51 protein-coding genes and 1 pseudogene (2 of these 52 only partly in view) are annotated in these 55,164 nt (G+C 65.8%); 31 read left to right on the top strand and 21 right to left on the bottom strand.

Annotation, left to right across the window (positions count from 1 at the left end):
- Nucleotides 1–720, bottom strand: partial view of a zinc-binding alcohol dehydrogenase family protein gene (locus ACTJKQ_RS02520; protein ID WP_192421011.1) — the 5' portion only. Its footprint begins 303 nt before the window's first position; 720 of the gene's 1,023 nt are visible here — the first part of the coding sequence; its start codon is at nt 718–720; its stop codon lies beyond the left edge, outside the window.
- Between the two features lie 73 nt (nt 721–793).
- Entirely contained in the window at nt 794–1,948 is a 1,155-nt protein-coding gene (locus tag ACTJKQ_RS02515) for an alkene reductase (protein WP_440595902.1), read from the bottom strand.
- A gap of 177 nt (nt 1,949–2,125) precedes the next feature.
- On the opposite strand from ACTJKQ_RS02515, the gene ACTJKQ_RS02510 reads away from it, so the two are divergent.
- The 9 genes from ACTJKQ_RS02510 (at nt 2,126) to ACTJKQ_RS02470 (ending at nt 17,206) form a co-directional block, all read left to right on the top strand.
- Complete coding sequence (locus ACTJKQ_RS02510; protein WP_440595901.1) at nt 2,126–3,043, top strand: LysR substrate-binding domain-containing protein; 918 nt, start codon at nt 2,126–2,128, stop codon at nt 3,041–3,043.
- 253 nt (nt 3,044–3,296) lie between these two features.
- A complete protein-coding gene (locus ACTJKQ_RS02505) occupies nt 3,297–4,460 on the top strand; it encodes an iron-containing alcohol dehydrogenase (RefSeq protein ID WP_440595900.1) in 1,164 nt (387 codons plus the stop codon).
- Nucleotides 4,461–4,634: 174 nt separating this feature from the next.
- A complete protein-coding gene (locus ACTJKQ_RS02500; RefSeq protein WP_440595899.1) occupies nt 4,635–5,726 on the top strand; it encodes an alpha/beta hydrolase family protein in 1,092 nt (363 codons plus the stop codon).
- A gap of 143 nt (nt 5,727–5,869) precedes the next feature.
- Nucleotides 5,870–6,550, top strand: a complete 681-nt coding sequence (locus ACTJKQ_RS02495; protein ID WP_440595898.1) for a type 1 glutamine amidotransferase domain-containing protein — start codon at nt 5,870–5,872, stop codon at nt 6,548–6,550.
- Nucleotides 6,551–6,907: 357 nt separating this feature from the next.
- Complete coding sequence (locus ACTJKQ_RS02490; protein WP_440595897.1) at nt 6,908–9,802, top strand: SNF2-related protein; 2,895 nt, start codon at nt 6,908–6,910, stop codon at nt 9,800–9,802.
- On the top strand, nt 9,802–11,541 hold the full coding sequence (locus ACTJKQ_RS02485; protein ID WP_440595896.1) for an AIPR family protein: 1,740 nt from the start codon (nt 9,802–9,804) through the stop codon (nt 11,539–11,541). The genes ACTJKQ_RS02490 and ACTJKQ_RS02485 overlap by 1 nt, the downstream gene beginning before the upstream one ends.
- A gap of 12 nt (nt 11,542–11,553) precedes the next feature.
- Nucleotides 11,554–13,200, top strand: coding sequence for a site-specific DNA-methyltransferase (locus ACTJKQ_RS02480; protein ID WP_440595895.1), 1,647 nt, complete (start codon nt 11,554–11,556; stop codon nt 13,198–13,200).
- Nucleotides 13,197–14,462, top strand: coding sequence for a PDDEXK nuclease domain-containing protein (locus tag ACTJKQ_RS02475; protein WP_440595894.1), 1,266 nt, complete (start codon nt 13,197–13,199; stop codon nt 14,460–14,462). Before ACTJKQ_RS02480 ends, ACTJKQ_RS02475 begins: the two co-directional genes overlap by 4 nt.
- Entirely contained in the window at nt 14,459–17,206 is a 2,748-nt protein-coding gene (locus ACTJKQ_RS02470) for a DEAD/DEAH box helicase (protein ID WP_440595893.1), read from the top strand. The genes ACTJKQ_RS02475 and ACTJKQ_RS02470 overlap by 4 nt, the downstream gene beginning before the upstream one ends.
- Nucleotides 17,207–17,323: 117 nt before the next feature.
- Here ACTJKQ_RS02470 and ACTJKQ_RS02465 read toward each other — a convergent pair whose 3' ends face one another.
- Nucleotides 17,324–19,423, bottom strand: a complete 2,100-nt coding sequence (locus ACTJKQ_RS02465; protein ID WP_440595892.1) for a molybdopterin-containing oxidoreductase family protein — start codon at nt 19,421–19,423, stop codon at nt 17,324–17,326.
- A 137-nt stretch (nt 19,424–19,560) separates the two neighbouring features.
- Here ACTJKQ_RS02465 and ACTJKQ_RS02460 point away from each other — a divergent pair, with 137 nt between their 5' ends.
- Complete coding sequence (locus ACTJKQ_RS02460) at nt 19,561–20,709, top strand: ABC transporter substrate-binding protein (RefSeq protein ID WP_440595891.1); 1,149 nt, start codon at nt 19,561–19,563, stop codon at nt 20,707–20,709.
- A 48-nt stretch (nt 20,710–20,757) separates the two neighbouring features.
- Here ACTJKQ_RS02460 and argE read toward each other — a convergent pair whose 3' ends face one another.
- Nucleotides 20,758–21,915, bottom strand: coding sequence for an acetylornithine deacetylase (argE, locus tag ACTJKQ_RS02455; RefSeq protein WP_440595890.1), 1,158 nt, complete (start codon nt 21,913–21,915; stop codon nt 20,758–20,760).
- A 76-nt stretch (nt 21,916–21,991) separates the two neighbouring features.
- Here argE and ACTJKQ_RS02450 point away from each other — a divergent pair, with 76 nt between their 5' ends.
- The 4 genes from ACTJKQ_RS02450 (at nt 21,992) to ACTJKQ_RS02435 (ending at nt 27,361) form a co-directional block, all read left to right on the top strand.
- A complete protein-coding gene (locus ACTJKQ_RS02450) occupies nt 21,992–23,203 on the top strand; it encodes a M20 aminoacylase family protein (protein WP_056059802.1) in 1,212 nt (403 codons plus the stop codon).
- A 101-nt stretch (nt 23,204–23,304) separates the two neighbouring features.
- Entirely contained in the window at nt 23,305–24,402 is a 1,098-nt protein-coding gene (locus ACTJKQ_RS02445) for a M14 family metallopeptidase (RefSeq protein WP_440595889.1), read from the top strand.
- A gap of 157 nt (nt 24,403–24,559) precedes the next feature.
- A complete protein-coding gene (locus tag ACTJKQ_RS02440) occupies nt 24,560–25,534 on the top strand; it encodes a response regulator transcription factor (RefSeq protein WP_440595888.1) in 975 nt (324 codons plus the stop codon).
- Between the two features lie 186 nt (nt 25,535–25,720).
- Nucleotides 25,721–27,361, top strand: a complete 1,641-nt coding sequence (locus ACTJKQ_RS02435) for a tannase/feruloyl esterase family alpha/beta hydrolase (RefSeq protein WP_440595887.1) — start codon at nt 25,721–25,723, stop codon at nt 27,359–27,361.
- A gap of 60 nt (nt 27,362–27,421) precedes the next feature.
- On the opposite strand, the gene ACTJKQ_RS02430 is transcribed toward ACTJKQ_RS02435, so the two are convergent.
- The 4 genes from ACTJKQ_RS02430 to ACTJKQ_RS02415 all read right to left on the bottom strand — a co-directional run bounded on the left by ACTJKQ_RS02430 (nt 27,422) and on the right by ACTJKQ_RS02415 (nt 31,311).
- Complete coding sequence (locus ACTJKQ_RS02430) at nt 27,422–28,588, bottom strand: mandelate racemase/muconate lactonizing enzyme family protein (RefSeq protein ID WP_440595886.1); 1,167 nt, start codon at nt 28,586–28,588, stop codon at nt 27,422–27,424.
- Nucleotides 28,589–28,640: 52 nt separating this feature from the next.
- Nucleotides 28,641–29,339, bottom strand: coding sequence for an SDR family NAD(P)-dependent oxidoreductase (locus tag ACTJKQ_RS02425; RefSeq protein ID WP_440595885.1), 699 nt, complete (start codon nt 29,337–29,339; stop codon nt 28,641–28,643).
- Nucleotides 29,329–30,291, bottom strand: a complete 963-nt coding sequence (locus tag ACTJKQ_RS02420; protein WP_260666057.1) for a Bug family tripartite tricarboxylate transporter substrate binding protein — start codon at nt 30,289–30,291, stop codon at nt 29,329–29,331. Before ACTJKQ_RS02420 ends, ACTJKQ_RS02425 begins: the two co-directional genes overlap by 11 nt.
- Nucleotides 30,292–30,372: 81 nt before the next feature.
- Nucleotides 30,373–31,311, bottom strand: a complete 939-nt coding sequence (locus tag ACTJKQ_RS02415; protein ID WP_260666058.1) for a dihydrodipicolinate synthase family protein — start codon at nt 31,309–31,311, stop codon at nt 30,373–30,375.
- A 118-nt stretch (nt 31,312–31,429) separates the two neighbouring features.
- Between ACTJKQ_RS02415 and ACTJKQ_RS02410 the strand changes: the two genes are divergently transcribed.
- Nucleotides 31,430–32,377, top strand: coding sequence for a LysR family transcriptional regulator (locus ACTJKQ_RS02410; RefSeq protein ID WP_260666059.1), 948 nt, complete (start codon nt 31,430–31,432; stop codon nt 32,375–32,377).
- 33 nt (nt 32,378–32,410) lie between these two features.
- Here the strand turns inward: ACTJKQ_RS02410 and ACTJKQ_RS02405 are convergent, their stop codons facing one another.
- Entirely contained in the window at nt 32,411–32,878 is a 468-nt protein-coding gene (locus tag ACTJKQ_RS02405; protein ID WP_056059789.1) for a nuclear transport factor 2 family protein, read from the bottom strand.
- An 89-nt stretch (nt 32,879–32,967) separates the two neighbouring features.
- On the opposite strand from ACTJKQ_RS02405, the gene ACTJKQ_RS02400 reads away from it, so the two are divergent.
- Nucleotides 32,968–33,576, top strand: a complete 609-nt coding sequence (locus ACTJKQ_RS02400; RefSeq protein ID WP_440595884.1) for a TetR/AcrR family transcriptional regulator — start codon at nt 32,968–32,970, stop codon at nt 33,574–33,576.
- Between the two features lie 52 nt (nt 33,577–33,628).
- Here ACTJKQ_RS02400 and ACTJKQ_RS02395 read toward each other — a convergent pair whose 3' ends face one another.
- A complete protein-coding gene (locus ACTJKQ_RS02395; RefSeq protein ID WP_440595883.1) occupies nt 33,629–34,231 on the bottom strand; it encodes a DUF922 domain-containing Zn-dependent protease in 603 nt (200 codons plus the stop codon).
- Complete coding sequence (locus tag ACTJKQ_RS02390; RefSeq protein ID WP_099731426.1) at nt 34,219–35,853, bottom strand: wax ester/triacylglycerol synthase family O-acyltransferase; 1,635 nt, start codon at nt 35,851–35,853, stop codon at nt 34,219–34,221. Before ACTJKQ_RS02390 ends, ACTJKQ_RS02395 begins: the two co-directional genes overlap by 13 nt.
- 148 nt (nt 35,854–36,001) lie before the next feature.
- On the opposite strand from ACTJKQ_RS02390, the gene ACTJKQ_RS02385 reads away from it, so the two are divergent.
- On the top strand, nt 36,002–36,256 hold the full coding sequence (locus ACTJKQ_RS02385; RefSeq protein WP_055397012.1) for an acyl-CoA-binding protein: 255 nt from the start codon (nt 36,002–36,004) through the stop codon (nt 36,254–36,256).
- Between the two features lie 62 nt (nt 36,257–36,318).
- Here the strand turns inward: ACTJKQ_RS02385 and ACTJKQ_RS02380 are convergent, their stop codons facing one another.
- Entirely contained in the window at nt 36,319–37,239 is a 921-nt protein-coding gene (locus ACTJKQ_RS02380) for a hydroxymethylglutaryl-CoA lyase (RefSeq protein ID WP_440595882.1), read from the bottom strand.
- Between the two features lie 201 nt (nt 37,240–37,440).
- Here ACTJKQ_RS02380 and ACTJKQ_RS02375 point away from each other — a divergent pair, with 201 nt between their 5' ends.
- Nucleotides 37,441–38,502, top strand: coding sequence for an ornithine cyclodeaminase (locus ACTJKQ_RS02375; protein WP_440595881.1), 1,062 nt, complete (start codon nt 37,441–37,443; stop codon nt 38,500–38,502).
- 21 nt (nt 38,503–38,523) lie between these two features.
- On the opposite strand, the gene ACTJKQ_RS02370 is transcribed toward ACTJKQ_RS02375, so the two are convergent.
- The 3 genes from ACTJKQ_RS02370 to ACTJKQ_RS02360 are packed head-to-tail and all read right to left on the bottom strand — an operon-like array spanning nt 38,524 to nt 40,809.
- Nucleotides 38,524–39,228, bottom strand: coding sequence for a nitroreductase (locus ACTJKQ_RS02370; RefSeq protein ID WP_440595880.1), 705 nt, complete (start codon nt 39,226–39,228; stop codon nt 38,524–38,526).
- Nucleotides 39,229–39,236: 8 nt separating this feature from the next.
- Complete coding sequence (locus tag ACTJKQ_RS02365; protein ID WP_260666066.1) at nt 39,237–39,644, bottom strand: polyhydroxyalkanoic acid system family protein; 408 nt, start codon at nt 39,642–39,644, stop codon at nt 39,237–39,239.
- Nucleotides 39,637–40,809 (bottom strand): aminopeptidase, encoded by a 1,173-nt coding sequence (locus ACTJKQ_RS02360; RefSeq protein ID WP_440595879.1) that lies wholly within the window; start codon nt 40,807–40,809, stop codon nt 39,637–39,639. Before ACTJKQ_RS02360 ends, ACTJKQ_RS02365 begins: the two co-directional genes overlap by 8 nt.
- An 82-nt stretch (nt 40,810–40,891) precedes the next feature.
- On the opposite strand from ACTJKQ_RS02360, the gene ACTJKQ_RS02355 reads away from it, so the two are divergent.
- A complete protein-coding gene (locus ACTJKQ_RS02355; protein ID WP_288852366.1) occupies nt 40,892–41,566 on the top strand; it encodes a DNA-3-methyladenine glycosylase I in 675 nt (224 codons plus the stop codon).
- Between the two features lie 20 nt (nt 41,567–41,586).
- Here the strand turns inward: ACTJKQ_RS02355 and ACTJKQ_RS02350 are convergent.
- The 5 genes and pseudogenes from ACTJKQ_RS02350 to phnF all read right to left on the bottom strand — a co-directional run bounded on the left by ACTJKQ_RS02350 (nt 41,587) and on the right by phnF (nt 45,380).
- Nucleotides 41,587–42,782: pseudogene (locus tag ACTJKQ_RS02350) on the bottom strand (MFS transporter).
- Nucleotides 42,783–42,821: 39 nt separating this feature from the next.
- Nucleotides 42,822–43,244, bottom strand: a complete 423-nt coding sequence (arsC, locus tag ACTJKQ_RS02345) for an arsenate reductase (glutaredoxin) (protein WP_440595878.1) — start codon at nt 43,242–43,244, stop codon at nt 42,822–42,824.
- Between the two features lie 36 nt (nt 43,245–43,280).
- Entirely contained in the window at nt 43,281–43,886 is a 606-nt protein-coding gene (gene phnN, locus ACTJKQ_RS02340; protein WP_440595877.1) for a phosphonate metabolism protein/1,5-bisphosphokinase (PRPP-forming) PhnN, read from the bottom strand.
- Nucleotides 43,883–44,611: a DUF1045 domain-containing protein gene (locus ACTJKQ_RS02335; protein WP_440595876.1), complete on the bottom strand. Its 729-nt coding sequence runs from the start codon at nt 44,609–44,611 to the stop codon at nt 43,883–43,885. Before ACTJKQ_RS02335 ends, phnN begins: the two co-directional genes overlap by 4 nt.
- The gene (gene phnF / locus ACTJKQ_RS02330; protein ID WP_008903098.1) at nt 44,598–45,380 is read right to left on the bottom strand and encodes a phosphonate metabolism transcriptional regulator PhnF; all 783 of its coding nucleotides are present in this window, start codon (nt 45,378–45,380) and stop codon (nt 44,598–44,600) included. The genes ACTJKQ_RS02335 and phnF overlap by 14 nt, the downstream gene beginning before the upstream one ends.
- Nucleotides 45,381–45,455: 75 nt before the next feature.
- Here phnF and phnG point away from each other — a divergent pair, with 75 nt between their 5' ends.
- The 12 genes from phnG (at nt 45,456) to ACTJKQ_RS02270 (ending at nt 55,102) form a co-directional block, all read left to right on the top strand.
- A complete protein-coding gene (gene phnG, locus ACTJKQ_RS02325; protein ID WP_440595875.1) occupies nt 45,456–45,968 on the top strand; it encodes a phosphonate C-P lyase system protein PhnG in 513 nt (170 codons plus the stop codon).
- Entirely contained in the window at nt 45,965–46,606 is a 642-nt protein-coding gene (gene phnH / locus ACTJKQ_RS02320) for a phosphonate C-P lyase system protein PhnH (RefSeq protein ID WP_440595874.1), read from the top strand. Before phnG ends, phnH begins: the two co-directional genes overlap by 4 nt.
- A 2-nt stretch (nt 46,607–46,608) precedes the next feature.
- Nucleotides 46,609–47,712, top strand: coding sequence for a carbon-phosphorus lyase complex subunit PhnI (locus tag ACTJKQ_RS02315; RefSeq protein WP_440595873.1), 1,104 nt, complete (start codon nt 46,609–46,611; stop codon nt 47,710–47,712).
- Nucleotides 47,709–48,629, top strand: a complete 921-nt coding sequence (locus tag ACTJKQ_RS02310; protein ID WP_440595872.1) for an alpha-D-ribose 1-methylphosphonate 5-phosphate C-P-lyase PhnJ — start codon at nt 47,709–47,711, stop codon at nt 48,627–48,629. Before ACTJKQ_RS02315 ends, ACTJKQ_RS02310 begins: the two co-directional genes overlap by 4 nt.
- Complete coding sequence (locus tag ACTJKQ_RS02305; protein WP_440595871.1) at nt 48,626–49,087, top strand: N-acetyltransferase family protein; 462 nt, start codon at nt 48,626–48,628, stop codon at nt 49,085–49,087. The genes ACTJKQ_RS02310 and ACTJKQ_RS02305 overlap by 4 nt, the downstream gene beginning before the upstream one ends.
- Nucleotides 49,084–49,872 carry a phosphonate C-P lyase system protein PhnK gene (phnK, locus tag ACTJKQ_RS02300; protein WP_291442050.1) on the top strand — a complete coding sequence of 263 codons (789 nt, stop codon included), beginning with the start codon at nt 49,084–49,086 and terminating at the stop codon, nt 49,870–49,872. The genes ACTJKQ_RS02305 and phnK overlap by 4 nt, the downstream gene beginning before the upstream one ends.
- A complete protein-coding gene (gene phnL, locus ACTJKQ_RS02295) occupies nt 49,869–50,603 on the top strand; it encodes a phosphonate C-P lyase system protein PhnL (protein ID WP_440595870.1) in 735 nt (244 codons plus the stop codon). Before phnK ends, phnL begins: the two co-directional genes overlap by 4 nt.
- Entirely contained in the window at nt 50,600–51,754 is a 1,155-nt protein-coding gene (locus ACTJKQ_RS02290; RefSeq protein WP_440595869.1) for an alpha-D-ribose 1-methylphosphonate 5-triphosphate diphosphatase, read from the top strand. The genes phnL and ACTJKQ_RS02290 overlap by 4 nt, the downstream gene beginning before the upstream one ends.
- Nucleotides 51,755–51,866: 112 nt before the next feature.
- Nucleotides 51,867–52,670, top strand: coding sequence for a phosphonate ABC transporter ATP-binding protein (gene phnC / locus ACTJKQ_RS02285; protein ID WP_440595868.1), 804 nt, complete (start codon nt 51,867–51,869; stop codon nt 52,668–52,670).
- Between the two features lie 45 nt (nt 52,671–52,715).
- Nucleotides 52,716–53,663: a phosphonate ABC transporter substrate-binding protein gene (gene phnD / locus ACTJKQ_RS02280; RefSeq protein ID WP_440595867.1), complete on the top strand. Its 948-nt coding sequence runs from the start codon at nt 52,716–52,718 to the stop codon at nt 53,661–53,663.
- A 34-nt stretch (nt 53,664–53,697) separates the two neighbouring features.
- Entirely contained in the window at nt 53,698–54,504 is an 807-nt protein-coding gene (gene phnE / locus ACTJKQ_RS02275) for a phosphonate ABC transporter, permease protein PhnE (protein ID WP_440595866.1), read from the top strand.
- A 13-nt stretch (nt 54,505–54,517) separates the two neighbouring features.
- Nucleotides 54,518–55,102 carry a phosphonate degradation HD-domain oxygenase gene (locus tag ACTJKQ_RS02270; RefSeq protein ID WP_440595865.1) on the top strand — a complete coding sequence of 195 codons (585 nt, stop codon included), beginning with the start codon at nt 54,518–54,520 and terminating at the stop codon, nt 55,100–55,102.
- 36 nt (nt 55,103–55,138) lie between these two features.
- On the opposite strand, the gene ACTJKQ_RS02265 is transcribed toward ACTJKQ_RS02270, so the two are convergent.
- Nucleotides 55,139–55,164: the end of an Lrp/AsnC family transcriptional regulator gene (locus ACTJKQ_RS02265; RefSeq protein ID WP_056059735.1), read on the bottom strand. 436 nt of this gene lie beyond the right edge of the window; the window shows 26 of its 462 coding nt (coding positions 437–462); the start codon falls outside the window, past its right edge; the stop codon is at nt 55,139–55,141.

Below are 55,164 nucleotides of genomic sequence, written 5' to 3'. Positions count from 1 at the left end.
GATGGCCTCGACGATCTGGTCGAAGTGCGCGTCGGTCTGCGTGAGGCTCACGACGATGTCCACCGTGGGGTGGCCGATGCGGGCCAGCTCTTGTGTGAGCGGCTGGCTGTGGTCGATGACGTGGTGGGCGCCCAGGTCGCGCACCCACTGCTGCGTTTCGGGGCGCGATGCGGTGCCGATGATCGTGAGGCTGGTGAGTCGCGCCGCCAGCTGCGTGAGGATGGAGCCCACGCCGCCGCTCGCGCCAATGATGAGCAGGGTCTTGTGGGTGGGCTGCTTGCCAGGGGCCACACCGAGGCGGTCAAACAGCAGCTCCCACGCGGTGATGGTGGTCAGCGGCAGCGCGGCGGCTTCGGCAAAGTCGAGCGATTGGGGGGCATGGCCCACGATGCGTTCATCCACCAGGTGCAGTTCGCTGTTGGTGCCCTGGCGTGCGATAGAGCCCGCGTACCAGACGCGGTCGCCGGGCTGGAACAGCGTCACATCGGGGCCCACGGCGCGGACGATGCCGCTGGCGTCCCAGCCCAGCACCTTGTAGTCGGGCCCGTCGCCGCTGCGTGAGCTGCTTTTGCGCACTTTCGTGTCCACGGGGTTGACCGAAACGGCGTGCACTTCCACCAGCAGATCGCGGCCCGTGGCCACCGGGTCGGGCAGGGTGATGTCGAGCAGCGACTCGGGGTGGTCGATGGGGTGGGCGGTTTGGTAGCCAACGGATTTCATGATGGGTCCTTGAGGTGCAAAGGGAGTTGAAGCGGGGGATATGCGGAGTCCGGAAGGGCGCGTGGTGCCGTTTTCAGGCCACTTCAGCCGCGCCAGCCCGGGCCTTGGGCGCAGCCAGCGGGGCCGGTGTGTAGTCGCTGTAGCCATTTGCGTCGCCGCCAAACAGCGTGGCCGCATCGAACGGGGCCAGTGGCAGCCCGGCGGCATAGCGCGCAGGCAGATCGGGGTTGGCAATGAACGGGCGGCCAAACGCCACCAGGTCGGCCATGCCGGACGCGAGGATCTGTTGCGCGCGTTCGGGTGTGTACTGGCCCGCCACCATCACTCGGCCGCTGAAGGCGGTGCGTAGAGCCTGGCGGAATTCATCTGGAATGCGGGGGGCGTCGTCCCAGTCGGCCTCTGCCAGGTGGATGTAGGCCAGGCCCAGCGTGTCCAGTTCGCGCGCCAGGAGCAGGATGGTGGGGATGATCTCCGGGCAGTCCATGCCGCGCTGCGTGATGAACGGGGCCAGGCGCATGCCCGTGCGTTCGGCGCCGGCCTCGCTGGCCACGGCTGCGGCCACTTCGCGGGCGAAGCGGGTGCGGTTTTCCAGCGGGCCGCCATAGGCGTCGATGCGGTGGTTGGAGGTCGTGCGCAGAAACTGGTCAAGGAGATAGCCGTTGGCGCCGTGGATCTCCACGCCGTCGAACCCTGCGCGCATGGCGTTGGCGGCGGCACGGCGGAAGTCGTCCACCACGCCAGGAATTTCGGCGGCCTCCAGCGCGCGGGGCACGGGGCAGTCGAGCATGCGGCCCACGCCGTCTTCGCCTGCCACCCATACCCGTGCCGCCGGGGCCAGGGCCGAGGGCGCCACGGGCAGCCCATCGGCATGGAAGCTGGCGTGCGACATGCGGCCCACGTGCCACAGCTGCAGCACCATGCGCCCGCCCGCGGCGTGCACCGCTTCGGTCACGCGGCGCCAGCCTTGCACCTGCGCGTCGCTGTAGATGCCGGGCGTGAAGCTGTAGCCCTGGCCTTGGCGTGACACCTGGCTGGCCTCGCTGACGATGAGGCCCGCACTGGCGCGCTGGGCGTAGTAGTCGGCCATGAGCGCGTTGGGCACGTCGCCCGGCTGGCTGCTGCGGGCGCGCGTCATGGGCGCCATCACGATGCGGTGGGGCAGTGCCAGCGGCCCCATCTGCAGGGGGCGGAACAGGGCGGGTGTGGCGGTGTGTGGGGTGGTGGTCATGGCAGGGGCTCGGGTCGGCGGCAGGCCGGTGTGGAACATGACGTGAATGGTGGGCTTTCTGAAATAGTTTTTAAATAGACGGTTGATTGAAAGAATATTCAAAGAAAATTTGAATATCAGCCCCGGGTGGTGGTGTCGTTCCATCGCCGTCGTCTTCCCTTTCCCATCCGCCTTCGCATGAAAAGCCTGCAAGACCTCGACATCTTTGTGCGCACCGTGGACAGCGGCAGCCTTTCGGCCACGGCCCGTGCACTGGACCTCACCCCCGCCGCCACGAGCGCCGCGCTCAAGCGGCTGGAGGCCGAGCTGGGCGTGGCGCTGTTCGTGCGCTCCACGCGCAGCCTGCGGCTCACGCAGGAGGGCGCGCTGTTCCTGGAGCACTGCCGCCCCGCACTCGCCGCGCTGCAGCAGGTGCAGGGCCAGCTCGCCAGCGGCCGGGCGGGCGAGCTGCGTGGCCTGCTGCAACTGGCGGCCCCGTCTGACCTGGGGCGCAATGTGCTGCTGCCCTGGCTGGATGCCTTCCAGGCACTGCACCCCGGCATCGACATCCGCCTGCGGCTGTCGGACCGCATGGCCAATGTCTACGGCGAACCGGTGGATGCCGCCTTCCGCTACGGCAAGCCGCAGGATTCGAGCCTGGTGGCGCTGCCGCTGGTCGCCGAACACCGGCGCGTGCTCTGCGCCGCCCCCTCCTACCTGGCCGCGCACGGCACGCCCGATACGCCCCACGCCTTGGCTGCGCACGATGGCCTGTGCTTCATGCTGGGCGAGGACGTGCACGACCGCTGGCGCTTCTGGGACGCCTCGGGCCGGGAAGTGGTGGTGCGCGTGCGCAGCCGCAACGTGGCCAACGACGGCGACGCGGTGCGCCGCTGGGCCGTGCTGGGCCGGGGCATTGCGTACAAGTCGTACTTTGATGTGGCCGACGACCTCGCCGCCGGGCGCCTGGTGCCGCTGTGCCCCGGCTGGACCACCGAGGCCGTGCCGCTCTTCCTGGTGGCGCCCAGCCGCCGCCAGTTCACGCCGCTGGTGCGGGCGCTGCGCGACTTCATGGCCGAGCGGCTGCAGGCGCTGATGGAGCGGGCGCCGCACTGAGTGCCTGTTGACGACACCCGCTGGATCGTCAACACGCTCCCAGCGCTAGCAGCAGTCGCATGCGCAGCGCCCGATGTGCTGCATGAGGCTCTGCTGGCGGCAGGGCTATCGCACGCGCGACCGGCACCGGGCCCCCGTGCGCCGCACAATCGCGCCCTTGCTGTCGCAACCCAGGGCGGCGCGCCCCCTGCGCCCACCCGCGCGGCCGGGTTCCTGGTGATGCAGCGACGGCCTTTGACGGAGAAAGACCAACATGCTGAATTTCGACTTCCACAACCCCACCCACATCGCCTTCGGCCAAGGCCGCATTGCCGACCTGGCCAAGCTCGTGCCCGCTGCCGCCAAGGTGCTGATCCTGGTGGGCGGTGCCAGCGCCGAAAAGACCGGCACCCTGGCCGAGGTGCGCTCCGCGCTGGGCGAGCGCCAGCACGCCACCTTCAGCGGCATCGAACCCAACCCGAGCTACGAGACCTCCATGAAGGCCGTGGCGCAGATCCGCGAAGGCGGGTTTGACTTCTTGCTGGCCGTGGGTGGCGGTTCGGTGATCGACGCCACCAAGTTCATCGCGGCCGCTGTCCGTTTTGAAGGCGATGACCCCTGGGCCATCCTCGAAAAGCACGGCCGCAACATCAAGGGCGCCATGCCGTTTGGCTCTGTGCTCACGCTGCCCGCCACAGGCTCGGAGATGAACAACGGCGGCGTCATCACCCACCGCGCCAAGGGCGCCAAGCTGTCGTTTGGCAGCGTGCACACCTACCCGGTGTTCTCGGTGCTCGACCCCACCAAGACCTACACCCTGCCACCCCAGCAACTGGCCAATGGCGTGGTGGACGCGTTTGTGCACACGGTCGAGCAGTACCTGACCTACCCGGTCAACGCACCCGTGCAGGACCGGTTTGCCGAAGGCATCCTGCAGACGCTGATCGAGATCGGCCCGCGCCTGCTGACCGCCCCCGAGCCGGTGTACGACGACCGCGCCATCCTGATGTGGGCCGCCACCATGGCGCTCAACGGCCTGATCGGCGCGGGCGTGCCGCAGGACTGGGCCACGCACATGATCGGCCACGAGCTGACGGCGCTGCATGGCATCGACCACGCGCGCACCCTGGCCATCGTGCTGCCCGCGCTGCTGAACGAGCGCCGGGTGGCCAAGCGCGCCAAGCTGCTGCAGTATGGCGAGCGCGTGTGGGGCATCACCACCGGCAGCGAGGACGAACGCATCACCGCCGCCATCGAGCGCACGCGCGATTTCTTTGAGAGCATAGGCATCGCGACGCGCCTGTCGGGCTACGGCCTGGGCAGCGAGGTGGTGAACACCGTGGTGGCGCAGCTGGAAGCGCATGGCATGGTGACGCTGGGCGAACAGCGCGAGATCACCCCGGCTGTGAGCCGCCGCATCCTCGAAGCTGCGCTGTAAATGGAGGTGGGCGGGGAGGGCGGGGTCCTAGGCCCTCTCTCCTGCTTGCCCCGCCTGTGCTGCATTTCGCGCCGCGCAGCAGCGTTTCGTCGCAGGGCGCTGGAGCCCGCCCCTTGCGCCGCCTACAGTGCCGTCAAGCCACCTCCTTGGGTGGCATTTGACGAAAGGCGCACCGTGACCCTCATCCTCATCCTGGCCCTCCGCTCCGCGTGGCGTAACGCCCGTGCACCGCTGCTGGCAGCTTTTGTGGCAATGCTGGCCTGGGCCACACCGGCATCGGCCCAGCACGCCGGCCTGCGCACCCTGGTGGTACCGGGCGCAGAGCCCGTGACCGTGGCGCTGTTCTACCCCACCCCGGTGGTGGCGCGCACCCAGCCCATGGGGCCCTGGCGGCCCGTGGTCACGCCGGGCGCCCCGGTGGCAACCGCGCCCCTTAAGGGCCTGATCCTCATCTCGCACGGCACGGGCGGCCATGAACTGGGCCACCACAACCTAGCCACACGCCTGGCGGCCGACGGCTATCTGGTGGCGGCGTTGCGCCACCCGGGCGACAACTGGGAAGACCGGTCGATGATCACCTCGGGCCGCTACTTCAGCGAGCGCCCCCGCCAGGTGAGCCGCGTGCTGGACGCGCTGCTGGCCAGCCCCGAATGGGGCCCCCGCATTCCGGCCGGGCGCATTGGTGCCGTGGGGCATTCGGCAGGTGGCTACACCGTGCTGGCCCTGGTCGGTGCGCAGGCCGAACCGGCCCGTGCGGCGCAGCACTGCCGCAGCGTGTCGGACGACCCCGGCTTTTGTAGCCTGGGCAAGCTGCCCGCCCGTGGCCAGACCGCCCAGACTACCAAGGAGGCACCTGCGGCCGCCACCGCGGTATCCACACAGGCCGGCGCCCCCGCGCTCGATGGTCCGCTGGTCTCGGTGGCAGACCCCCGCATCCGCGCCGTGGTGGCCATGGCGCCCATGGCGGTGGTGTTCACACCAGACAGCTTGAAGGCCATCGGCGTGCCGGTGCGGCTGATGGTGGCCGAGCGCGATGCCGTGCTCACGGGCCAGTACCACGGCGGTTATGTGGCGGCCAATCTGCCCTCCGCACAGGCGAGCACCGTGCCAGGTGCAGGCCACTTCGCCTTCATGGCCCAGTCTGTCTGGCCGCTGGCGTCCGAGGCGGGAGACGCCGCAGCCAACCCCGAAGGCTTTGACCGCGTGGCTTACCATGCCACGCTGGAGAACGAGGTGGCGGAGTTCCTGGCCAGGCAGCTGCGCTGAGATGCTGGGGGGCTTACAGCGCGGTAGTACCGTCCTGTAAGCCAATGCCGCAAACCTGCCTGCATCGCGGGACAACGGGCCCTATGGCTGGTACGGTGGTGGTTTGCTTTTTCCGATCAATCCCTACAACGAAAGCGACCTCCATGGCACACATCCTCATGGTTCTGACGTCCCACGACCAACTGGGCGACACCGGCAAAAAGACGGGCTTCTGGCTGGAAGAGTTTGCGGCACCGTACTACGTGTTCAAGGATGCAGGCGTGCAGATCACGCTCGCATCGCCCCACGGTGGCCAGCCGCCCCTGGACCCCAAAAGCGACGACGAAAACGCCCAGACCGATGCCACGCGCCGCTTCAAGGCCGATGCTTCAGCGAAGCAGCAGCTGGTTAGCACCGTGCCCCTGTCCAGCGTGAAGGCCGAGGACTTTGATGCCGTGTTCTACCCCGGCGGCCACGGCCCGCTGTGGGACCTGGCCGAAGACGCGCAGTCCATTGCCCTCATCGAAAAGACCTTTGCGGCCGGCAAACCGCTGGCACTGGTGTGCCACGCACCCGGCGTATTGCGCCACACCAAGGCGCCCGACGGGACGCCCCTGGTCAAGGGCAAGAAGGTCACTGGGTTTACCAACAGCGAAGAAGACGCGGTGCAGTTGACCCAGATCGTGCCATTCCTGGTGGAAGACATGCTCAAGGCCAACGGCGGCGTGTATTCCAAAGGCCCTGACTGGGCACCCTATGTGCTGACCGACGGCACGCTGATCACGGGGCAGAACCCGGCATCGTCCGAGCAGGGAGCGCATGCACTCCTCAAGATGCTCGGTTGACAGTAAACATCAAAAGAGCACGGGTCTCAGACCTGTACTCTTTTGCATTGCTGTGCAATCTTGAAACTGAGTTTTCAGAGAAAAATAATCTCTGGCACTTGAAGGTAGAGCGCTGGCAGCTATTGAATTAGGAGTGAATATCGCGCAATCTGTACGACGGATACTCCCAGCGGCGCTAGCCCGAACCTGCACCGGGCAGCCATAAAACCTGGAGATTGGGTCTAGTTGGGTCAAGACTTGGCATGCGATCAATCGCAACCAGATTCATCCAAAGCCGGATTGGCAATTTGACAAAAGGGGCATGGTTCCCGTCACAGAGGGTTTCATAATCAGTGATCACCTGTGACGAGACTCGCTTTGTCAGCCCACATCCCCACGCCCTACCAGTCCCAATACATCGCTTGGCTGCTTTCAAGGCAGATCGGGCGGGACTCCCCCGACCTCCTGGCCTCCACCCTGGTCGATGCGCGGGTCGATCTCAACCCCCACCAGGTAGAGGCCGCACTCTTCGCCTTCCGCAGCCCGCTATCCCAGGGGGTGATCCTGGCCGACGAAGTGGGCCTGGGCAAGACCATCGAGGCGGGCTTGGTGATTGCCCAGCGCTGGGCAGAGCGCAAGCGGCGCATCCTCATCGTCACTCCGGCCAACTTGCGCAAGCAATGGCACCAAGAGCTGCAGGACAAGTTCAGCTTGCAAGCGCTAATTCTGGAAGCCAAAAGCTACAAAGAGCAGCGCAAGGCCGGGCTGCCGAACCCCTTTGACCAAGCGTCAGATCCGACCCGGTCCCAAGCCAGCCAAATCGTCATCTGCTCCTACCAGTTCGCCAAAACCAAGGCCGATGACCTGCGCCGCGTACGCTGGGACTTGGTGGTGATGGACGAAGCCCACCGCCTGCGCAATGTGTACAAGCCAGGCAACGTGATCGGCAAGACACTGAAGGAGGCGCTGGCCCACGCCCCCAAAGTACTACTCACCGCCACACCCCTGCAAAACTCCCTGCTGGAGTTGTACGGCATGGTCAGCCTGGTGGACGAGCGCGTGTTTGGCGATCTGCCCAGCTTTCGCGAGCAATTCGGCGCGCTGGGCGACCCCGACACCTTGGCCAAGCTGCGCAGCCGCTTGCAAAGCGTGTGCATGCGCACTTTGCGCCGCCAGGTGCAGCCCTATATCTCGTACACCCGGCGCATTCCCATGGTGGAGCCCTTCACGCCATCGGCAGAAGAACAAGCCCTGCACGACCGCGTGGCCGACTACCTGCGCCGCCCCTCGCTCAATGCCCTGCCTGCAGGGCAGCGGCAACTGATTTCTTTGGTGTTGTGGAAGCTGCTGGCCTCCAGCAGCTACGCCATTGGCGGTGCGCTGAACACCATGGCCCAGCGCCTGCAAGACCAGCTCAGCGCCGAGCCCACAGGCCAGGAAGACGCCAGCCTAGCCGAGCAACTGGACAAAGACTACGAGTCCCTCGACGAGATCGAAGAAGAGTGGACCGAGGCGGATGGCGATGCGCCCGGTGCGTCCAAGGCCAGCTTGTCCGAAGAAATTGCCGAGCTGCGCGAGTTCCAGCGCATGGCCACCACCATCCGCGACAACGCCAAGGGCCAGGCCCTGCTCACTGCCCTGGGCAAAGCCTTTGCCGAGCTGGAGCGCCTGCACGCGCCACGCAAAGCCCTCATCTTTACAGAATCGCGCCGCACGCAAGACTATCTGCTGGGCCTGCTGGAGCAAAGCGCCTACGCGGGCCAAACCGTGCTCTTCAACGGCACCAACAGCAGCGAACAGGCCACCCGCATCTACCAAGCCTGGCTCAAACGCCACGCTGGCACCGACCGCATCACCGGCTCCCGCACCGCCGACACCCGCGCCGCGCTGGTCGAGCATTTCAAAGAGTCGGCCAGCATCATGATCGCCACCGAGGCCGGGGCCGAGGGCATCAACCTGCAGTTCTGCTCGCTGGTCATCAACTACGACCTGCCGTGGAACCCCCAGCGTATCGAGCAGCGCATAGGCCGCTGCCACCGCTACGGGCAAAAGCACGACGTGGTGGTGGTCAACTTTGTGGACCACAGCAACCCCGCCGACAAGCGCGTGTACGAGCTGCTGGCACAAAAGTTTCAGCTCTTTGAAGGCGTGTTTGGAGCCAGCGACGAAGTGCTGGGCACCATTGGCAGCGGCGTGGACTTTGAGCGCCGCATTGCCGAGATCTACCAAACCTGCCGCAACCCGCAAGAGATCGAAGCCTCGTTCCAGCAACTGCAGCTCGACTTGTCCGGCGAGATCAGCGCCGCCATGCTCAAAACCCGGCAACTGCTGCTGGAGAACTTTGACGAAGCCGTGCAAGACAAGTTAAAGCTGCGCCAGACCGAAAGCACCAGCGCTCGCAACCGGTTCGAGCGGCTATTGATGGACCTGACCCAGGCCGAGCTGCAGGGCCACGCAGAGTTTGACCACGAAGGCTTTACCCTGCGCCAAACGCCCCCCGACCTGCCGCCCACCGACGCACCCCCAGGTCGCTACGAGCTACCCCGCCGCAGCGACGACGCCCACCTCTACCGCACCGGGCACCCGCTGGCGCAAGCGCTGATTCAGCAAGCCCGCCAGCGCACCCTGCCCACTGCGCGCGTGCAGTTCAGCTACGACGACTACGGCACCATGCTCGCCACCCTGCTGCCCCTGCGCGGGCAAACCGGCTGGCTCAGTCTGAGCGTGCTCTCCATCGACGCTCTGGGCGTGCAAGAAGACTACCTGCTGCTGGCAGGCATTACCGATGCAGGCCAGCCCCTGCACGAAGAAGACGTAGACAAACTGCTGCGCCTGCCCGCCCAGGTGCAGGAGGCCAGCCTGTTCATGGAGCCGCCTGCCGCCTTGGCCGAAGACGTGGAGCGGCTGGAGCGCGCACAGATCCAGGCCGTCAACACCCGCAACCTGGGCTACTTCGATGCCGAAGTGCAGAAGCTCGATGCCTGGGCCGATGACCTGAAGGTAGGCCTGGAAAACGAAGTCAAAGAGTTGGACCGTGAAATTAAGGACGTGCGCCGCACCGCCACTGTGGCCGCTACGCTGGAAGAAAAACTGCATTGGCAAAAACGCCAGCGCGAGCTGGAAGACAAGCGCAACCAGCTGCGGCGCAGGATATTTGACCGGCAGGATGAGATTGATGCGCAGCGCAGTCATTTGATTGACGACCTTGAAGGGCGGCTTTCTTCCACGTCAATATTAAAAGAAGTATTCAAAATCCAATGGGAGTTGGTTTGATGGCAACGGATGCAAGACCCCTTGAGATACAGCAGATACAGGCACTCCTAAAAACACAATTCAACGGGGCAATTTTTGGAGTTGGCAAAAACCCTGTTGATGTTGAGAGGAACTTCCTGTCTAAAGCACTAGCCGCGTACTTCCTCATGGTTCGTGCGGGTGCTTCTAAAGCAGATGCTGTTGCTGCAACAATCGATGGAGGTAATGACCATGGAATTGATTCTGTTTACATCAGTCCATCGGGCATTTTTTGGCTTGTTCAATCGAAGTACATCCACGAGGGCAAGGGCGAACCTATCTTGGGTGATGCATCGAAATTCAAAGACGGAGTAAAGGACTTCGCTGCCGGGAAGTTTGAGCGCTTCAATGTAGCCTTAGAGGCGAAGCTCCCTGCTATCCGCGCCGTAATGAAGAATGCATATGCCATCCATTTTGCATTGGTTTATACAGGTACTTCACTGAATGATGACCGCATCCAGATGTTTAGTGATCTGGAAAATGCACTCAATGAGGTTCAGCCTGGTCGGGCCCGATTTGTTAGATATGGTTTGTACGACTTTCACGCGTCGCTTGCTTCAAAACGGGCCGAGAAATCCATTACGGCGGAAGTCGAAATCAGAAACTATGGTCTGATCCACAGGCCCGCACGAGCGATCTATGGTGTGATGCGCGTCGGTGATTTGGCTGCGCTTTACATTGAGCATGGTCATGCGTTGGTGCGTGAAAACATTCGCAGATACCGGGGCTCTTCCAGCGTCAATACAGAAATCACTAAAACCCTTCTGGAAGCGCCAGAGCACTTTGTCTATTTCAACAATGGCGTGACGTTGTTGTGTGAAAAGATCACCGCCGTGGGGGCCACTGACGCCGATCGCAAGCTGGGGCGTTTCCAGTTGGAAGGTGTCTCCATCATCAACGGCGCGCAAACCGCTGGTACAGTTGCCCAGCAGCCGCTTTCGCACTACGAGGCCCACCCGGCCGACGTGTTAGTGACTTTCATTCAGTCGTCCGGCGACCCCGCAGATTTCGGCGACCGGGTTACCGCATATCGGAACAACCAGAATGCAGTGCAAGTTCAGGACTTCATTGCTCTGGACGACAACCAAGAGAACTGGCGTCGCACATTGAAGGCCTCTGGCGTCACGTACATCTATAAGCCCAGCGCCCAAGACCCTCATGCTGCGGAGCGCATATTCACAGCCCAGGAAGCGGTCAATTATTTGGCTTGTGCCAGCAAAGATGGGAAGAACTGGGCTCAGTTGCTCAACTTGGTCATGTCCGGTTCCCCGCTGCTTTGGGAGCAGAAGCGAAATCTCCAAGGCGAGTCCGTCGCGTCGGTCGATGAATCAGTCTACGGGCGCCTTTTTGTCAGCAGCTTGACGGCGCGCCGCCTGTGGCGCACCACCCAGATTGGGCGCCTAGTGCGCGAATTGGTCGAAGCTGATGCTGAGGTGCTGCCTCCAGAACAAGGGGCGCTGCAAAAAGCTGCCGTGTTTCTCATTGTTCATCTGGTGTTCGCAAGGCTGTTCAGCTTGTGCGACGGGATCACTGTCATGCTGACAGGGGCTGAGCGCGCCACGATATCCCGAGAGGCAGACAAAATCCGTGCAGCGATGGCGCAGGCATATGGCAAAGAAAATTGGGGCGGAGCAGAGCCTTTGGCGGTGTTTGCAGACTTGAGTAACCTCCGACGACTCAAGGGTCAAGTGATGGCTACGTTGGCGGCCCCAGCGGCATAGACAATACCCACCATGGCACACCAAAAACTAGAACTCACCTGGATCGGCAAAGACCAGCGCCCCCGGCTGGAGCCGCGCATTTTGCTGGAGGACCCGGCCCGCAGCTACCACGCCAAACAGCGCGTGACGGACCGGGATATTTTTGACAACCGCCTCATCAAGGGCGACAACCTTCTGGCGCTCAAAGCGCTGGAGGCCGAGTTTGCGGGCAAGGTGAAGTGCGTGTTCATCGACCCGCCGTACAACACCGGCAGCGCTTTTACGCACTACGACGACGGGCTGGAGCATTCCATCTGGCTGGGGCTGATGCGCGACCGGCTGGAGATCATCCGCCGCTTGCTGGCCGAGGATGGTTCGCTGTGGATCACGATTGACGACAACGAGGCGCATTACCTCAAGGTGTTGTGTGATGAGGTGTTTGGGCGGTCGAATTTTGTGGCCAATGTTGTGTGGCAAAAGAAGTATTCGCCAGGGAACAACCAAAAAGGGATTTCTTCTGACATCGACCATGTGCTTGTATATGCACGCAATTTTGTACGCTGGCAATGGAATCTTTTACCAAGGAGCGACAAGCAAGACGTTGCATATAAAAACCCCGATAACGATCCTCGTGGACTATGGAAGGCAAGCGATTTAACGAGAGCAGAGTTCCGTGAGCGAGACTTCTATCCAATTACAACGCCGTCTGGCTTGCAGGCGCTTCCGGCCAAGGGGCGAAGTTGGAGTCGTCCGCCAGAGGAAATTGAACGACTACGCGCAGATAACCGCTTGTGGTTCGGTCCAAAGGGCGATGCGAAGCCGAGTTTGAAGCGATTCTTGTCAGAGGTTCAGGACGGCGTGGTGGCCAAGGCTCTGTGGCTACGTGAAGAAGTGGGTGATAACGAGGAAGCAAAAAAGGAAGTGAAGTTGCTTGATGAAAGCGATATTTTTGCTACGCCTAAACCAGAGCGCCTATTGCAACGTGTGATTACTCTCGCCACCAACCCCGGTGACCTCGTCCTCGACTCCTTCGCCGGTTCCGGCACCACTGGCGCTGTCGCCCACAAAATGGGCCGCCGCTGGATCATGGTGGAGCTGGGCGAGCACTGCCACACCCACATCGTTCCGCGCCTGCAAAAGGTCATCGACGGGCAAGACCCCGGCGGTGTGACGCAGGCCACCGGCTGGCAGGGCGGCGGAGGCTTTCGCTATTACGAATTGGCCCCCACGCTGCTGGCCACCGACCGTTGGGGCAATCTGGTCATCAACCCCGCTTACGACGCGGCCATGTTGTCGGCGGCCATGTGCAAGCTGGAGGGCTTTGCCTACGCGCCCAGCGAGGCGCTGTGGTGGCAGCACGGCCACAGCAGCGAGCGCGACTTTATTTATGTGACCACGCAGACCCTGAGCGCCGAGCAGCTCGACGCCCTGGCCGAAGAGGTGGGCGCAGAGCGCAGCCTGCTGGTGTGCTGCGGTGCCTACCGGGGCGTGACCGCTGCACAGGCCGCGCAGCGCTGGCCGCAGCTCACCATCAAGAAAATTCCCAAAATGGTGAAAGACCGCTGCGAGTGGGGCCACGACGACTACAGCCTGAACGTGGCCAACCTGCCCATGGCCGCGCCCAAGCCGGGCGCAGCGCCCGCGCAGGATGATTTGTTTGGCGAGGACGGGGCATCATGACCACGCTGCCCGCGCAGGCCGAATTGCTGGCGCGCATTCGGCACATTTGGGAGTCTGCGCGCACCCAGGCGGCGCGCTCGGTCAACACGGCCCATGTGTGTGCCAACTGGCTGATTGGGCAGCAGATTGTGGAGGCGGAGCAGGGCGGTGCCAGGCGGGCAGCGTATGGCAAGGCTTTGCTCAAGGCGCTGTCTGAACAGTTGACGGCTGAGTATGGTGCTGGGTTTTCTGTCAGCGCATTGCAGTACATGCGCAGCTTTTTTTTGGGCTACCCGCAGCTGCTGGCAAAACAACACGCAGTGCGTGTTGTTTTGGATGTACAGGAGATTCAACACGCAGTGCGTGGCGAATCTCCTGGGGGCCGTGATGTGGTGCAGCCGGGCGTGCTTAACCCCAGCTTGTCATGGACGCACTACCGCACCCTGTTGAAAGAAGAGCGCCAGCCCGTACGCGACTTTTATGAAATCGAGTCCGTGCGCAACGGCTGGTCTGCCCGGCAACTGGAGCGGCAGATGCATTCCTTTTTGTTTGAGCGCCTTGCCAAGAGCCGCGACAAGCAGGGCGTGCTGGCGCTGGCCAACGAGGGCCAGGCACTGAACCGTGCGCAAGATGTGATCAAAGACCCCTACGTACTGGAGTTTCTGGACTTGCCGGAATCGCACCGTCTGGTGGAGTCGCGCATTGAAGAGGCGTTGATCAACCAGTTACAGGCCTTTTTGCTGGAGCTGGGCAGTGGCTTTGCCTTTGTGGGGCGGCAGCGGCGATTGACGCTGGATGGAGACCATTTTTACCCCGACCTGGTTTTCTACCACGTCAAGCTCAAGTGCTACGTGGTGATCGACCTGAAGGTCGGCAAGCTGACCCATGGCGACCTGGGTCAGATGCAGCTGTACGTGAACTACTACGACCGTGAAGTGGCCGCCAAGGGCGACAACCCGACCATTGGCCTGCTGCTGTGCAGCGAGAAGAACGACGCGGTTGTGCGCTATGTGCTGGGCGACAGGAGCGAGCAGATTTTTGCCAGCCGCTACCAGTTTGCCCTGCCCAGCGAGGACGATTTGCGTGCGGAGATTCGGCGCGAGATGGAGCAGTTTCAACCGCTGGAGCCGCTGGAATCGTTAGCGCCATCGAAACCGTTGGAGCAGCGTGAGGAGACGTTTGCCAAAGTACAACGGGCTGCCACCGGCAAACCGAAGACACCAGCGACCAAGACAACAAAGAGCCGTTCGAAATCCACAGCGGCCAAGGGAACCGAAAAATGAGCCAACGCGAAGTCAACGCCATCGCAGGCCGCCTGAGCCTGCGCAAGCCGCAAACCGATTCACTGCAGGCGCTGTCTCGCGCCATCGAGGCCAGCCCGCTGGTGCTCAAGCACGAGCGCGACAGTGCCGAGCTGGCCGATGTGCTGAAGGTGCTGCAGGGCCAGTTTGGCACGCTGAAGGACTTTGAGCGCGACTTTCCATCGCTGTGCTTTGCGCTGGCCACGGGTGTGGGCAAAACGCGGTTGATGGGTGCTTTCATCAGCTACCTGTATGCGGCGCATGGCATCAAGCACTTTTTTGTGCTGGCGCCCAACCTGACGATTTACGACAAGCTGATTGGTGACTTCACGCCCAACACGCCCAAGTACGTGTTCAAGGGCATTGCCGAGTTTGCAGCCTACCCGCCCGAGATCATTACCGGCGATAACTACGAGGAGCGGGCCCAGGCGCTGGGCGATTTGCTCTCGCCGGTGACGATCAATATTTTCAACATCGCCAAAATCACCTCAGAGGTGCGCGGGGGCAAGGCACCGCGCATCAAGCGGCTCTCTGAATACATCGGCCAGAGCTACTTTGACTACCTGGCCAGCCTGCCCGACCTGGTGCTGCTGATGGACGAGTCGCACCGCTACCGCGCCACGGCGGGCCTGCGCGCCATCAACGACCTGAAGCCTGTGTTGGGCCTGGAGCTGACAGCCACGCCGTTTGTGGAGACCACCAAGGGGCCGGTGCCGTTCAAGAACGTGGTGGTGGAGTACCCCCTGGCCCGGGCCATGAACGACGGCTTTGTGAAAGAGCCTGCGGTGGTGACCCAGCGCAACTTTGACGCCAAGGCCCTGCCGCCCGAAGAGCTGGAGCGCGTGAAGTTGCGCGACGGCGTGCGCATGCACGAGGCCACCAAGGTGGAGTTGAAGACCTATGCCCGCAGCAACGGCGTGAAAGAGGTCAAGCCCTTCATGCTGGTGATTGCGCGGGACACCACGCACGCCTCGGCTCTGCTGGCGGAGTTGCAGTCAGACCAATTTTTTGCCGGGCGCTACCGCAACAAGGTCATCCAGGTGGACAGCAGCAAGAGCGGCGCGGAAGAAGAGGAAATGGTGCGCAAGCTGCTGGCCGTGGAGAGTGTGGACGAGCCCACCGAGATCGTGATCCACGTGAACATGCTCAAGGAGGGGTGGGATGTGACCAACCTCTACACCATCGTGCCGCTGCGCGCCGCCAACGCGCGCACGCTGGTGGAGCAGTCGATAGGCCGTGGGCTGCGCCTGCCGTATGGCAAGCGCACGGGTGTTGATGCTGTGGACCGGCTGAGCATCATTGCGCACGACCGTTTCCAGGAAATCATTGACGACGCCAACAAGGCCGATTCACCCATCCGCCTGAAGACCTTTTTGCTGGACGCACCGGAGGATGGTGACGGCCCGCCGCAGAGTGTGACCGTGGCCCCGAGCCTGTCGCAGGCGCTGGGGTTGACGGACGGTGTCTCGCAAGTGGGTGATGTTGCGGGCGGTACGCAGAAGCCACTGCCGGGTGCAACCGCCCCAGTCTCCATGTTTGCCACGGAACGCGAACGCCAGGCCGCAGCGGTAGTGATGGAGGTGCTGGGCACCTACGAGGCCAGGCCAGAGCAAGCCCCCACCCGCCAGGCCTTGCTGAACACCGAGCTGCAAGCCCGGATTGCCGAGGCGGTGCGCGAAAAACTGCCGCCCGCGCAGGCCGACCTGGCGCTGGCCGAAGCACCTGCGGCCGAGCTGGACCTGCAGGCCGTGGTGCGCCGTACGGTAGAGGCGGTGGTGCAAAAGACCATCGATATTCCGCGCATCGTTGTAACCCCCAAGGGCGAGGTGCGCAGCGGCTACAAGCCCTTTGCGTTGGACGTGAGTGGCTGGCATCTGCAGCCCAAGGACCGCTCGCTGGTGGGCCAGAACCTGGGCAACCGGGAGCAGTTCACCCTGTCAGCGCAAAGCGGGGGCACGCAGCGCAGGCTCGAGGACTACGTCGTGCACGCGCTGATCGACTACGACGACATTGACTACAACACCCAGGCCAGCCTGCTGTACGACCTGGCGGGGCAGGTGGTGGCGCATCTGCGCAGCTACCTCAAGGACGAGGAGGAGGTGCGCAATGTGCTGGACCTGGACCGCCAGGCGATTGCCCGCAATGTTTATGCGCAGATGCACGCGCATTTTGAAGAGTCTGCCTCGGAGGGCTACACCGTGGACGTGCGGCGCGGGTTCACGACTTTGAGGGCGCCGACCTACACCGTGGGCGCTGGCCAGGTGGTGCGCGACTACCGCGAAACGCCTGAAGACCTGGGGCGTATCAAGCAAATGGTGTTTGGTGGGTTCAGCCGCTGCCTGTACCCGCTGCAGAAATTTGATTCAGACACCGAGCGCAAGTTTGCGGTGCTGCTGGAGCGCGATGCCGACAAGTGGCTCAAGCCTGCCAAGGGCCAGTTTCAGATGTTCTACAAGCTGGGCGCCGAGCAGCCGGAATACGTGCCCGACTTCGTGGCCGAAACGGCGCACCATGTGCTGATGGTGGAGACCAAGGCGAGCAAAGACATGGAGAGCGCAGAGGTGAAGGCCAAGGCGCAGGCCGGTGCGCTGTGGTGCAAGCACGCGACAGGGCACACCCTATCCGTGGGCGGCAAGCCCTGGAAGTACCTGTTGGTATCCCATGAGCAGGTCACGGCGGACAAAACGTTGAACGACTTTCTGCGCTTTGAGGTAGTGGTCGGTTGAGTCTGCCTCGATAGTTCAGAGCCCAGGGTTTGGTGAAAATAGCAGCTAGCGCTTGTGCATCAAGCGCTGTTTGCTATTATTTTGGTAGCTATATCTACCGATTGCACGGTAGTGATGTCAGGTTGTGGCTTGCGCTGCAGCAGGCGTGTTGCACGCCTCCACCTGCACCAGGCAGTCATAAAACGTGGGCGCCCGGCCCAGGTCGGTCAGGGCCTGGCTGGTCACCTCGTTCACGTTGGTGCCGTTCAGCCCCAGCTTGCGCCACCAGATGCCCAGGCCATTGACCACACCCGGCCGCGCACGGCGCGATACCGTGGCGTGGCACAGGTAGCTGCCGCGGTCGTTGAAGACGCGCACCACCGCATCGTTGCCAACGCCGCGCGCTTCGGCGTCGTCGGGGTGCATTTCCAGCACCGGGCGGCCCTCGATGTTGCGCAGGCTCTGCACGTTCACGAAGGTGGAGTTCAAGAAGTTGCGCGCGGGCGGCGAGATCATGGCCAGCGGGTAGCGGGCGTCCGTGCCCTGCAGTTCGTAGTTGGGCAGGTGGTCGGGCAGGCCGTCCAGGCCCTGGGCGGCCAGGCGGGCGCTGTAGAACTCGCACTTTCCAGAGGGTGATGGGAAGTTGCCTTCGGCGAACGGCGCATCGGGCAGCGCCAGCGTGGCAAAGCCTTGGCTTTCAAGCAGTGCGTAGGCCACTGCGTCGCCAAACGCCTGGCGGCACAGGGCCTCGTCGCTCTCGTCAAAACAGGGCTCGGCAAAGCCCATGCGCGCCGCCAGGTCGCGGAAGATCTGCGCATTGCTGCGTGCCTGGCCCTGGGGCGCAATGGCGGGGCGGTTGAGCAGCACGTCGGTGTGGCCGTAGCTCAGGTGGATGTCCCAGTGCTCCAGCTGCGTGGTGGCGGGCAGGATGTAGTCGGCGTAGTCGGCCGTGTCGGTCTGGAAATGCTCCAGCACCACCGTGAACAGGTCTTCGCGCGCAAAGCCTTGCACCACCTTGCTGGAGTCAGGCGCCACGGCCACGGGATTGCTGTTGTAGACCACCATGGCCTCGACCTTCGGGCCGAAGGTGGGCGAGGCCTCGCGCAGCAGGTCGTCGCCAATGGTGGACATGTTGATGGTGCGCGGTGTCTGGGCGGGCATCAGGTCGGGCCGCTGCAGCACGGCGCGCTGCGCCGGGAACTGACCCGAGCTGGACAGCAGCACGCCGCCCGCGCGGTGGCGCCAGGCGCCCGTGAGCGCAGGCAGGCAGGCCACGGCGCGCACCGCATTGCCGCCGCCCCGCACGCGCTGCATGCCGTAGTTCAGGCGGATGGCGGCGGGCTTCGTCGTGCCGTAGTCCTGGGCTAGCTGGCGGATCTGCTCCACCGGAATGCCGCACACCTCGGCCGCGCGTTCGGGCGGCCACTGCAGTGCGCGCTCGCGCAGCGGGTCCCAGCCCAGCGTGTGGCGGGCGATGTAGTCGTGGTCCAGCCAGTCGTTCGCGATCAGCTCGTGCATCAGCGCCAGGGCCAGCGCGGCGTCGGTGCCGGGGCGCAGGGCAATGTGCTCGTGGCATTTGTCGGCCGTCTCGCTCTTGCGCGGGTCGATGCACACCAGCTTGGCGCCATTCCTCTTGGCCTGCTGGGCGTAGCGCCAGAAGTGCAGGTTGCTGCCGATGGAGTTGCTGCCCCAGATGATGATGAGCTGCGATTCGGCAAAGAACTCCACCTTCATGCCCACCTTGCCACCCAGGGTCTGCACCAAGGCCTCGGCCCCGGCCGATGCGCAGATGGTGCGGTCCAGTTGCGAGGCGCCCAGCTTGTGGAAGAAGCGGCGGTCCATGCTCTCGCCCTGCACCATGCCCATGGTGCCTGCGTAGCTGTAGGGCAGGATGGCTTCGGGTGCGCGCGCGGCGATGGTCTGCAGGCGCTGGGCGATGTCGCTCAGGGCTTCGTCCCAGGTCACGGGCACGAACTGGCCGGCCCCCTTGGCGCCCGTGCGCTTGAGCGGCGTGAGCACGCGCTCGGGGTGGTAGCTGCGCTCGGTGTACTTGCTCACCTTGGCGCACAGCGCGCCATCGGTGTGGCGGTGGTCGGGGTTGCCCTGCACGCGGGTGGCCACGCCGTGCTCGTCCACGGTGGTGAGCAGAGCGCAGGTGTCGGGGCAGTCGTGGGGGCAAGCGCCACGCACCTGAATCAGTGCCGATGGAGGGGAATTAGCGTCAGAAGGCGTGGGCATTCGGGGGCTGGATCGTTAAACTGGCTGTCAGGGTTGGAACGGGCGTGCATATGGGTCCCCCGTTTCCAAGGGGCTGCCTACCGGCAGTGCAGAGGGGCATGCCCCTTCTTTCTTCTTACAAGAGCAGAGATTTCACCATGAACCAGACAGTATTGGGGCGCAGGCAGTTTTCGGTGGGCGTGGGCGCCGTGGCGCTGGGCGGGTTCGGCCTGGCGCGTGCGCAGGGCGAGGGGCGCATCGTGCTGGGGCAGTCGGCCGCCTTCACCGGCCCGGCGGCGCAGCTGGGCGTGCAGTTCAACCAGGGTGCCAAGCTCTTTTTTGACCAGCTCAACGCCCAGGGCGGCGTGGGCAAGCGCATGGTGGAAATCCGCACCATGGACGACGGCTATGAGCCAGACCGGTGCGCCGAGAACACCCGCAAGCTGATTGCCGACGAGGTGTTTGCCCTGTTTGGCTACATCGGCACTCCCACCAGCCTGGCGGCGCTGCCACTGTTCACCAAGGAGAAGGTGCCGTTTTTTGGCCCCTTTACCGGTGCCGAGGCTCTGCGCCAGCCGTTCAACCGGCTGATCTTTCATGTGCGTGCTTCCTACTACGACGAAACCGCACTCATCGTGCGCCAGCTCACCAACCTGGGGCTCAAGAAGATTGCGGTGTTCTACCAGAACGACGCCTATGGCAAGGCGGGGCTCGATGGCGTGAACCGCGCGCTGGCCGAGCTGAAGCTGACACCCGTGGCGACGGCCACCGTGGAGCGCAACTCCACGGATGTGAAAGCGGCCGTGGACAAGCTGGTGCCCGCCACGCCCGATGCCGTGGTGCAGATCACGGCCTACGCGTCGGCTGCCGCGTTTGTGCGTGCGGCGCGCAAGGCGGGCTTTGGCGGCACGTTCTACAACGTGTCGTTTGTGGGCACCCAGGCGCTGGCCGACGAGCTGGGCAAGGACGGTGCGGGTGTGGTGGTGTCGCAGGTGGTGCCCTCGCCCTACCAGCCCTCGCGCCAGATCACCCGCGAGTTTCTGGAAGCCATCAAGAAGGGCGGCGACAAGGTGCAGCCCAACTACTCCAGCATGGAAGGCTATCTGGCTGCACGCGTGTTCGCCGAGGGCCTGCGCCAGGCCCAGGCCGGCGGAAAGATCACGCGCGAGAGCTTCATCACGGGCACCGAGTCCATCGGCAACCAGGTGATCTCGGGCTTTCCAGTGTCGTTCAGTGGCACCAGCCACGCAGCCTCGAAGTTTGTCGAGATGTCGATGCTGACCGGGGACGGCCGGGTCAGGACCTGATCCCGAACGGGGGGCGGGCGCGCGCCGGCCCCCGCCGCTCCAAAGCGATCAGCCCAGCGTGCGCGTGCGCGCCAGCCCCTGCATGAACGCCTCGCAGCGTCCCAGCTGCTCCAGGCTCACGTACTCGTCGGGCTGGTGGGCCTGCTGGATGCTGCCGGGGCCACACACCACGGTGGAGATGCCCGCGTTCTTGAACAGCCCCGCTTCGGTGCCAAAGGCCACCAGGGTGGTGCCTTTTTCGCCCGACAGCTCTTGTGCCAGGCGCGTCACCGGGTCGTCCTTGCTGCCCAGGAAGCTCGGGATTTCGCAGATGGTCTCGAACTCGAAACCCGCTGCAGGCGCCACCTTCTTCATGGCGGGCTCCAGCGATTTGGCGTAGGCCACCACCTCGGACTGCATCTGCGCGGCGTTGGCCGTGGGCAGGTCGCGGAACTCGTAGCGGAACTCGGCGTCGCGCGGCACCACGTTGTCGGCAATGCCGCCGTGGAACTGGCCCACGCTGCTGGTCGAGAACGGCACGTCAAAGCCCTCAAAGCGGGGCTCGTTCTTTTCAAAGTCTTCCGCCATGTCGCGCACCCGGCCCACCACGCGGGCGGCCATCTCGATGGCGTTGACCGAATGCGGCGTGAGGGACGAATGCGCCTCCTTGCCACGCACGCAGCACTTGTAGCGGTACACACCCTTGTGCGCGATGGCGGGGATCATGCTGGTGGGCTCGCCCACGATGCAGGCCAGGGGCTTGATGTTCGCGTCGCGCAGGTCGGCGATGAGTTCCTTCACGCCAAAGCAGCCGATCTCCTCTTCGTAGCTGAATGCCAGATGGACCGCAAAAGGCGCGTCGCTGTTCAGGAACTGTTCTGCGTGCGACACGGCAATGCCAATGAAGGCCTTCATGTCGGCACTGCCGCGCCCGTACAGGTTGCCGTCCTTGACCAGGGCACTCAGCGGGTCCATGGTCCAGTCCTGTCCATCCCACGGCACCGTGTCGGTATGGCCCGAAAGGATCACGCCCGCCGGCTTGCCCTCGCCCAGGGTGGCGAACAGGTTGGCCTTGGTCTTGTCGTCGTTGAAGGTCAGGCGGCTTTTCACGCCCAGCTTGGCCAGGTGGTCGCGGATGAAATGGATCAGCTCCAGATTGGAGTTATGGCTGACGGTGTTCATGCGCACCAGGGTTTGCGCAAGTTCGAGGGCGTGGGCAGGAATCATGGGTGGCTAGCGAATAACCCGGGTTGGCACGTGTGTTGCTGTCGGGCTAGACTGTGAGATCGTAAGGACACATATCATGAACGTTATTGACTCCATCGTCACCCAGGCGGCCAGTATTGCAGCGGTGCGCCGGGACATTCACGCCCACCCCGAGCTGTGCTTCGAAGAGGTGCGCACCGCCGACGTGGTGGCGCAAAAGCTCACCGAGTGGGGCATTCCCATCCACCGGGGTATGGGCAAGACGGGCGTGGTGGGCATCGTCAAGGGGCGCGACGGTGGCGCCAGTGGCCGCGCGATTGGCCTGCGCGCCGACATGGACGCACTGCCCATGCAGGAGTTCAACACCTTCGCCCACGCCAGCAAACACCAGGGCAAGATGCACGCCTGCGGCCACGACGGCCATGTGGCCATGCTGCTGGCGGCGGCCCAGCACTTTGCCAAGCACCGCAACTTTGACGGCACCGTGTACCTGATCTTCCAGCCCGCCGAAGAGGGCGGCGGCGGGGCCCGCGTGATGATCGAGGACGGCCTGTTCGAGCAGTTCCCCATGGAAGCCGTGTACGGCATGCACAACTGGCCGGGCATGCCGGTGGGCACCTTTGCCGTGAGCCCCGGCCCGGTGATGGCATCGACCAGCGAGTTCAAGATCACCCTGCGTGGCAAGGGCGGCCATGCGGCGCTGCCGCACACCGGCATCGACCCGGTGCCGATTGCCTGCGGCATGGTGCAGTCCTTCCAGACCATCATCAGCCGCAACAAGAAGCCCGTGGACGCCGGCGTGATCTCGGTCACCATGATCCATGCGGGCGAGGCCACCAACGTGATTCCCGACAGCGTCGAGCTGCAGGGCACGGTGCGCACCTTCACCACCGAAGTGACGGACCTCATTGAAAAGCGCATGCGCCAGATCGCCGAGAACCACTGCGCTGCGCACGATGCCACCTGCGAGTTCGAGTTCGTGCGCAACTACCCGCCCACCGTCAACTCGCCCGCCGAGGCCGAATTTGCCCGCAAGGTCATGACCGGCATCGTGGGGGAAGAGCGTGTGGTGGTTCAGGAGCCTACCATGGGCGCTGAAGACTTTGCCTACATGCTGCAGGCCAAGCCCGGTGCGTACTGCTTCATTGCCAACGGCGACGGCGCCCACCGCGAGATGGGCCACGGCGGCGGACCCTGCATGCTGCACAACCCCAGCTACGACTTCAACGACGACCTGATCCCGCTGGGCGCGACCTACTGGGTCAAGCTGGCCGAGGAATGGCTGGCCCAGCCCGCCAAAGTGGCCTGAAGCAGCTTGGCGCGCCGTTGATCCTCCTCCACCCGGGCGTGCGCAGCGCGCGTGCCCGGGTTTTCTTTTTGTCTTCCCACTGACTCCTGAAAGCCCTGCCCATGACCGGAATCGTTGAAGCCTTCTCGCCCAGCTACGCCCAGGCGCGCACAAAGTTTCTGGAGGCCGCCGCAGCTGCCGGCCTGTCCATCGAATCGCACGCCCACCCGCTCAAGGGCCGCGATGGCGAAGACCTGGCCATGGACGTGGTGCGCGACGGCCCGGCCGATGCCAAAAAGCTGCTCATCGTGAGCAGCGCCTGCCATGGCGTCGAGGGCTACTGCGGCAGCGGCGTGCAGGTGTTTGCGCTGCACGATGCCGAGTGGCGCGCCAAGGCGCGCGATGCCGGTGTGGCCACGCTCTACATCCACGCGCTCAACCCGTATGGCTTCTCGCACGTGCGCCGCTTCACACACGAGAACGTGGACCTGAACCGCAACTTCCAGGACTTCAGCAAGCCCCTGCCTGTGAACACGGCCTACCGCGAGGTGCAGCCCCTGCTGCTGCCCGAGCAGTGGCCACCCGGCCCTGAGAACCAGGCAGCGGTGGCGGAGTACATCGCCACCAAGGGCGAGGCCGCGTGGCAGGCCGCCATCTCGCAAGGCCAGCACGAGTTTCCGCAGGGCGTGTTCTTTGGCGGCACCGAGCCCACCTGGAGCAACCGCACGCTGCGCCAGGTGCTGCGCCAGCACGGTGCGGCCGCGTCGAAGATCGCCTGGATCGACCTGCACACGGGCCTGGGCCCCAGCGGCCATGGCGAGCGCATCTACGCGGGCAATGACAACGCCGTGGCCGTGGCCCGGGCGCGCGCCTGGTGGGACGGCGGCGGCGCCACGCCGGTCACGTCGATCTACGACGGCTCGTCCACCTCGGCCTTCCTCACCGGCCTGATGTGGACCTCGATCTACGACGAGTGCCCCCATGCCGAATACACCGGCATTGCCATGGAGTACGGCACCGTGCCCGTGCTCGACGTGATGAACGCCATCCGTGCCGAGCAATGGCTCCAACTGCACCCCGAAACTCCGGCTGACGAGGCTGCCCAGATCAAGGCGCAAATGCTGGCGGCCTTCTACACCGACACGGACGTGTGGAAGGGCCAGATCATCAGCCAGGCACGGCAGTCGATGTTCCAGGCGGTGAACGGGTTGACGGCCTGATTTTGTGTTCCATAGGCCTCAGGCGCTAGTGCTATATGCCTGAGATGCTATCAATATAGTAGTGTGTGCGCAGGGGTTTGGCGGGTAGTACGGGTTCAGGAGCGTTGGGGTTGCCACCGTGGGGCGGCTACCATCGCCCCAAAAACCAGGAGACACCATGGCCTCTGACCCTCTGCGCGCGCTGAGCCGCAGCCTGCTCCGGCTGTCGGAGCAAGCCCAGCAGGTGGCCCCGCAGGACTTGCTGCACCAGGCCATGCAGACCTTGCAGGGGCTGGTGCCTTTTGATTCCGCCTGGTGGGGCGAGGTCTCGGCGGGCGATGTGCAGGTGGCACCCCGCAACTGGCTGCACGGCAGCATTGGCCTGAGCCGCAGCTTTGCCGAGGAGTGGAATGCGCTGGCGGCGGTGGACCTGTTTGGGCTTCAGTCCATGCAGCAGCTGGGGGTGGTGATCCGTGAGCGTGACGTGGTGGGCCCGTTACCCGAGCACCCGGAGGTGGCCGCCTTCAGCCAGCGCCACGGCCTGTACCACTGCATGGCCCTCACGGCCGAGCTGCCCCACAGCGGGCTCATGTTTTTTGTCTCCATCTACCGCCCGCCAACGCGGCCGGAATTCTCGGACGGAGAGACCGTGCTGTTCGGCGAATTCGTCCTGCACCTGCTGCAGCAATGGCACCACCGTCTGCAGCGCCTGCAAAGCGACACGCCCGGCCGCCCCTGGGACAGCTTTGCCCTGGCCCGGCCGTCGGGCGAACTGCTGTTTGCCGGGCTGCGCATCAGCCGGGCGTTGGGCGAAGCCAGCCCCGGCTGGCACGGCACCCACCTGCCGCCGGTGGTGGCGCAGGCGCTGGCGGGCGCGCCCTGCACCCTGTCGGTGGGCAAGGCCTGCCGCCTGCGCTTGGAGCCCTGCGGGCCACTGGTGGCCGTGAGCCTGGCGTCGCGCCAGCACAAGCAAGCCCTGGCACCGCGCGAGCTGAGCGCCGCCATGCTGTACGCCCAGGGCCGCTCGCACAAGGACATTGCGGCCACGCTGGGCCTCACGCCCGCCACGGTGCGCACCTACCTGCGCACGGCCTATGCCGCGCTGAGCGTGAGCAACAAGCTGGAGCTGGTGGCCGCGCTGCGCCACCAGTAGCGAGCGGCTGCGGGGGGGGCCGCGCGGGTTTGCAGGGCTCGGTAGTTTCCCGCTCCCTCTGCATTTGCAGAGGCTGCAACCGCGCCGCCTTTTCCTATCGTCCGCACCGGAGTCCAGACACCGGTGCGGGCCAGACCGCCGCCCGGCCTGGGCTCCTGAAGAACCGCCATAACAGGAGACCCTTGCATGTTCCCGAACCCCCACCCCTCCGCCGTGGCGCCCCGGCGCCACCCTCACTCCCTGGCACGCGCAGGGCGATGGACCGCTGTCTGCACCCTGGGTGCTGTGGCAGCCCTGGCCCTGACCGCCTGCGGCGGCGGCAGCGACGCCAACCCCCCGCTGGCCAGCAAGCCCCTGGCTGAGGCCTGCGCCGCCTACGCATCCACCGCCTTGCCCCATGGCGCCAAGGTCACTCGTACCGAGCTGCGCAAGGCCGAGGGCACGTTGCCCGACGTGTGCATCGTGCGCGGGCAGATCGTCTCGTCGCCCGAGTCCACCATCAACTGGGCGGTGGAGCTGCCCACGCTGACCCAATGGAACGGCAAGACGCTGACCATTGGTGGTGGCGGCTTTGACGGCTTCATCCCCACCGACGACCCGTGGTACCAGCAGCTGGTGGGCCCGTCGGCCAACCCGTACGTGAAGATCAGCTCCGACTCCGGCCACCAGATCCGCGGCTTTGCCTGGGGCAAGAGCGACGTGGCGCTGCGCAACCACGCGTTCGACGCCAACCATTTCGTGCTGGAGGTGGGCACCACGATCGCCACCGAGTTCTATGGCAAGCGCCCCGTGCGGCGCTACCACATGGGCCATTCCAACGGCGGTCGGTCGGGGCTCATCTCCACGCAGAAGTACCCCAAGGACTACGACGGCGTGGTGGCCATGGAGCCCGCCATCAGCCAGCAGGCGCACCAGGTCAACCTGGGGCCCACGGTGCTGCGCCACATCTTCAAGAGCCGCGACAACTGGATGAGCCCCGCCAAGATCGCGCTGTATGCCAAGGCCGAGGTGGCGGCGTGTGATGGCCTCGATGGCCTGAAGGACGGCATCATCGGCAACATCGAGGCGTGCAACTACGTGCCCACTGAGCTGCTGTGCCAGGGTGCGGACAACGACAGCTGCCTCACGGCCGGCCAGATCGAATCCATCCGCCTCATCTACAGCGACCACAAGACACCCGTGACCCTGTCGCGCGGTGCCGTGGGCTACCCGCGCTATGGCCGGGGCGGGGCGTCCACGTCGGACTGGCAGTCGTACATGTTCGGAACCAGCTTTGACGCGCCCGATTCGTTCAACCACATGGCCGTGACGGAGGCCGCGCGCCTGGTGGAGGGCAACCCCAACGCCAACATCCTGAGCCACGACCCCACGCAGTACCAGGCGCAGTACGCGCGGCTGGCCGAGATGATCGATGGCACGGACCCCGACATCTCCGCCTTTGCCGACAACGGCGGCAAGCTGCTGATCTGGTACGGCCTGGGTGACACCTGCGTGTCGCTGTACCGCACGGCAGACTATTTCGACACGGTCAAGCAGCGCCTGGGCGCCAGCAAGGTGCAGGGCTTTGCGCGCATGGTCACCTCGCCCTCCAACGGGCATGACCTGGACGGCGCGGGCACCGAGCCGCGCTCCATCGACCTGCTCGCCGCCATGGACGCCTGGGTGGAAAAGGGCGCGGCGCCTGACAAGCTGGTCGCCACGAAGTTCGCCCCCGGCACCAGCACCCCCGTGGCCCAGCGCCCGGTGTGCGAGTACCCCAAGTTCCCGCGCTACAACGGCACGGGCGATCCGGCCAAGGCCGAGAGCTTTACCTGTTCTGCGACCTGAACGCGGTGCTGGATGCAAAAAGGCACGCCCCTGGGCGTGCCTTTTTTGTGTGTCCAGTCGTCAGGACGCCAGCGCGCGCATCTCTGCGATCAGGTCCGACTTGCCTTCGAAGCCGATGCCCGGCAGCGGCGGCAGCGTCACGTAGCCGTTCTCGACCTTCACGCCATCGGGGAAGCCACCGTAGGGCTGGAACAGATCGGGGTAGCTCTCGTTGCCGCCCAGGCCCAGGCCTGCCGCGATCGCCAGCGACATCTGGTGGCCCCCGTGTGGAATGCAGCGGCTGGGAGACCAGCCGTATTCCTTGAGCATGTCGAGCGTGCGCAGGTACTCCACCAGACCGTAGCTCAGCGCGCAGTCAAACTGCAGCCAGTCGCGGTCTTTGTGCATGCCGCCATGGCGGATCAGGTTGCGCGCGTCCTGCATCGAGAACAGGTTCTCGCCCGTGGCCATGGGGCCCTTGTAAACCTCGCCCAGCTTCGCCTGCAGCTCGTAGTCCAGCGGGTCGCCCGCTTCTTCGTACCAGAACAGCGGGTATTGCGACAGGGCCTTGCCGTACTCGATGGCGGTCTTCAGGTCGAAGCGGCCGTTGGCGTCCACTGCCAGTTGCTGGCCCGGGCCCAGGATCTTGAGCACCGACTCGATGCGCTCGCAGTCTTCGGCCAGCGTGGCGCCGCCGATCTTCATCTTGACCACCGAATAGCCGCGCGCCAGGTAGCTTTCCATTTCCTTCTTGAGGCCGTCCAGGCCCTTGCCGGGGTAGTAGTAGCCGCCAGCGGCGTAGACGAACACGCGCGGGTTGGGCGTGCCGTTGCCATAGCGCTCGGCCAGCAGCTGGAACAGCGGCTTGCCCGCAATCTTGGCCGTGGCATCCCACACGGCCATGTCGATGGTGCCCACCGCCACCGAGCGCTCGCCGTGGCCGCCGGGTTTTTCGTTGATCATCATGCGGGCCCATACCTTGTGCGGGTCCAGGTTCTCGCCCGTCTCGTCCAGCAGGCTGGCCGGCTCAGCCTCCAGCACGCGGGGGATGAATCGGTCGCGCATCAGCGCGCCCTGGCCGTAACGACCGTTGGAGTTGAAGCCGTAGCCGATCACCGGCTTGCCATCGCGGATCACGTCGGTGACCACGGCCACGAGGCTCAGCGTCATCTTCGAGAAGTCGATGTAGGCGTTGCGGATGTCCGACTTGATGGGACGGGTCGATTCGAGGATGTTGACGATCTTCATGGTGGTCGCGTTCGTTGGCAAAGAGGGAAAGGTGCGGGATCAAAAGGAAAGATCAGCGGGCGAGCGAAGAGCCCCCGCAGATCGCGATGTCCTGCCCCGTGATGGCGGCGGCAGATTCAGACAGAAGAAAGCCCACCAGTGCGGCAATCTCGGCAGGCTCGATCAGGCGGCCGATGGGCGGCAGGCGCGGTGCACTGCCCTGGCGGGCGGGGTCGTTCAGCATGCCGGTGGCGGTGGCTGCGGGCGAGACGACATTCACCGTCACGCCCTGCGCGGCCACCTCTGCCGCCCAGCTGCGTGCCTGTGCAATCAGCGCGGCCTTGGTCGCGGCGTACTGCCCGCGCCCGGCCATGCCCTGCGCCACGCGGCTGCCAATGAACACCACGCGCCCCTGACCGCGCTGGGCCATGCCGGGCACGATGGCATCGGCCAGCCGGGTGGCGGCATCCACATGCAGGCGCCACATCAGCTCGCCGCCCGCATGGTCGAGTTGGCCCAGCGGCCCCACGCGCAGCACGCCGGCCGCATGGACCAGCGCGTCTACGCCGGGCAGTGCAGCGGCCACGCGGGCGATGTCGGCACCATCGGCCAGGTTGACCGGTGTATGGGTGAACGAGGGGTGAACGACCGTCGCCTGGGCCACATCCAGGCCCGTCACGCGCCAGCCGCCGGCCAGCAGCGACTCGGCGATGCTGCGGCCTATGCCGCTGCTGCTGCCAGTGACGATGGCGTGGCGGGCATTACTCGACACGGATGTTCCCTTCGGTGACGATCTTCTGCGAGCGCTCCATGTCGCTGCGCTGGAACTTCGCAAAATCCTCCACGCTGCCCGGTGTGGTCAGCAGCCCTTGCTCCTTGAGCTTGGGCGTCATCTCGGCCAGGGCCTTGTTCACCTCGGTGTTCAGCCGCTGGGTGATGTCCGCCGGCAGCTTGGCCGGTCCCCACAGGCCATACCAGCTGTAGAACTCGTAGCCCGGAATCGTCTCGCCCACCGTGGGCACGTCGGGCAAGCTCGCTGCGCGCTGGGCCGAGGTCACGGCCACCACGCGCAGCATGCCGCTCTTGTGGTACTGCAGAGACCCCAGGATGGGGTCGATGAACCCGTCGATCTGCCCGCCGATCAGGTCCTGGAACGCAGGCGCCGTGCCCTTGTAGGGCACGATCAGGTAGTCGAGGTTGCCTGCGCGCTTGAGCAGTTCGGTCGAGAGGTGCCCGGCCGACCCGATGGAGCCCACGGCGAAGGTCATCTTGCCGGGGTTGGCTTTGGCGTAGGCCATCAGCGACTTGATGTCGGTGACCGGCAGGTTCTTGTTGATGGCCACCGACAACGGGGCCTTGGCCACCAGTGCCACGGGCGTGAAGTCCTTGACCACGCCGTAGGGAACGGACTTCATGGTCATGGGCGCCGTGGTGAAGGTGGATGCGTTGAACAGCAGCGTGTAGCCGTCGGCCGGGGCCTTGGCCACCACGTCGCCGCCAATCACGCCATTGCCGCCCGCCTTGTTCTCGACGATGAAGTTCTGGCCCATCTGGTCGCTCAGCTTTTGCGCGAGCATGCGGCCCACGGTGTCGAGCGTGCCGCCTGGCGGAAAGGGGATGACCATCCGGATGGGCTTGGTGGGGTAAGCCTGCGCAAAGCTGCTGGCCGCCATCGCGAGCGTGGCTACACCCAGGGCGGCGCGGATGAAAAGGTGGCGTTGCATGGTGTCTTGTCTCCTTGTCGGTTTTCTTGTGTGCAATGAGGCGCGGGGGACTCAAAATCCCCCGAGCCTCGCAGGGACCGCTCAGCGCTTTAGCAGGTCGGCCTGCTTCACTGCAGCGCGCAGCGCTTCGACTTCCTTGGCGTTGGGCGCCTCGGTCGGTGGGCGCACGGTGGCGTCGTCGATCACGCCTGCCAGGTACATGCCACCCTTCATGCGGGCGTGGGCCTCGCCAGTGGGCTCGCCGCCGCCATACACCGCGTCTTTCAGGGGCGTGATGACAGCCTGCACCGCCATGGCTTTCTTCAAGTCGCCGGCCTTCACCGCATTCCACAGATCGATGATGAGCTGGGGGATGAAGGTCGCAAAACCCACCAGCGCGCCGTCCACGCCCTGCACCATCGAGGCCAGCAGGTACTCGTCGTGGCAGGTCAGGATGGCCTTGGACGCGTCGGCCTCGCGGATCGCCTGGATGTCGCGGGCGTACTTGTTCATGTCGCGCTGGCCCACCTTGAAGGCCTGCAGGTAGGGCAACCGGGCCAGGTCGGCCAGCAGCTGCGACGAGTACGAGGCACGCGTCCAGGCCGGGTAGACGTGGCAGACCAGATCGGCGTTGGGCGCCGCCTTGTGGATGGCCTCGAAGTACTGCAGTGCATGGCCGGGCGTGAAGCCAAAGCGCAGCCAGTGGTGCGGGGGCATCACGTCCAGCGCCACGGCACCAGCCTCGACGGCAGCTCGGGCATGGTCGGCCGCGTCGGCCAGGCCTTCGCAGACGATGGACGAAATGACAGGCATGCGCCCCTTGAGTTCGTCGGCCACGATGCGGGTGACCTCGGCGCGTTCAGCCGGTGTGAGGGAGAACACCTCGCCGGTGTGGCCGTTGGTCATGACGGCCACCACGCCCTCGTGGCCCGCCAGCCAGGCGGCGAGCTTGCGCAGCGCGGGCTCGTCGATGCGGTGGTCGGGGGTGAAGGGGCACGAGATGGCGGGGATGATCCCGCGATAATTCGAGATGGCAGGCATGCTTTCTTGTCTCCGTTGGAAAAGCTGGTGAACAACGGGGTGGATCATTCCGCGCCATGCTGCAGCGGTCCAATACTCGAATCGCATACAACTATCTACCGATCCATCGCGGAGACACATGGGACCCGGCAACCGACCCCTGGACCTGGAATGGCTGGAGGATTTCCTCGCCCTGGCCGAGACGGGCAATTTCTCGCGCGCGGCGGAGGCCCGCGCCATTGCCCAGCCCGCCTTCAGCCGCCATATCCGCGCGCTGGAGGACTGGGTGGGCGTGGAGCTGTTCGACCGCAGTGCCCATCCCGCGGCGCTCACGGCGGCAGGCCAGCGCTTTCTGCCGCTGCTCGAAACCATCCTGGCCAATCTGGAGGCTGCCCGCATCAAGGCCCGTGCTGCACACGACCTGGCGGCTGCCAGCCTGCGCTTTGCGGCCACGCACGTGCTCTCGCTCACGTTCTTTCCGCGCTGGCTGGTGGGCATGGAGGCGCGCCTGCGGCTGGGGCCCATCCAGACCATGTCCGACAGCTCGCAGGCCTGCGAAGACCTGATGCTCCAGCGGCGTGTGCAGTTTGTGCTGTGCCATGGCCATGCCGAGGTGCCGGGGCGCCTGGACGAGGCGCAGTACCCCATGTGCCGCCTGGCGGACGACCGGCTGCTGCCAGTCAGTGCGCCACAGCCCGGCGGCGCAGCAGGCCAGCCGATGCATGCGCTGGGCCAGCAGGCCCCGGTGCCCGTGCTGGCCTACAGCGAGGCGTCGGGCCTGGGCCGCATCATGCGGGCCCGCATGCGCGGGGTGTTCGCTGACGGTGCTGACGGCCCGGTGGCGGTGGTGTTCACCGCGCACCACGCGGTGTTGCTCAAGACCCTGGCCCAGGAAGGGCGGGGCGTGGCCTGGCTGCCCGAAAGCCTGATTGCCGACGAGTTGCGCGCCGGCACGCTGGTGGCCGCCGGGGGCGCCGACTGGAACGTGCCGGTGCAGATCCGCCTGTACCGCCAGCGCGCCGAGATGTCGCCAGTGGCCGAGTCCTTGTGGGAACTGGCGGTGGCGCAGGTGGCGCCGCAGGCCTGAGCGCTTGCCGTCCCCTTGGCTGGCAGCCGATTCTTAAAGGCCCAGGTCGCTCAGCCCCGGATGGTCGTCCGGCCGGCGCCCCAGCGGCCAGAAGAACAGCCGGTCTGCGGCCTGGATGGGGCGGTCGTTGATGCTGGCGTGGCGCACGGCCATCAGGCCTGCGTCGTTGAACTCCCAGTTCTCGTTGCCATAGCTGCGGTACCACTGGCCGGCGTCGTCATGCCATTCGTAGGCAAACCGCACGGCGATGCGGTGGCCGCTGAACGCCCACAGCTCCTTGATGAGGCGGTAGTCCAGTTCGCGTGCCCACTTGCGCTCCAGCAGCTGCCGGGCGGCCTCGCGGCCCACGGGGAACTCGGCGCGGTTGCGCCAGCGCGTGTCCTCGGTGTAGGCCAGGGCCACGCGGGCAGGGTCGCGCGAGTTCCAGCCGTCTTCGGCCAGGCGCACTTTCTGGACGGCGGTGTGTTGGGTAAAGGGGGGCAAAGGCGGGCGTGTTTCCATGGGAACCTCGACGGTGAAGGGTTGATGTAGACAGGTCTGTCTACGTGCCATCATAAAGCCATGTAGACAGACTTGTCTACAATGAGCGAATGACCTTTGATCCGCTCCCCCCTGGCTGGCAAGACCTGCCCGCCCGAGACCGCCTGCTGCACACGGCGCACGCGCTGTTCTACCGGGATGGCATCCGCGCCACGGGCATCGACCGGGTGATTGCGGAGTCTGGCGTGACCAAGGTGACCTTCTACCGGCATTTCCCGAGCAAGAACGCGCTCATCTGTGCGTATCTGGAGTACCGGCATGCGGGCTGGATGGGCTGGTTCGCCGACGCGCTGCAGCGCCATGCGCACGCGCTGCCCACAGGGGCGGATCGCACGCCAGCATTGGCGCCCGCCCTGGCGGAATGGTTGGGCAGCAAGCACTTTCGGGGCTGTGCCTTCATCAACAGCGTGAGCGAGCTGGGAGACACCGTGCCGGAGGTGCTGGAGATTGCGCAGCGCCACAAGCGCGACATGACGGCGTTGCTGGCTGCCTTGTTGCCAGCGCCTTCCCACCGTGCGCAGGACGCGCAGGCGCTCACCCTGGTGGTGGAGGGCGCCATCGTGCGTGCGCAGATGGGCGAACCCGTGGCCGCTGTGGTGGCCGCAGTGTCCCGCCTGACGGATGCGTTGGTGGCGGCGCCTCCTCAGCGCAAGGGGTGAGCCTGTCGGTCGATAGAAAAGATGGGAACGCTCCTGGTGGTCGACCGGGCGGTCAGTCCAGTCGCGCGCCTTGTGTGGCACCGTGGCGGGTGCGCTGGTCGTACTGCTTCTCGCGCGCCACGTGGTCCTGCAGCAGCCGGTGGCCCAAGGCGTTGGCTTCGCGCTCCAGCGTGGCGCAGTCGGACGCTGCGGGCATCTGGCGGATGGCCTGGTCAATGGCCTGCGCTGCGTCGCGCCCGATCTGCACATGGCCTTGCTCGTGGTGGGACAGCGCCTGCAAATAGCGGTCAAAAACCGCCTGCTGCGACGGGCTGGCGGCCTGCAGGTCGGGCAGCTGCACTTCGGTGCGCAGCCGGGTGTTGACTTCGGTGATCGCACAGCGGCCCGAGGCTTCGCGCCACCAGCGGAAGGTCCAGCGCACGTTCCAGCGGGTGTAGCCATGAAAGCGCTGTCCACCCACCGAAATGGGGGTTGCAGCATGCAGGGCCTCGCGCAGTGTCTCTCCGGGCTGGGCGCGCACCACGTAGGGCCGCTGGGTGCTTTCTTCCTCCACGGCCGCGTGTGCCCCGCCCGCAGACAGCAGCAAGGCCACCACCCACCCCAGACGCACGCTGGGTGGTGGCTCTGGCAACGCAGATGCGTTCAGTCGCCCCACGGCAGCATCAGCGTGAGCAGCGACAGCTGGTCGAACTCGGGCGCAAAGGCATCAATGATCTGCTGCGGCTCGGGGCACAGGGTGGTGTCGGTGATCACGCCAAACTGCACGCCGCCGCCGTAGCTGAGGATGGAGACCCCCAGGCCGATGTCACCCGACTGCGGTACCCAGAACATGCACTGCGTGACGCGTGCGCCGCACAGCGTGAGCTGCTCCTTGGGGCCGGGCACGTTGGTCATCACCGCCGTGGTCTTGCGGCCAAACAGGTTGAGCAGTGCGTCCTGCGCGGGCTTGATCATCAGGCCTGCCACGGCGAGCATGGCAAACGCCAGGATGGGCTGGGTGCTGCCCTTGAGCGCGTTCATGCGCTTGCGCACTTCGTACACGCGCTCGACTGGGTTGGCCACGCCAATCGGCAGCACCAGCGGCACCAGGCCAAAGCGGTTGCCCAGCTTCCAGGCCTCTTCCATGGGGCGCAGATTCACCGGGATCATCGCGCGGATCTCCTGGCCCGTGGGGTCGTCGCCCTGGCTGCGCAGGTAGCCGCCGATGGCGCCCGCCACACACGACAGCAGCACATCGTTGATGGAGCAGTTGAGCGCCTTGCCGATGGCCTTGACCTCTTCGAGCGGAATCGGCGGGCACCAGGCCACGCGCTTGGCGCTGCCGGGCTGGCCCTTCAGGCGCGTGGGGGAGTCGTCAGGCATCAGCGCCAATGCCGCCGCATCGCTGACGAGCTGGTAGGCCACGCGGGCCATGTCCATGGTGCCGGTCAGCCCGTGGTGCATGGCCTTTTCCGGGTCTCCCAGCATCTGCAACGACTTGGCGGCGCTGTCGCCCGCCAGGTCCAGTGCCTTGACGGTGAGGCCGGTGAAGGGCTTGATGAGTGCGTCGGCGATCCAGTCCTCGGCGGTGGCGGCTTCCTTGTCTGCCCGCGCCTTGCGCTTGGGGGGCTCCGAGCCGCCGTCCACCAGCGACATGGTCACCGAGATGAGTGCAATGCCGTCGGCAATGCAGTGGTGGATGCGCACGATGAGCGCGCTGCCTTTCGCGCCGTCATCACCCACAAAGTCTTCGATCAGGTGCATTTGCCACAACGGGCGGCGTGTATCGAGCGGCTGCATGGCGAGTTCGCCCACGCGGTCCTGCAGTGCGCGCTGCATGCTGTGGCCTGTGCGGTGGGGCAGCTTTTCGCGCAGCACATGCGCAGCGATGTCGAAATTGCGGTCCTCCACCCAGGTGGCGCCTGCGGCATCTTCCACCACCCGCTGGCGAAAGCGCGGGTACTGCAGCAGGCGCTGCTGTACGCGTTCGCACAAGGCCTCCCAGGTGATGCCGGGTGACAGGGTCCACACGCCGTTGATCATCATCAGGTTGCTGTGCGAATCCATGCGCAGCCAGGCGGTATCGACCTTGCTCATGCGTTCGCCCGACAGGCCCAGCATGCCAGTGGCCGCGCGGCGCACGTTCTTCTGCACCACGGTGGCGGCCTTGCGGGCTGCGGGGGGCAGGGCCTGGGCGGCCTTGCGTGCCACCTCAGGCGCCTGGTCGCGCATGGTGCGCAGGGGGCTCGTGCTGCGGCCGGGGGCGGCTTTGCGGGGGGCTGGAATGCGGGTCACCATCAGATGTACACCTATTGTTTGATTTTTGGGGGCTTGCCTCTATGGATTGAGCGGCCCCGGGCCGTGCTCAGCCCGTAAGATACAACGCAGCAAACCCTTGCCGACACCGTTCTTTCCCTCCCCCACACATCCCAAGGAGCACACCGACATGGCCGACCTCAATGCCACCTTCGAAGCCGCCGTGGCCAATTCCAAGAACCTGAGCGAGCGTCCCGACAACGCCACGCTGCTCAAGATCTACGCGCTGTACAAGCAAGCCACCGCCGGCGACAACACCGAGAAGAAGCCCAGCTTCTCCGACATGGTGGGCCGTGCCAAGTGGGACGCCTGGGAAAAGCTCAAGGGCACGGGTGCCGACGAGGCCAAGCAACAATATGTGGACCTGATCACCTCGCTGAGCTGATACGGCGGTACCCCAAAGCAAAAGGCGACTTCGGTCGCCTTTTGCTTTGGGGGCAAAGGTGCCTAACGCTGAACCCACCCCTTGGGCAGTCCCGCTTCCGGCGTCATGCCGTAGACCGGCTCTCCGGGCAGCCCCGCCTGCAGCGGCACGCGGGCGGCCATCAGGCGCTCCAGGTCCACCCCCGTGGCAATGCCCATGGCTTCGAACATGAACACCAGGTCTTCCGTCACCACGTTGCCCGACGCGCCTGGCGCATAGGGGCAGCCGCCCAGGCCGCCCAGCGACGCATCAAAGGTGCGCACCCCCACGTCGTAGGCCGCCAGGCAATTGGCCAGACCCAGGCCGCGGGTGTTGTGCATGTGGGCCGCCCCGGCCTTCGCGCCCAGCTCGGCGCGCAGGCGCGTGAACAGGCGGCGCACCTGCGCCGGGTTGGCCATGCCGGTGGTGTCCGACAGGCCCACCTCGTCGGCCCCGGCCTCAGCGCACAGGCCTGCGAGCCAGATCACATCGTCCTCGGGCACCTCGCCCTGCAGCGTGCAACCAAAGGCGGTGGACAACCCGACCTCCACCAGCACGCCGGGCGCCTGCGCGTTACGCAGCTGTGCCACGGCGCGCACCTCCTCGACCATGGCCTCGCGTGTCTTGCGCACATTGGCCAGCGAATGGGCAGCACTGGCCGACACCGGCAGGGTGACCTTGTGCACCCCTGCTGCCAGCGCCGCCTCGGCGCCGCGCAGGTTGGGCGCCAGGGCCATCACGGTGATGCCAGGGTGGGTGAGCGCGTGCCGCACCACTTCGGCCACATCGGCCATCTGGGGCAGCAGGCGGGCGGGCACGAACGAGCCGACTTCGATCTCACGCAGGCCGGCCGCCACCAGGGCGTCGATCCAGCGCAGCTTGTCGGCCGTGGGCATGGTGGCTTTGACGGACTGCAGGCCATCGCGCGGGCCGACTTCGCTGATGAGGACTTGGGGTTGCGTCATGGTGCTGGACGGAGGATGCCGCCGAGGATAGCGCGCTGGCGCTGCCAGAAGGTGCTCTGGGGGTTTTGAACAAAGTGGCAATTTGTGATGCCATACCGGCAAACAGCCCAGCAATATGCAGCAGATTGGGCGATTCCCATTGTTTTGGCGCTTCGGGACACTGCTTGGAGCCGTATCCATTCCCATTCGGAGACAAGCGCCATGCCCTCACACCATCCTTTTTCCACCCGCTACCTCAGTGCCACCGATGTCATCGACATGGTGCAGCGCAAAGGCGTCGAGGCCTGCCTGCGCGGCATTGCCGACTACATCCTGGCCGACTTTCTGCGCTGGGGCGCGTTCGACAAATCCGCACGTGTGGCCAGCCACTCGCGCGACGGCGTGATCGAACTCATGCCCATTGCCGATGACCAGACCTATGCGTTCAAGTACGTCAACGGCCACCCCAAGAACACGCGCTGGGGCCTGCCTACGGTGATGGCGTTTGGCGTGCTTGCCGATGTGGCCACGGGCGCGCCGCTGCTGCTGAGCGAACTCACGCTCACCACCGCCCTGCGCACCGCCGCCATGTCGGCCGTGGCCGCCCACGCCCTGGCGCGGCCTGGCAGCCGCACCATGGCGCTGATCGGCAACGGCGCCCAAAGCGAGTTCCAGGCACTGGCCTTCCACCACCTGCTGGGCATCACCACGCTGCGGCTGTTTGATACCGACCCGGCCGCCACCGCCAAGCTGCAGGCCAACCTGCAAGGCACAGGCCTGCGCACCGTGGCCTGCAACAGCACGGCCGAGGCCGTGCGCGGCGCCGACGTCGTGACCACGGTGACGGCCGACAAGACCAACGCCACCATCCTCACGCCCGGCATGCTGGCGCCCGGCATGCACATCAACGCCGTGGGCGGCGACTGCCCTGGCAAGACCGAGCTGCATGCCGACGTTCTGCGCCAGGCCCAGGTGTTTGTGGAATACGCGCCGCAGACGCGCATCGAAGGCGACATCCAGCAGCTGCCTGCCGACTTTGGGGTGACCGAGCTGTGGGAAGTGCTGGCAGGCCAACACACCGGCCGGGCCAGCGATGCCGCAATAACGGTGTTTGACTCCGTAGGCTTTGCGCTGGAGGACTTTTCTGCGCTGCGCTTCTTGCGCGATACAGCCGCCGAGCTGGGCATGGGCCAACCCATCGAACTCATCCCCCAGCTGTCAGACCCCAAGAACCTGTTTGGGCTGCTGCGCACGCACAACCCCTTGCTGCGCGCTGTGGCCTGACGCCTGTCCGGTCACCCCTTCTCAGTCCCTCCAGACCACGCTGCTGGCGGAGTCGGCGCGTGTGGTGCGGAAATGGTTGGCCGGGTGGGCCGGGTCCGCCATGCCAAAGGAGATGCCGCAGACGATGCTGCGGTCGTTGCCAATGCCCAGCACCTCGCGCAGCACGCCGGGGTAGGACGCCAGCGCCGCCTGTGCGATGGAGCCCACGCCCAGACTGTGCGCGGCCAGCATGAAGTTGCTCACATACGCGCCACAGTCCACAGCACCATAGATGCCCAGTGCCTCGTCGCTGGTGACGATGGCCACATGCGGTGCGCCGAACATCGTGAAGTTCTGCGCCGCCTGGCGGGCCGAGGCTTCGCGGTCACCCTTGGCAATGCCCAGGGCTTCGTACAGGCCCCAGCCGCATTCGCGCCGCCGTTCCTGGTACACGCCCCGGTATTCGCGGGGCCAGGGCAGGTCGGGGTTGGGGGCTGCGGTGGTCATGTGCGACTGCAGTGCGCTGCGCAGGCGCTCCAGCGTGGCGCCGCTGGCTATGGTGAGCTGCCAGGGCTGCGCGTTGCACCACGATGCTGTGCGCTGCGCGGTGGCCAAGATGGCTTCGATGGTGCCGCGCGGCAACGGCTCGGGCAGAAAAGCGCGGCAGCTGTAGCGGGTGTGGAGCAGCGTGGAGAGGGTGTCAAACGCCGGGCTGTGGGCGGCGGTCCCGTTCGCAGGGGATGTCATGGCGGTGGCTAGGCCTTCTTGGCCTTGGCGGCAGGCTTGGCCGCTGCCTTGGGGGCCGGCTTGTCAGCATCCGCTTCTACTGCATGTTTCTTCTTGTCTGCGGCGGGCTTCTTGGCGCCGGGGTGGGGCGCGTTGAGGAGGGCGTCCAGCTGCTCGCCAATTTCGGCCTCGATGCGGTCCTTGAACGCGCCGAACAGAAAACCGAGCTGTGCCTTCATCTCGAACTGGTGGGCATCCACCAGCAGCGTGCCCTTGACGCCCGAGCGGGTGAAGGTGAGCAGGTCTTCCTTGTCCCCTTCTTCGTAGGTGCATTCCATGTCGAATTTTTCTTCGGCCTTTTCGGCCCAGGAGAAGGCGACCTTGCGGGCTTCCTTGAAGCCCAGGTGGTGTTCGCGGTGGATATGAATGTCAGGCACCGGCTGTCTCCTTGAGGTGTTGGGGGTCAGGTAAAAGGGCGCGCAGTGTGTCGTGCCGCTCGGGCAGGGGCTGCTGCGTCAGTTGTCGTACGGCATCATAAAACCGGGGCCAGTTGCGCCCCTCGCGTTCAAACAAGGCCTCGAACGCGGGCACCAGTTCGTCGTAGGCGGCCTGGGCGGCAAAACTGGCGTTGTTGGCTTGGGCCACCCAGCGGTCGTAGCCTGCCACCTGGGCAGTGGTGGCCCGGGGGGGCGTCCCGCCGGGCGCGTCCAGCCAGCGTGCGCGCAGTGCGGCATAGTCGTCTCGGAAAGCCTTCATTGCTTCCGTTTTCATAGCATTCAGCGCATGATCCTCTAGCGCTTGAAGCTCCTTTTGCTCATAAATGGCCGCCAGGCGGGTGCGCGTGGCCCGGGTGAGCATGCGGAAGGCGCTGCGCCGCGCTTCGCTGGTGGCGTAGGCCTCGCGCGCGGCGGGGGGGGACTGCGTGGCCAGCCACCGCGCCACGCCAATGCGTTCCACCGCCGTGGCAAAGGACTCGTTGAACAAGGTGTCGTTCTTGGCATAGACCACCTGGTGCGCCAGCTCGTGGAACAGCAGGCGCACAAAGTCACCCTCGGGCCAGGCGATGAAGGTGGACAGCAGCGGGTCGCCGCCCGCCCAGTTCATGTAGCCCAGCGTGGAGTAGGCGGGCACGCCGTACACCTCCACCTCCAGGCCCTGCGCGGCCAGTTCGGCGGCCTCGGCCTGTGCCGCAGCCTCGGTGAAATAGCCCCGGTAGCCGATGCAGCCCGTGACCGGAAAGCACCAGGTGTGCAGCGTCAGCGAATAGGGCGGCGCGGCGACCACATTCCACACGGCGGCGGGGCGCTTCAGGTCGGCATAGCGGCGGTAGCTGGCGTTGTCGGGCAGGCCGAGTTCCGCCACCGCAAAAGCCCGCGCACGTTGCGCCAGCTGCAGCCGCTCGCGCAGGGCGGGCGAGATGTCCTTGCGCGCCACCCATTCGTCAATCGGTTCTGCGGCATGCATGATCTGCATGTGCCCGCGCAGCGATTGCCAGTAGTAGCCCAGCGCGTTGGAGGGACCGGTGGTGCTGGCGCAGCCGGCCAGCACCAGGCAAAACATCAGGCTGAAAGTGGCCCGCAGGCGGGAAGGTGGCTGGCGCATGCAGCGCAGTTTATGGGCAGATTGAACCCTTTGCGTTCGCCCTGTCAGCAGCCTGGCTGTTGCGCTTTCTAGAATGCCGCGCATGACCCCTTTGACCGCTCCCGATCCTGCTCGCCCACCTGCGCTGGCCGACGGCCTGTTCGCTGACGAGGCCGGTTGCCCGCGCTGCACCTGGTGCCAGTCCACGCCGCTGTACCGCCACTACCACGACACCGAGTGGGGCTTTCCGGTGGCCGACGACCGCAGGCTGTTCGAGAAGATCTGCCTGGAGGGTTTTCAATCGGGCCTGAGCTGGCTCACCATCCTGAACAAGCGCGAGGGCTTTCGTGCCGCGTTCGCGAACTTCGACGCCGAGCAGGTGGCAGCCTTCGGCCCGGCCGAGATCGAGCGCCTGGTGCAGGACGCGGCCATCGTGCGCCACCGGGGCAAGATCGAGTCCACCATCAACAATGCCCACCGTGTGCTGGAGCTGCGGCGCGAGTTTGGTTCGCTGGCGCACTACGCCTGGCGCTATGAGCCCGCTGCCACCGACCGGCCCGAGCGCATCACGCGCGAAGTGGCGCGCACCCTGTCCACATCGCCGGCTTCCATTGCCATGTCCAAGGACCTGAAAAAGCGCGGCTGGAGCTTTGTGGGCCCGACCACGGTGTACGCCTTCATGCAGGCGATGGGGCTTGTCAACGACCACCTGGAAGGCTGCCATTCGCGCCCCGCAGCGCTCGCGGCGCGGAAGGCGTTTGAGGTGCCGCGCGGCTGACCGATGGATTGATAGCTCGTTCAGGCCCGCGCCACGGGACGCAGCAGCCACAGCGCTCCCAACGCGGCCAGGCCCAGCAGTGTGGTGAGCCACAGGGCCGCTGCCCCGGCGCTGTCCAGCAGCATGCCAAACAGCACCGGTGCAAAAGCCTGCGCCACGCGGGCGGGCACCATCATCAGGCCCTGGCGCGCGCCGTAGCCTGCTGGCCCAAACAGCACCAGTGGCAGCGTGCCCTTGGCAATGGTCAGTATCCCGTTGCCTGCCCCGTGCAGCACGGTGAACACCGCTGCCGCAGGCCCGCCCAGCACCATCAGCAGGCCCGCCCCCACGGGGTGTGCGGCGGCAGCCAGCTGGGCCGACAGCAGCGGGTGCAGGCGGCGCAGAAAACCAAACTCCAGCAGGCGCGCCGCCACCTGTGCCGGGCCCACCAGCGCCGCCAGTGCCACTGCCGCCTGCAGCGATGTGCCACTGGCCTGCAGCAGGCGAGGAAGGTGCGCTGCCATGGCGGTGCTCGTGAACCAGGTGACCGCAAACACTAAGGACAGCAGCACGGTGGTGCGCAGCGGGTGGGCTGGAGTGAGCGGGGCGGATACGGCCGGTTCTGTGGTGGGCGCTGCGATGGCGTCCGTCGATGGTTCGGGGGCCTTGTCTGCGGCGTCGGCGCGTGGCAGCCAGCCATTGAGCGGAACGCCCACCAGCAAGTGCAATGCGGCCCAGCCCGCACACGCTCCGCGCCAACCCCACTGCGTCTCCATCCAGGCCGACAGCGGCCAGCCCACGGTGCTGGCAAACCCCGCGATCAGCGTGATGCCGGTGATGGCGCTGCGCGCGCTCTGGCCGTACAGCCGCACCAGCGTGGCAAACGCCGCCTCGTACAGGCCCGACCCCATGGCCACGCCCATCAGCACCCACGCAGCAAACAGGCCCACCGGGCCTTGCGCCAGGGCCATGCCCGCCAGAGCAGCTGCAAACAACAGGTTGGTGCCCACCAGCACCGGGCGGCCACCATGGCGGTCGATGGCGCGGCCTGCGAAGGGCCCGAGCAGCGCCGACACGATGAGCGCCAACGAAAACGCTGCGAACACCGTGGGCGTGGCCNCAGGTCGCGCGCCATGGGCGCGGCCAGCATGGCGGGCAGGTAGTAGGAGGAGGCCCATGCCAGGGTCTGGGCCGTGCCCAGGCGCGCCACGGTCCAGCTTTGTGACGCGGCACTCATCCTGCGCGGTGCGCTACGGCATGGGAGTTTGCAACCGCCTCAGACACGCTGGCCCTGGGTGTTGATGACGACTTCGCCATCTTCCTTGGTGAAAGCGCCTTGCTGTGGGGCGGGGAGGATGTCCAGCACTTGCTCGGACGGGCGGCACAGCCGCGTGCCCAGGGGCGTGACCACGATGGGGCGGTTGATGAGGATGGGGTGCTGCAGCATCGCGTCGATGAGCTGTGCGTCGGTGACGCTCGGTGCGTCCAGTTGCAGCTCGGTGAAGATCGCTTCCTTGGTGCGCACGGCGTTGATCACCGGCTCGCCCGTGGCAGCAATCAGCGCCACCAGCGTGGCACGGTCGGGCGGGGTCTTGAGGTACTCAATGACCTCGGGCTCCACGCCGCTGTTTCGGATCATGGCCAGCGTGTTGCGGGACGTGCCGCATTTGGGGTTGTGATAGACGGTGATGGCAGTCATGGTGGGTGCTGTGGATGGCTGACGGGATGGAAAGGGTTACGAATAGGCAGGTTGTTGGCGTGAAAGTTTGCCACTGTGCAGGGGCCAGCCCGGCAACTGCTCCAGCGCGTTCAGTAGTCGCTGGCCTGCATTGCCCAGCGCGTCGTCGTTGTGTACCTCTAGGCTGACAGTGCCTGGGGGCGGTGTGTAGGCCATGGCCCGTTGCACGCGGGCCTCCACCTGCTCAGGACTCTCGCGGCCCCGCGACAGTATTCGCTCGCGCAGCACCTGGGGGCTGGCGGTGATGTGCACCGCTACGAGGTCCGGGAAGCGCGCCAGGGCCTCAGGCAAGTAGGCGCGCGAGCCATTGAGCAGCACCCAGTGGCCTTGGGCCAGCGGCGCCAGTTGTGCATGCCGCACGCCGTAGCCCAGGCTGTTGGCTTCCCAGTGCAGGGCAAAGGCCAGTTCGTGGCGCAAAGCAACAAACGTTTCGGGCGAAACACTTTCATGGGCTTCGCCGCCCGGCATGGCGGAGCGGCTGATGGTGCGCTGCGCCCAGTGCACGGGGCACGGGGTGGGCAGGTGTGCCCGCAACCAGTCCAGCAGGCTGTCTTTGCCCGCGCCCGAGGGGCCCATGCAGTAGACCAGCCGGCCCGCGGTCATGCGCCCATCTCCAGGTGATCCAGCAGCACAAAGTCGGCGCCGGGTGTGGGCTCTGCGAACAAGGCCAGGCTGTTGAACTTCAGGATGGGAAGGTCCGAGAAGAACTCCTGCGCGGCCTCGAACACCAAGGCCTGTGTTGGCGGGTCCACCTGCGCCAAGCTGCCGGTGAGCGACAGGTGAAAGCGGAACTCGTCCAACACAAACGGGTAGCCCCATTGCTGCAGCAGCGCGTCCTGCCGGGCAGTGAGCCCCGCCGCGCGGCGCCGGGCGAGGTCGGCGTCGGACAAGGGTGCGGCCCAGGGCTGCAGCGCCGTCACGCAGGTGGCGGCGGTCTCCTGGATCTGCGCATTGGCGGGGTGCAACGCCGGGGGCACCAGCGCCAGAAAGTCGTCGATGCGTTGCACCTGCAGGGGCGGCAGCACAAAGGGTTGCAGCCCGCGCGCCACGGATTGCACGGCCTGGTGCAGCGTGATCCAGTCGGTGCCGGGCGCCAGTGCAAACGGCGCCTTGAGCGTGGCGTGCCAGCCGTAGCGGCGGGGCGCTGCGGTCAGGCGGTGCAGGTCGTCCGCCGCCACGCCGTCGATGGCGAGCTGCTGCAGCGGCTGCAGCAGCGCAGCGCAGCGCCCCAGCCAGTGGCTGCCGGCCAGCCAGCCCAGGCTGCCCGGGTTGGGTGCGAAATAGACCGCATAGCGGTGGTGGGTGGGTGGCATGTCAGGCGTGTTCATCGTGGTCAATGGTAAGTTTCACGCGGTCGCCCGCAAACCAGGCGCGCGCCCATTCGATGGGCGTGCCTGCCAGGTCCACGTTCAGGCTCTCTACCTGCAGCACGGGGCGTGACGTGGGCTGGCGCAACTGGGCGGCCACTTCGGCGCTCGGCAGCTCGGCGGTGATGCGGCTTTCGCGGCGCGTGTAGTCGGCCACGCCGTGGGCGGTGAAGCCTGCGGTGATGGAGCCCGTTTCGCGCACCACGGCCGCCAGGTTTTCGAAGCGGGGCAGGGGAAAGTAGCGCTCGCTGATGTGCAGGGGCTGGCCCTCGGCGTCGCCCCGCACGCGCAGCGCCAGCAGCGGGCTGCGTGCAGGCACCTGCAGCGCCTTGGCCAGCGCCGCCGTGGCGCGCGTGGTCTGGGCCTGCAGCACCACCAGGCTGCCGCGCAGACCGGCCTGTGCCAGGCCCTGCTGGTGGCGCGTGCGCTTGCCCAGCACCAGGTCCACCGCAAAGTCTTCCACATAGGTGCCGCTGCCCTGCGTGATGCGCACCAGCCCCTGGCTGCACAGGCTGGCGAGCGAACGGCGGATGGTGTGGCGGTTCACGCCGAACTGCTCGGCCAGCGCGTGCTCCGAGGGCAGTCGCTGGCCCGGCGGATAAACGCCGCTGCCGATGGCCTCGGCCAGCTCGGCGGCTATGCGCGTCCAGAAGCTGTCGCGCGCAGGGCGCAGTGGTGGTGCTTGCGGGACCTGTAGCGGGGTCGTGAGAGAGGTGGTGCTGGCTGTCATGAAACCTACATGCGCGCTCTTTAAGCTGGCGCCAGTTGTTCAATTTGTCTATACAACTTTCAGGGTACCACTTCCATGTTTCAAGCCTTTGACAACCCGGGACCGGGCCGCCCCCTGGGCCGCGCGCAGTGGATGGCGCTGCTGGCCCGGGCGCCGCTGGGGCTGCTCGAATCTGCGTTGCACGAGCATGCCACGCGCCCCGCGCGCTGGCTGCGTGCACCAGAGACCGGCCTGATGATGGTGCAGGGCCGCGCCGGTGGCACGGGCGAGCGCTTCAACCTGGGTGAGGTCACCGTCACCCGCTGTGCGCTGCGCGTGGCCGACGCATCGGACGCCGCCGAGGCCACTGTGGGCGTGGCCTACGTGCTGGGCCGCTCGCACCGCCAGGTGCAGCTGGCGGCCTTGGCCGATGCGCTGCTGCAAGACCCTGTTCAGCAACCGGTGCTGGACGCACAACTGCTCGAACCCATCCGCAACCACCTGCGCAACACCCAGGCCGAGCGCCAGGCGCGGGCCGCCAGCACCAAGGTGGACTTCTTTACCGTGGCGCGCGAGAGCGGTTGCGACAACGACGAGGACACCGAATGAGCACGAACTCCTTGGCATCGCTGGGTGCCGGATTCTCGAACGAAGCCTTTGGCAGCCAGGCGGTGTTCCGCGCCGTGCTGCAGGCGCTGTCGCACCCCGGCCGCACGGTGGCGGTAGAACACGACGCGCAAGCTCCTGCCGTGGGGCATGCCGCATCGGCTGCCGTGCTGCTGGCGCTGCTCGACAGCGACTGCACGTTGTGGCTCTCGCCCAGGCTGGCAAACAGCGATGCCGGTGCCTGGCTGCGCTTTCACACAGGCTGCACTGTGGTGACCGATCCGGTGCAGGCCCGCTTTGTGTGGGTGGCGCAGGGCGACGAATGGCCAGCGCTCGGCAGCCTGGCCTTGGGCACCGACGTCTACCCGGACCAATCGGCCACCTGCGTGGTCGATGTACCGCGCGCCACCGCCACCAAGGCGGACGCCATCAATGCGTGGCAATTGCGCGGACCGGGAATTCAGGAGATGGCGGCTTTGCAGGTGGATGGTTTGCCCGAGGACTTCGAGACTCACTGGGCAGCCAACCACGCAGTGTTTCCACGCGGTGTGGATCTGCTGCTGGCCACTCCAGACCACATCGTGGGCCTGCCACGTACCACGCGGGCAGCGCGCGGTGCCACTGCACTTCAGGAGGCCTGAGCATGTACGTAGCCGTCAAGGGCGGAGAAGCCGCCATTCTCAACAGCTACCAGTTGCTGGCCCGCCAGCGCCGTGGCGATACCGCACAACCCGAACTCTCGGTAGCGCAGATCCGCCAGCAGCTCAAGCTGGCGGTGGACCGCGTCATGACCGAGGGATCGGTGTACGACCCCGAGCTTGCGGCCCTGGCCATCAAGCAGGCAGCAGGCGACCTGGTGGAAGCCATCTTTTTGCTGCGCGCCTACCGCGCCACGCTGCCGCGCCTGGGCACCACCTGCCCGTTGGACACCAGCCGCATGGTGCTAGACCGGCGCATCTCCGCCACCTTCAAGGACCTGCCCGGCGGGCAGGTGCTGGGCCCCACCTACGACTACACGCAGCGCCTGCTCGACTTCAAGCTGCTGGCAGAAGTCACGGTGACGTCACCTGCCGCTGCGGCAGCGGTTGTGCCACCCGGCCCCACCCCGCGCGTGGTGGACCTGCTCAACCAGGAAGGCTTGATCGAAACCCGCCCCGTGCCCCCGGGCGACCCGGCGCCCACGGACCTGACCCGCGAGCCACTGCGCTTCCCTGCCAACCGCGCCACGCGCCTGCAAAACCTGGCGCGCGGGGACGAGGGCTTCTTGCTCGCCATGGCGTATTCCACGCAGCGCGGCTATTCGCACTCGCACCCGTTTGTGGGTGAGGTGCGCCTGGGCACGGTAGCGGTGGAGGTCGTACCCGAAGAGCTGGGCTTTGCCATCGAGATCGGTGACATCGAGATCACCGAATGCGAAATGGTGAACCAGTTTGCGGGCAGCAAGAGCCAGCCCCCGCAGTTCACGCGCGGCTACGGTCTGGCTTTTGGCCACAGCGAGCGCAAGGCGATGGCCATGAGCTTGGTGGACCGAGCCCTCCGTGCCGATGAGCTGGGTGAACCGGTGGAGTCGCCCGCGCAGATGCAGGAATTTGTGCTGGGCCACAGCGACAGCCTGGAGGCGTCTGGCTTCGTGCAGCACCTGAAGTTGCCCCACTACGTGGACTTTCAGTCCGAACTGGAGCTGGTGCGCAAGATGCGCGCCGCTGCCGCCCACCCCACCACCCCCGCCGAGGAGGATGCCGCATGAGCGCGCCCATGGAACCCGCCGTGATGGGCTTGCCCGCCGACGCCGCACCGGTGGACGGCCACTTCAACTTTGCCTACCTGGACGAGCGCACCAAGCGCATGATCCGCCGCGCCATCCTCAAGGCCGTGGCCATCCCCGGCTACCAGGTGCCGTTTGGCTCCCGCGAAATGCCGCTGCCCTATGGCTGGGGCACGGGCGGCATCCAGGTCACCGCTTCCATCATCGGCCCGCAGGACTGCCTCAAGGTCATCGACCAGGGATCGGATGACACGGTCAACGCGGTCAACATCCGCCGCTTCTTCGAGCGCACCACGGCCGTGGAGACCACCACCCGCACACGCGCGGCCACGCTGATCCAGACGCGCCACCGCATCCCCGAGACACCGCTGGCCGAGGGCCAGGTCATCGTCTACCAAGTGCCAGTGCCCGAGCCCATGCAGCGCCTGGAGCCGCGGGAGACCGAAACGCGCACTCTGCATGGCCTGGCCGAGTACGGGCTCATGCACGTCAAGCTCTACGAAGACATCGCGCGCTACGGCCACATTGCCACCACCTACGACTACCCCGTGCTGGTCAACGGCCGCTATGTGATGGCGCCGTCGCCCATCCCCAAGTTCGACAACCCCAAGATGCACATGAACCCCGCGCTGCAGCTGTTTGGCGCGGGCCGCGAAAAGCGCATCTATGCCGTGCCGCCCTATACGCCGGTGGAGAGCCTGGGTTTTGAGGACCACCCGTTCGAGGTGCAGCGCTGGGATGCTGCCTGCGCGCTGTGTGGCGCCACCGACAGCTTTCTGGACGAGGTCATCACCGACGACCAGGGCGGGCGCATGCATGTCTGTTCCGATTCGGACTACTGCCAGGAGCGCCAGGCGCAGCAGGCCGAAACGGCGCGGGTGGAAGGCGGCGCCGCATGAGCACCGTGCACCTCCGCGAAGCCCGGCAGGCAGACCTGGAGAGCGTGCTGGCGCTGTATGCCGCCATTGAAGACAGCCCGGTCGACGTGCTGACCCTGGAAGAAGCCCAGGCCGTGTGGGCCCAGTTCGCCCGCTACCCCAGCTACCGCCTGTGGGTGGCCTGTGACCCCGCGCAGCACGGCGCCGTGGTGGGCACCTATGCGCTGCTCGTCATGCACAACCTGGCGCACCGGGGCACGCCCTCGGCCATCGTCGAAGACGTGGTGGTGGCACAGGACCAGCAGGGCCGAGGCATTGGCCGCCAGATGATGGCCCACGCCATGCAGCAGGCGCGCGACGCGGGCTGCTACAAGCTCGCGCTCTCGTCCAACGCCCGCCGCAAGGGCGCGCATGCCTTCTATGAATCCTTGGGCTTTGCGCAGCATGGCCTGAGCTTTGTTGTCGAGACCCTCACATGAATCACCCCGAACCTTCTGCGCCGCTGCTGAGCGTGCGCAACGTCAGCAAGCGCTATGGTGACCGCGTGGCGCTGCACGGCGCGTCCTTTGACCTGTGGCCCGGCGAGGTGCTCGCCGTGGTGGGGGAGTCGGGCTCCGGCAAGTCCACGCTGCTCAACGCCATTGCAGCACGCAGCGCCCCGGACGAAGGCACGGTGCAGTTCCGCCAGCGCAGCGGAGAGCTGCAAGACATCTACGCCATGACCGAAGCGCAGCAGCGTCTGCTGGCCCGCACCGACTGGGGCTTTGTGCACCAGAACGCGGCAGACGGCCTGCGCATGGATGTGTCCGCCGGTGCCAACGTGGGCGAGCGCCTGATGGGCCTGGGCGAGCGCCACTATGGCCGCCTGCGCGCCACGGCCACCGAATGGCTGCAGCGTGTGGAGATCGACGCGGCGCGCATCGACGACGCACCACGCACGTTTTCGGGCGGCATGCGCCAGCGCCTGCAGATTGCGCGCAACCTGGTCACGCAGCCCCGCCTGGTGTTCATGGACGAACCCACCTCGGGCCTCGATGTATCAGTGCAGGCGCGCCTGCTGGACCTGCTGCGCCAGCTCACGCGGCAGATGCAGTTGGCGGCCATTGTGGTCACGCACGACCTGGCCGTGGCACGCCTGCTGGCCCACCGCATGGTGGTCATGCAGCGCGGCCGCGTGGTGGAGGCCGGCCTGACCGACCAGGTGCTCGACGACCCGCAACACCCTTACACCCAGCTCCTCGTTTCTTCGGTACTGCAGCCATGAACCAGCCCCCTTCCATTGCGCCCATTCTCCAGATGCAAGGGGTGGCCAAGCGCTTCACCCTGCACCACCAGAACGGCATCGAACTGCCCGTGCTCGCCCAGGTGGACCTGGCGGTGCAGCCCGGTGAATGTGTGGTGCTGGACGGCCCCTCGGGCATGGGCAAGAGCACGCTGCTCAAGATGATCTACGCCAACTACCGGGTCAATGCAGGGAGCATCACCGTGCGCTCGGCCGATGGCGCAGTGGTGGATGTGACGCAGGCCACGCCGCGTGCGCTGGTGCAGCTGCGGCGCGACACCGTGGGCTATGTGAGCCAGTTCCTCCGGGTCATCCCGCGCGTGTCGGCGCTGGACGTGGTGGCCGAGCCACTGGCGGAAGACGCCGGCGACGACCCAGCGGGCATCGAGGCCGCACGCGAGACCGCCCGGCAGTGGCTGACCCGCCTGCGCATCCCCGAGCGGCTGTGGCACCTTCCACCCGCCACCTTCTCGGGCGGGGAGCAGCAGCGCATCAACATTGCCCGCAACATGATCAAGCCCAAACCCCTGCTGTTGCTGGACGAGCCCACCGCATCGCTCGATGCAGCCAACACCGAGACCGTGATCGCCATGATCCGCGAGGCCGTAGCGCGCGGCGCGGCCCTGGTGGGCATCTTTCACGACGCGCAGGTGGGCGCCGCCGTGGCCACACGCCGGGTGAATGTGGGCGACTTTCGGGGAGTATCGGCATGACCGCGACCGTGTTCAAGAACGCCCGCATGGTGCTGTCGGGCGAAGTGGTGTTGGGCAGCCTGCAGGTGGATGGCGGGCGCATTGCGTCGCTGGATAGTGGGGGCACTGCGGCCCTGCAAGGCATCGACCTGGGGGGCGACTACCTGCTGCCGGGCTTGGTCGAAATCCACACCGACAACTTCGAGCGCCACCTGATGCCGCGACCCAAGGTGCAATGGGCCGAGATGCCCGCACTGCTGGCGCACGACGCCGAGATTGCGGCCGCAGGCATCACCACGGTGCTGGATGCGCTGGGCGTGGGCGAGGCCGATGTGGACAGCCTGCGCGGCAGCGCCTGGAACCGCGTGCTCGACACCATCGACACCTGCACCGAGCGCAACCTGCTGCGGGCCGACCACCACCTGCATGTGCGCTGCGAGCTGCCTGCGCCCAACACCATCGACCTGTTCGAGCCGTTCCACGGGCACCCGCGCCTGTCGTTGATCTCACTGATGGACCACACCCCAGGTCAGCGCCAGTGGGAGAACATCGAGCAGGCGCGCACCTACTACACCGGCAAGAAGGGCTGGAGCGCCGAGAAATTCGAGCGCCAGGTGGCGCACGCTGCCACGCTGCAGGCGCAGTACGCCGAGCCACACCGTGCGTACTTCGTGGATTACTGCCGCACGCACGGCATCTCGCTGGCCAGCCACGACGACACCACGGTGGCCCATGTGGAGCAGGCCCATGCCGAAGGGGCCGCGATGTCGGAGTTCCCGACCACACTGGCCGCAGCCCAGGCCGCGCACGAACGTGGCTTGCTCACCGTGATGGGCGGGCCCAACGTGGTGCGCGGTGGTTCGCATTCGGGCAACGTGGCGGCGGCCGACCTGGCGCGCAGGGGGCTCTTGGACATCCTCTCGTCCGACTATGTGCCCGGCAGTCTGCTGAGCGCGGTGATGCGGCTGGTGCAGGACGACATCCTGCCTTTACCACAGGCTGTGGCCACCGTCACCCACAACCCGGCCAAGGCGGCGGGCATGCTGGACCGGGGCGCGCTGGCGCCCGGCCTGCGCGCCGACCTGGTGCAGGTGCACATGGCCGAGCTGCCCGATGGCGGCCGCCAGGCCGTGGTGCGTGGGGTGTGGCGCGAAGGGCAGCGCGTCCTGTAGAGCGCGTGCAGGTCGTTTCCTGACATCCAAACTTCTCCCAACTGTCAAAGCACTGTCACGCCCGACAACCACACTCCGGTTGTCTAGACGACTTAACCCTCAGGAGGCTGCCATGACTGCCGCACTGCACATCCACCAACTGAACAAGCACTTCGCCAACGGCAAACGCGCCCTGCGCGACATCAACCTCACCGTGCAGCGCGGCGAGATGGTGGCGCTGATTGGTGCCTCGGGCTCGGGCAAGTCCACCCTGCTGCGCCACGTGGCGGGCCTGGTGGTAGCCGATGCGGCCAGCGATTCGCTGATCGAGGTGGATGGTCGCTGCGTGCAGCAGGGCGGGCGCATCCACAGCGACATCCGCAAGGTGCGTTCGCAGGTGGGCTTTGTGTTCCAGCAGTTCAACCTGGTGGACCGCTTGCCGGTGTTGATGAACGTGCTGGTGGGCCTGCTGCACCGCACGCCCTGGTGGCGCGGCTGGCTGCGCATGTTCAAGCCGCAGGAGCGCGCGCTGGCGCTGGAAGCGCTCCACCGCGTGGGCATTGCCGAATGCCATGCACAACGTGCTTCCACCCTGTCCGGCGGGCAGCAGCAGCGCGCGGCCATTGCCCGCACGCTGGTGCAGGGCGCCAAGGTGGTGCTGGCCGACGAGCCCATCGCCTCGCTGGACCCCGAATCCTCGCGCAAGGTCATGGACATCCTGGCCCGCATCAACCGCGAGGACCGCTGCACTGTCATCGTGTCGCTGCACCAGGTAGATGTGGCCATCAAATACTGCCCCCGCGTGGTGGCCTTGCACCACGGTCAGGTGGTGCACGCCGACGAAATTCTGTCGGATGCAGCGGGTGCCCCCACAGCACCCGTGCACGCCCCAACACCCGTCCCACAGTGGGCGCCCGCCATGGTCCAGGCCGCCTGAACGGCCTTTTGTTTCTTTTCAATTCCTTTCTCTGGAGTTTTCAACATGTTCAAGAAACTGTGTGCCGCCCTGACGATCGGGCTGGGTTTGACCACGGGCGCGTGGGCCCAGGACATCAACTTCGGCATGATCTCGACCGAGGCCTCGCAAAACCTCAAGGCAGACTGGCAGCCCCTGCTGGATGACATGGCCAAGCAGACCGGTCTGAAGATCAATGCCTTCTTTGCATCCGACTACGCAGGCCTCATCGAAGCCATGCGCTTCAACAAGATGCAGGTGGCCTGGCTGGGCAACAAGTCGGCCATGGAAGCCGTGGACCGCGCCAACGGCGAAGTCTTTGCGCAGATGGTGAACGCAGACGGCACCCAGGGCTACTACTCGCACCTCATCGTGCACAAGGACAGCCCCCTGGCCACCCTGGATGACGTGCTCAAGAACGGCAAGTCGCTGAGCTTTGGCAACGGCGACCCCAACTCCACCTCGGGCTTCCTGGTGCCCGGCTACTACGCCTTTGCACAGAACAAGATCGACGCGAAGACGCACTTCAAGATCACGCGCAGTGCCAACCACGAGACCAACGCGCTGGCCGTGGCCAACAAGCAGGTGGATGTGGCCACCAACAACAGCGAGAACCTGGAAAAGATCAAGGAGCGCCAGCCCGAGAAGTTCAAGGACATCAAGATCGTCTGGACCTCGCCCCTGATTCCGCTGGACCCGCTGGTGATGCGCAAGGACTTGCCCGAGGCCACCAAGACCAAGATCCGCGACTTCTTCTACAACTACGCCAAGACCGATGCGCGCGAGAAGGAGATCGTGATGAAGATCTCCAAGCTCTCGGGCTTCAAGCCATCAACGAACGCACAGCTCACCCCCATCCGCCAGCTGGACCTGTTCGGCAAGCGCAACAAGATCGAGGCCGACGCGACGCTGGCTGATTCTGACAAGAAGACCCGCCTGGCCGAGATCGACCAGCAGCTGGCGTCGTTGAAGTAATCCGTAGGTTTCTTGTTATGGCCCGGGTGTCTCCATGTCCTCTGCTTTGAATCCCTCGCTGGCCACACTGGCCGGCACCTCGTCGCCCAAGCGCAGCCTGGCCTGGTACCTGTCGTGGGGCATCCTGCTGGTGTTGCTGGCGGCGTCCTGGAAGGGCGCCGACATGCGCCCGTTCGATCTGTGGAACGACTCGGGCAACATGGTCAGCTATGCGGCGGAGTTCTTTCCGCCCAATTTTGCGCAGTGGCGGATCTATGTGCAGGAGATGCTGGTCACGCTGCAGATCGCGCTGTGGGGCACGGCGCTGGCGGTGGTCACCGCCGTGCCGCTGGCACTGCTGGCCTCGTCCAACATCGTGCCCTGGTGGGTCTACCAGCCGGTGCGCCGCGTGCTGGACGCGTGCCGCGCCATCAACGAAATGGTGTTTGCCATGCTGTTTGTGGTGGCCGTGGGCCTGGGGCCTTTTGCGGGTGTCCTGGCCCTGTGGATCCACACCTCGGGCACCCTGGCCAAGCTGTTCTCCGAAGCCGTGGAGGCGATTGACCCGCAGCCCGTGGAAGGCATCCGCTCCACCGGTGCGAGCGCACTGCACGAAATCATCTATGGCGTGATCCCGCAGGTCATGCCGCTGTGGATCTCGTACACGCTGTACCGCTTTGAAGCCAACGTGCGTTCGGCTTCGGTGGTGGGCATGGTGGGCGCCGGGGGCATTGGGGTGGTGCTGTGGGAAATCATCCGGGGCTTCCAGTACGCCGAGACCTGCGCGGTCATGCTCATCATCGTGGTCACGGTGAGTGTTATCGACCTGGTGTCGGCCCGCATCCGCAAGGCACTGGTCTGACAAGGAGCACACCGTGGCATTGACCCTTGAAGACATCACCCACCTGCTTGCCACGCGGGGCGTGAACCAGTACGGCCGCGAGGCGGTCAGCCAGCTGGAGCATGCGCTGCAGTGTGCACAGTGGGCCGAAAAATCGGGTGAAACCCCGGCCACCGTCGTCGCGGCCCTGCTGCACGACCTGGGCCACCTGCTGGCGCCGGGGGGCGACACGGCCGAGCAGGACGACCTGCACCAGTACATGGCCATCCCGTTCTTGCGGGGCCTACTGCCCGACGCGGTGCTGGAGCCCATCCGCCTGCATGTGGATGCCAAGCGCTACCTGTGCACCATGGAGCCGGGGTACTGGGAGACACTGTCGCCCGCATCGCAGCACAGCCTGGTGCTGCAGGGCGGGCCCTTCACGCCCAAAGAGGCGATGCAGTTTGCGGCCCAGCCCTTCGCGCAGGAGGCCATCCGCCTGCGCCGCTATGACGACCATGCCAAGGTGCCGGGGCTGGTCACGCCCCCGCTGGGCTACTACATGGCGCTGGGGCAGCGGCTGGCGCCAGTTCCGGCGGCTATTGCCGCTGCGGCTGAACTCGCCCCGGTGGCAGCGTAAACAGCCGCGCGACCAAGCCGAGGCAGCCCCCGCGCGTCAACCTCCCTTGTCGCCATTCACCC

Origin of the sequence: Acidovorax sp. 22279, assembly GCF_052045435.1 — a bacterium.
Lineage (GTDB): Bacteria > Pseudomonadota > Gammaproteobacteria > Burkholderiales > Burkholderiaceae_C > Acidovorax > Acidovorax delafieldii.
Note: the sequence above shows the minus strand (reverse complement) of the source record. Positions and strands in the feature narration are given on the sequence as shown.

What these genes read in the sequence shown, in the direction of transcription:
- ACTJKQ_RS02515 (WP_440595902.1), bottom strand. Translation starts at nt 1,948, where the DNA reads ATGACCACCACCCCACACACCGCCACACCCGCCCTGTTCCGCCCCCTG.
- ACTJKQ_RS02510 (WP_440595901.1), top strand. Translation starts at nt 2,126, where the DNA reads ATGAAAAGCCTGCAAGACCTCGACATCTTTGTGCGCACCGTGGACAGC.
- ACTJKQ_RS02505 (WP_440595900.1), top strand. Translation starts at nt 3,297, where the DNA reads ATGCTGAATTTCGACTTCCACAACCCCACCCACATCGCCTTCGGCCAA.
- ACTJKQ_RS02495 (WP_440595898.1), top strand. Translation starts at nt 5,870, where the DNA reads ATGGCACACATCCTCATGGTTCTGACGTCCCACGACCAACTGGGCGAC.
- ACTJKQ_RS02485 (WP_440595896.1), top strand. Translation starts at nt 9,802, where the DNA reads ATGGCAACGGATGCAAGACCCCTTGAGATACAGCAGATACAGGCACTC.
- ACTJKQ_RS02480 (WP_440595895.1), top strand. Translation starts at nt 11,554, where the DNA reads ATGGCACACCAAAAACTAGAACTCACCTGGATCGGCAAAGACCAGCGC.
- ACTJKQ_RS02475 (WP_440595894.1), top strand. Translation starts at nt 13,197, where the DNA reads ATGACCACGCTGCCCGCGCAGGCCGAATTGCTGGCGCGCATTCGGCAC.
- ACTJKQ_RS02470 (WP_440595893.1), top strand. Translation starts at nt 14,459, where the DNA reads ATGAGCCAACGCGAAGTCAACGCCATCGCAGGCCGCCTGAGCCTGCGC.
- ACTJKQ_RS02465 (WP_440595892.1), bottom strand. Translation starts at nt 19,423, where the DNA reads ATGCCCACGCCTTCTGACGCTAATTCCCCTCCATCGGCACTGATTCAG.
- ACTJKQ_RS02460 (WP_440595891.1), top strand. Translation starts at nt 19,561, where the DNA reads ATGAACCAGACAGTATTGGGGCGCAGGCAGTTTTCGGTGGGCGTGGGC.
- argE (WP_440595890.1), bottom strand. Translation starts at nt 21,915, where the DNA reads ATGATTCCTGCCCACGCCCTCGAACTTGCGCAAACCCTGGTGCGCATG.
- ACTJKQ_RS02450 (WP_056059802.1), top strand. Translation starts at nt 21,992, where the DNA reads ATGAACGTTATTGACTCCATCGTCACCCAGGCGGCCAGTATTGCAGCG.
- ACTJKQ_RS02445 (WP_440595889.1), top strand. Translation starts at nt 23,305, where the DNA reads ATGACCGGAATCGTTGAAGCCTTCTCGCCCAGCTACGCCCAGGCGCGC.
- ACTJKQ_RS02440 (WP_440595888.1), top strand. Translation starts at nt 24,560, where the DNA reads ATGGCCTCTGACCCTCTGCGCGCGCTGAGCCGCAGCCTGCTCCGGCTG.
- ACTJKQ_RS02435 (WP_440595887.1), top strand. Translation starts at nt 25,721, where the DNA reads ATGTTCCCGAACCCCCACCCCTCCGCCGTGGCGCCCCGGCGCCACCCT.
- ACTJKQ_RS02430 (WP_440595886.1), bottom strand. Translation starts at nt 28,588, where the DNA reads ATGAAGATCGTCAACATCCTCGAATCGACCCGTCCCATCAAGTCGGAC.
- ACTJKQ_RS02420 (WP_260666057.1), bottom strand. Translation starts at nt 30,291, where the DNA reads ATGCAACGCCACCTTTTCATCCGCGCCGCCCTGGGTGTAGCCACGCTC.
- ACTJKQ_RS02415 (WP_260666058.1), bottom strand. Translation starts at nt 31,311, where the DNA reads ATGCCTGCCATCTCGAATTATCGCGGGATCATCCCCGCCATCTCGTGC.
- ACTJKQ_RS02410 (WP_260666059.1), top strand. Translation starts at nt 31,430, where the DNA reads ATGGGACCCGGCAACCGACCCCTGGACCTGGAATGGCTGGAGGATTTC.
- ACTJKQ_RS02405 (WP_056059789.1), bottom strand. Translation starts at nt 32,878, where the DNA reads ATGGAAACACGCCCGCCTTTGCCCCCCTTTACCCAACACACCGCCGTC.
- ACTJKQ_RS02400 (WP_440595884.1), top strand. Translation starts at nt 32,968, where the DNA reads ATGACCTTTGATCCGCTCCCCCCTGGCTGGCAAGACCTGCCCGCCCGA.
- ACTJKQ_RS02390 (WP_099731426.1), bottom strand. Translation starts at nt 35,853, where the DNA reads ATGGTGACCCGCATTCCAGCCCCCCGCAAAGCCGCCCCCGGCCGCAGC.
- ACTJKQ_RS02385 (WP_055397012.1), top strand. Translation starts at nt 36,002, where the DNA reads ATGGCCGACCTCAATGCCACCTTCGAAGCCGCCGTGGCCAATTCCAAG.
- ACTJKQ_RS02380 (WP_440595882.1), bottom strand. Translation starts at nt 37,239, where the DNA reads ATGACGCAACCCCAAGTCCTCATCAGCGAAGTCGGCCCGCGCGATGGC.
- ACTJKQ_RS02375 (WP_440595881.1), top strand. Translation starts at nt 37,441, where the DNA reads ATGCCCTCACACCATCCTTTTTCCACCCGCTACCTCAGTGCCACCGAT.
- ACTJKQ_RS02370 (WP_440595880.1), bottom strand. Translation starts at nt 39,228, where the DNA reads ATGACATCCCCTGCGAACGGGACCGCCGCCCACAGCCCGGCGTTTGAC.
- ACTJKQ_RS02360 (WP_440595879.1), bottom strand. Translation starts at nt 40,809, where the DNA reads ATGCGCCAGCCACCTTCCCGCCTGCGGGCCACTTTCAGCCTGATGTTT.
- ACTJKQ_RS02355 (WP_288852366.1), top strand. Translation starts at nt 40,892, where the DNA reads ATGACCCCTTTGACCGCTCCCGATCCTGCTCGCCCACCTGCGCTGGCC.
- arsC (WP_440595878.1), bottom strand. Translation starts at nt 43,244, where the DNA reads ATGACTGCCATCACCGTCTATCACAACCCCAAATGCGGCACGTCCCGC.
- phnN (WP_440595877.1), bottom strand. Translation starts at nt 43,886, where the DNA reads ATGACCGCGGGCCGGCTGGTCTACTGCATGGGCCCCTCGGGCGCGGGC.
- ACTJKQ_RS02335 (WP_440595876.1), bottom strand. Translation starts at nt 44,611, where the DNA reads ATGAACACGCCTGACATGCCACCCACCCACCACCGCTATGCGGTCTAT.
- phnF (WP_008903098.1), bottom strand. Translation starts at nt 45,380, where the DNA reads ATGACAGCCAGCACCACCTCTCTCACGACCCCGCTACAGGTCCCGCAA.
- phnG (WP_440595875.1), top strand. Translation starts at nt 45,456, where the DNA reads ATGTTTCAAGCCTTTGACAACCCGGGACCGGGCCGCCCCCTGGGCCGC.
- phnH (WP_440595874.1), top strand. Translation starts at nt 45,965, where the DNA reads ATGAGCACGAACTCCTTGGCATCGCTGGGTGCCGGATTCTCGAACGAA.
- ACTJKQ_RS02315 (WP_440595873.1), top strand. Translation starts at nt 46,609, where the DNA reads ATGTACGTAGCCGTCAAGGGCGGAGAAGCCGCCATTCTCAACAGCTAC.
- ACTJKQ_RS02310 (WP_440595872.1), top strand. Translation starts at nt 47,709, where the DNA reads ATGAGCGCGCCCATGGAACCCGCCGTGATGGGCTTGCCCGCCGACGCC.
- ACTJKQ_RS02305 (WP_440595871.1), top strand. Translation starts at nt 48,626, where the DNA reads ATGAGCACCGTGCACCTCCGCGAAGCCCGGCAGGCAGACCTGGAGAGC.
- phnK (WP_291442050.1), top strand. Translation starts at nt 49,084, where the DNA reads ATGAATCACCCCGAACCTTCTGCGCCGCTGCTGAGCGTGCGCAACGTC.
- phnL (WP_440595870.1), top strand. Translation starts at nt 49,869, where the DNA reads ATGAACCAGCCCCCTTCCATTGCGCCCATTCTCCAGATGCAAGGGGTG.
- ACTJKQ_RS02290 (WP_440595869.1), top strand. Translation starts at nt 50,600, where the DNA reads ATGACCGCGACCGTGTTCAAGAACGCCCGCATGGTGCTGTCGGGCGAA.
- phnC (WP_440595868.1), top strand. Translation starts at nt 51,867, where the DNA reads ATGACTGCCGCACTGCACATCCACCAACTGAACAAGCACTTCGCCAAC.
- phnD (WP_440595867.1), top strand. Translation starts at nt 52,716, where the DNA reads ATGTTCAAGAAACTGTGTGCCGCCCTGACGATCGGGCTGGGTTTGACC.
- phnE (WP_440595866.1), top strand. Translation starts at nt 53,698, where the DNA reads ATGTCCTCTGCTTTGAATCCCTCGCTGGCCACACTGGCCGGCACCTCG.